The organism is Burkholderia sp. SIMBA_051 (assembly GCF_046534915.1).
Lineage (GTDB): Bacteria > Pseudomonadota > Gammaproteobacteria > Burkholderiales > Burkholderiaceae > Burkholderia > Burkholderia ambifaria.
The window spans coordinates 403,701-458,768 of sequence record NZ_JAWRXS010000005.1 but is presented as its reverse complement, the minus strand read 5'-3'; the positions used below and the strand labels follow the sequence as shown (position 1 = coordinate 458,768).

The window sequence follows — 55,068 nt, the reverse complement described above, 5'->3', positions numbered from 1 at the left end:
TTTTGGTTCTAATATCCGTCCAGATGGGCCGTCGCACGTGCCGGCCCGCTGCGCTGCGGTATCGTGCGCACCATTCCCGAACCACGCCCCCGACCTGGCAGGAGCCCCAGATGATGTCCGCGCGTCCCGAATCCCTTGAAGCCGGTTTCCGGCCGCTGCAGATCTACGAGCAGGTCGCCGAGAAGATCCGCGACGAGATCCGCGCGGGGCACTATCCGGCCGATTCGAGGCTGCCGTCCGAGCGCGAGCTCGCGGCGCTGTTCCAGGTCGGCCGGCCGGCCGTGCGCGAGGCGCTCGGCGCGTTGCAGAACGAAGGGCTGGTGTTCACGAAGCGCAATTCGGGCACCTACGTCGTGCCGGCGCCGCTCGACGTGCTCGCGCAGCGCGGCGACCCGCGCAGCGCGCCGGATGCCGACTTCAGCCCGACGTCGACGCTCGACGTGCGGCTCATCCTCGAGCCCGCGATCGCGCGCCTCGCGGCCGCGCATGGCCGAGCCGATCCGATCGCCGAAGGCTATCTCGCGCAGATGGAAACCATCACCGATGTCGACGACCCGCGGCAGCGCGCGCTGTGGAACGAGAGCGACCGGCTGTTCCACCGGCAGCTCGCGCTGATGACCGGCGACGCGCTGATCGTGAAGATCGCCGACGAAGTCGCGAAGACGATGGACCAGCCGCTGTGGAAACGGTTGAAGGACGACGGCATCTACGACGCGGGCCGGATCCGGCTCTACGTGTCCGAGCACCGGCTGATCTACGAGGCGATCGTGTCCGGCGACGCCGATGCAGCCGCGTTCTACGTGGAGCAGCACATTCTCCGCGTGCGGCGCGACATCACGCCGAAGTAACGCACGCTACGGCATTCTGGTCTGAAATATGACCAGAATCGTAAATAGTATTTTGAAATTGCTTGCGTCGTGACCATGGGTGTCCTACATTGGTTTCACACAAAACCAATCAGGAGACACCATGCGATACCTCATTACCGCGCTCTCGGTGGCCGTTGCCGCCGGCGCGCTGACTTCCGCGCACGCGCAGGAAGTCGTGACGATCGGCCACTCGGCGCCGCTGACCGGCCCGCAGGCCGCGAACGGCAAGGACAATGAAAACGGCGCGCGCCTCGCCGTCGACGAGCTCAACAAGGCGGGTGTGAAAGTGGCCGGCAAGACGGTCACGTTCAAGCTGGTGTCCGACGACGACCAGGCCGACCCGAAGGCGGGCGTGCAGGTCGCGCAGAGCCTGGTCGACAAGGGCGTCGTCGCGGTGCTCGGCCCGTACAACTCGGGCGTCGCGATTCCCGCGTCGCGCGTGTACTCCAATGCCGGCGTGCCGATGCTGCCGGTCGCGTCGAACCCGGCGCTCACGCGCCAGGGCTTCAAGAACATCTTCCGGATCGGCGCGAGCGACGAGCAGCTCGGCGGCACGATGGCGACCTTCGCCGCGAAGACGCTGAACGCGAAGACCGCCGTGGTCATCGACGATCGCACCGCGTACGGGCAGGGGGTCGCCGAGCAGTTCGCGAACGTCGCGAAGGCCAACGGGATCAAGATCGTCGACCAGGAGTACACGAGCTCGTCGGCGACCGATTTCCTCGGCATTCTCACCAAGATCAAGGCCAGCAATCCCGACGTGATCTTCTTCGGCGGCTATGCGGCGCAGGGCGCGCCGATGGCGAAGCAGATGAAGCAGCGCGGCCTGCGCGCGAAGCTGCTCGGCGGCGACGGCATCTGCTCGGCCGACATGGGCAAGGTCGCGGGCGAGGCCGCGTCGATCGTCTACTGCGCGCAGGGCGGCGTCGCGCTCGAGAAAACCTCGGCTGGCCGCGCATTCCTGAAGAAGTACCACGACACCTATCACACGGAGACGCAGGTCTACGGCGTCAACTACTACGACGGCATGAAGCTGCTCGCCGACGCGATGGTCAAGGCCGGCACGACCACCGACAAGGCGAAGCTGATCGCGCAACTGGCGAAATCGAACTACGCGGGTGTCGCGGGCACCTATTCGTTCGACGAACACGGCGACCTGAAGGGCGCGCCGACCACCGTCTACGTGATCCGCAACGGGCTGCCCGAGCCGTACGCGAAGTAATCGCCCCCGGACGGCGCCGCGGCGCCGTCCTTCGTCTTCCCGCTTTCGATCCTCATGAAAATTTCCCGATCCCTTTCGACCGTCGAAGTCCATACCGGCGGCGAAGCCTTTCGCATCGTCACGAGCGGGCTGCCGCGCCTGCCGGGCGACACGATCGTCCAGCGCCGCGCGTGGCTTAAGGAGAACGCTGACGAGATCCGCCGTGCGCTGATGTTCGAGCCGCGCGGCCACGCCGACATGTACGGCGGCTACCTGACCGAGCCGGTGTCGCCGAACGCGGATTTCGGCGTGATCTTCCTGCACAACGAGGGCTACAGCGACCATTGCGGGCACGGCGTGATCGCGCTGTCGACCGCCGCGGTTGAACTCGGCTGGGTGCAGCGCACGGTGCCGGAGACGCGCGTCGGCATCGATGCGCCGTGTGGCTTCATCGAGGCGTTCGTGCAATGGGACGGCGAGCACGCGGGGCCCGTGCGCTTCGTCAACGTGCCGTCGTTCATCTGGCGGCGCGACGTGTCGGTCGACACGCCGTCGTTCGGCACCGTGACCGGCGACATCGCGTACGGCGGCGCGTTCTATTTCTACGTCGACGGTGCGCCGTTCGACCTGCCGGTGCGCGAAGCGGCGGTGGAGAAGCTGATCCGCTTCGGCGCCGAAGTGAAGGCCGCCGCGAACGCGAAGTATCCGGTCGTGCATCCGGAGATTCCGGAAATCAACCATATCTACGGCACGATCATCGCGAATGCGCCGCGCCATCCGGGCTCGACGCAAGCGAACTGCTGCGTGTTCGCGGATCGCGAGGTCGACCGCTCGCCGACCGGCTCCGGCACCGGCGGACGTGTCGCGCAGCTGTACCAGCGCGGCCTGCTCGCGGCCGGCGAGACGCTCGTCAACGAGTCGATCGTCGGCACAGTGTTCAAGGGGCGCGTGCTGCGCGAGACGATGGTTGGCGACATCCCGGCCGTGATTCCGGAAGTGGAGGGCAGCGCGCACATCTGCGGGTTCGCGAACTGGATCGTCGACGAGCGCGATCCGCTGACCTACGGATTCCTCGTGCGCTGAACGCCGGCGCACGGCATCGGGTTGTACCAGGCTTGGCGCGCGGTTCCCTTGCGGGGCGCGCGCCTTTTTTGTCGTGAAACTGCGCGGGCGGGTGCCATTCGCACGGGGTTGGCACGGCCGCCGGCCGGTGTGCCGCGCGAGTTTTGGTACGATGCTGCCTTTCCAGCCGATCCCCCACCCGCGTGAATCGCCGAAACGTGTCGTCAGTGCGTGATCTCTGTGCCAAATGGGTCGCGCGCGCCCAACCCGTCGCGGCCGCTGCCGCCGTGCCCGTCAAGCGTGTGCTGGCCACCGCCTGGCGCCGTCTCCGTCATCCGACGCGCCGTAGCGTGCTGCTCGCGGCCGCCGCCGTGCCGGTGCTGTTCCTGCTGTACGTGCTGGCGCTGATTCCGTTCACGCCCGGCATCGGCGACATTCGCAAGGCACGCGTCGACCAGCCGGCGCAGGTGCTGTCCGCCGACGGCAAGCTGCTGGCGGAATTCAAGCCGTCGAACCGCGAATGGGTGCCGCTCAAGCAGATTTCGCCGCACATGGTCGATGCGCTGATCGCGACCGAGGACCATCGTTTCTACGAGCACCATGGACTCGACTGGAAGCGCACGGCGTCGGCCGCGCTCCATACGTTCTCCGGCAACCGCCAGGGCGGCTCGACGATCACGCAGCAGCTCGCGCGCAACCTGTATCCGGACGAGATCGGCCGCGCGCCGACGCTCACGCGCAAGGTGAAGGAGGCGATCACCGCGCTGAAGATCGAGGCCATCTATAGCAAGCAGCAGATCCTCGAGACCTACCTGAACACGGTGCCGTTCCTGTACAACGCGTACGGCGTCGAGATGGCCGCGCGCACCTATTTCGACAAGTCGGCCGACCAGCTCGACGTGCTCGACAGCGCGACGCTCGTCGGGATGCTGAAGGGCAACAGCTACTACAACCCGGTGCTGAACCCCGAACGCGCGCTGCAGCGGCGCAATACGGTGCTCGGCCAGATGGTGAAGTACGGCAAGCTGTCGCCGGCGCAGTTCGCGCAGTTGCAGCGCCGGCCGCTGCGCGTCGATTTCGAGCGCCAGAAGGAGCCGCCGGGGCCCGCGCCGCATTTCGCGCAGCAGTTGCGCAAATGGCTGATCGGCTGGGCCGACCGCAACGACTACAACATCTACTCGGACGGGCTGATCGTGCGCACCACGATCGATGCGCGGCTGCAGCAGATGGCGACCCAGGCGCTCACGCAGCAGGCGAACCAGCTGCAGGGGATCGCGAACAACGCGTGGAGCGGCCGCGACGGCTGCGGCACCGACAACGAGGTGTTCCGCACCTTCATGCGCGAGTCGCCCGAGTACAAGGCCGCGCAGGACGCCGGCAAGGACGATGCGGCCGCGATGAAGCAGCTCGCCGCCGATCGAGGCTTCATGCGCGCGCTGTGCAAGGCGAAGACCGACGTGCAGGCCGGCTTCGTCGCGATCGATCCGCGCGACGGGCAGATCCGCGCGTGGGTCGGCAGCCGCGACTTCACGAACGAGCCGTTCGATCACGTGTCGCAGGCACGGCGCCAGCCGGGTTCGACCTTCAAGCCGTTCGTCTATGGCGCCGCGTTCGCGAACGGGATGAAGCCGGAGGACACGTTCGTCGACCAGGCAATCGAGATTCCGCTGAAGGGCGGCGAGATCTGGCGCCCGAACGACGATGCGCCGCCCACCGGCAAGCCGATGACGCTGCGCGACGCGGTCGCGCTGTCGCGCAACCGGATCACCGCGCAGGTGATGGAGAAGGTCGGCCCGGCGGCCGTCGCGCGGCTCGCGCGCGACATGGGCGTGCGCGAGAGCCCGCTCGAGCGCGTGCCGTCGCTCGCGCTCGGCACGAGCCCCGTGACGCTGAAGGAGATGGTCGCGTCGTACGCGACGATCGCGAACGGCGGGCTGTACGTCGAGCCGCAAATGGTCACGCGCATCGAGACCCGCCAGGGCGACGTGCTCGCCGAATACGCGCCGGCGCCGCCCGAGCGCGCGCTCGACGCGGAAACCGACAAGACCCTGCTCGACGTGATGCGCGACGTTGTCACGCGCGGCACCGGCGGCAGCATCCGTACGCGCTTCGGGATTCGCGGCGACGTGGCCGGCAAGACCGGCACCACGCAGGACAACGCGGACGGCTGGTTCATCCTGATGCAGCCCGGGCTGGTCGCAGGCGCGTGGGTCGGCTTCGACGACGGCCGCGTGACGCTGCGCAGCGACTACTGGGGGCAAGGCGCGCACAGCGCGCTGCCGATCGTCGGCGACTTCTTCCAGCGCGCGCAGCGCGCCCGCATCGTCGACACGAAGCTGAAATTCGACACCGAGCCGTCGCCGGGCTGGTTCGCGTCGGCGCGCGAACGGGTGACGGACCTGTTCGACGGCTGGTTCGGCCCCGAATCGAAGCAGGAGCCGGCGCCCGTGAGGACCCAGCGTATCGAGCGTCAGCCCGACGAGGACACAGACGAGGCGTCGGCCGCGTCCGCCGCGTCGGCGCCCGGGCCGGCATCGGGCGGCATCGTCGAGGAATGGATCCCGGCGTCGGAGGTGGCGGCGTCGGCCGCCGCGTTGTCGACGGGCGCGTCGCAATCGCAGCCCGTGCAGCCGCCGGCGGCGGGGGGAGGCAGCGCGGCGAGTTCCGGCAATACCGGTGGCGGCGGCCTCGGCTCCGCACCAGCCACGGCGCCTTCCACCGTGCCGGCACCTTCACCTTCACCTTCACCAGCTCCGGCACCTTCACCGGCACCGGCACCGGCTTCACCCGACGCGACCAGCGGTTCGGAGTAACGAGTCGTTCAGATTTCGCGCGATGCTGCCGTAATCACGTTGTCACGACAGCTCGCGCGGCCGTTCCGCGCCATTCCGATGCCGCTCATCACCGATTACGTCGCGCTCGCGCGCGATGACGTCGCCGCCGGCGTCCCGCTCGGCTTCGATCTCTACGATGCGGGCGGCGCCGCGCTGCTGCCCGCCGGCGCCACGCTGCGCGATCCCGCGCAGCACGACTTCCTGTTCGATCACTTCCGGCCCGTTCGCAGGCGCGATGACGCGGGACCCGCTACGTCCGACGGCGACACGGTGCCGGCGGCCGCCCACATGGGACTGTCGGCCGGCGCCGCGATCGGCATCCGCCGGCGGGTCGGTGCGGCCCGCGTGCTGCAACGCTGCCGGTTGATCGGGATCGGCGCGTCGGGCGTGCTGTTCGTCGAACCGCGGCCGTCGGCCGTGTTCGATTTCGCCCGCGGCGACGACGTCGAGGCGGTCGCGATCGGCCGCTCGGCGGTGTCGCGCTTCGGGGCGACGGTCGAGGCGGTGCAGACGGTAGGCGGCGCGCCGTTCATGGTGCTGTCGCCGCCGGGCTTCGTCGATCGGTTGCGCACGCGCGTCGAGCCGCGCGTGCCGGTACGGATCGCGGCCTGCTGCACCGGCGGGGCGGCACAGGCCGACGGCATCGGCATCGTTCACGATCTGAGCCTGAACGGATTGTCGATCGCGGTCGACCGGCCGCTCGCCGCAGCCGGCGAGCCGTTGCGCGTGCAGCTGCCGTACATGGACGGCGATCGTATCGCGCTGCTGGCGCTCGACGCCACGGTGCGCGCGGTGCACGCGGAGCCCGCGACGCCGGGCTGGACGCTTCATCACGCTGCGTTCAGCGAAATCGCCGCGGCCGACCGCATCCGCCTGAAGGCGTTGCTGTTCGACCTGTCGGTGGAAAGCACGGAGGCCGATCACGTCCCCTGACGGGCGGCCGCCGCTTCACATCATCGGGCGGCATCGTTCATGGCCCCGGTGTAATTGGGTGCGGATGTGACGCTAATCTTCTGATGATTGGACCCAATGCGCGGAAATTGTACGGAATTCGGTCAACAGTGAATTCGCGATTTAAGTATTTACCCTGATAGCCGAGCCGCCTAGACTTTCACTCATGCGCAACGACTACCGAGTCCGAAGCGCCTGACAAAACAATCTGGAGGTAACGCATCATGAAATCGCTGATCAAGGCAGTTGCACTGGCCGCACTGGTGGCCGCACCGATCGTGTCGTTCGCTCAATCGAACCAGCAGCCGCTGACGCGCGCGCAAGTGCGTGCCGAGCTGGTCCAGCTCGAGAAGGCCGGCTACAACCCGAACGACTGGATGAACTATCCGGAAAACATCCAGGCCGCACAGGCAAAGATCGCAGCAGCCCAGAACACCGGCGCGCAGGCTGATGCAACGGGCTACGGCTCGAACCCGGTCGCGACGTCGCAGTCGGGCCAACGCGTGACGGTGCCGGCCGCGGCCGATCGTTCGTCGGTGTACTTCGGTCACTAAGCCATTCGCGGCGCGGCCTGCGGGCCGCCGGCGACGCCGTATCGAAAGGCCTGCACTCGTGTCGAGTGCAGGCTTTTTTGCGTCCGCCGCTCGCGTGGCGCCGGCTGACAATCCGCCGCGCGTGCGCTAGCATCGCGGTCGGCCTCGCCACGCCACGGCAGCCGTGGCGGATGGCGTGGCGCCGGCTTGTCCGCGATGCCGCGCGCCGAGGCGCGGCGGCAAGCCCGGCACGAGGTTCCACCAATCAACGAAAACAAACAGGAGCATCCATGCGTGTCTTGACCGGTCTGCTGTGCGCGCTCGCGCTGACGGCGAACCTTGCCCATGCGCAGGCGAATTGTGCGGAAACGACGGATCAGGCGGCGATGACGGCGTGTGCCGATCGCGCGTACAAGAAATCCGACGCAGAGCTGAATCGCACTTACCAGGCCGTCACCGCGCGCCTGCGCGATGCGAAGCCGCTCGCCGAGAAACTCGTGAATGGGCAGCGCGCGTGGATCGCCTACCGCGATGCCGAATGCAACTTCTCCAGCGCAAATGCCGAAGGTGGCAGCGCATATTCGATGGTCGTGTCGACCTGCCTCGACGATCTGACGAAGATCCGCAACGAGACGCTGAAGGGGTATCTGTCCTGCGAGGAAGGCGATCTCGCGTGCCCGGTGCCGGCGAAGTAACAGCGGCGGCGTCCGGCCGGCCGGCCGCGGGGCCCGCACGGCCCGGGGCCGCCGCAAGCCCGTGATTAGCGTGAACAGGCGCTAGACGTCGTCCGTTTCGTCGAGCAGCTTGTGCCGCATCGCATAGCGGACCAGCGCCGCTTCGTGCGGCATCTGCATCTTTTCCAGGATCCGGGTCTTGTAGGTGCTGACCGTCTTCGCGCTCACGCACAGCGCCTGCGCGATCTCGGTCAGCGTCTGTCCGGCGGCGATCCGGCGGAACACGTCGAATTCGCGATCGGACAACCGCTGGTGCGGCAGCGTCTCGGCCGGCTCGTTCAGGCTCTGCGCGAACTGCTCGGCCATCGCGAGGCTCACGTAGACGCCGCCCGACGCAACCTTCGTCACCGCGCCGACCAGTTCGGCGCTCGCGCTTTCCTTGGTCAGATAGCCCGATGCACCGGCGCGGAACGCGCGGACTGCGTATTGCTGTTCCGCGTGCATCGTCAGCACGAGCACGCGCAGCGCGGGCTTCTCGTCCTTGATCTGCTTGATCAGCTCGACGCCGTTGCGGCCCGGCATCGACAGGTCGAGCACCAGCACCTGCGCGGGCGTCGAACGAACCAGCGCGATCGTCGACGGGCCGTCGCACGCTTCGCCGGCCACCTCGAATCCGGTGGCGTTCTGGAGGATGTGCCGCAGACCGTCGCGCACGAGCGTATGGTCGTCGGCGATGAGCACCTTGATCATGTGAGGGTGGTTTCCTGTTGAACTGTGCCGAGCGGGAAGGCGACGGTGATCGAGAAGCCGCGCGCGAGCGCGGTGTCGATCGTCACGTTGCCGCCCAGCATGTGTGCGCGTTCGCGAATGCCGATCAGCCCGAACGATTTGTCCTCGTGGGCGCTGCCGCCCGGTGCCGCGCCGCGGCCGTTGTCCGCGACCCGCAGTACGCAGAAGCCTTCCTCGATGTCGAGCCGCAGCGCGACGCGTGTCGCATCGGCATGGCGCGCGACGTTCGTCAGCGCTTCCTGGACGATCCGGAACAGCGTGGTCGCCCCTGCGCTGGTGAACGTGAGCCCGCCCGTTTCGATGTGGCGTTCGACGTCGATGCCGTAGCGGTTCGTGAAGTCGTTCGCCAGCCACTCGATCGCGGGCACGAGGCCGAGATCGTCGAGCATCACCGGGCGCAGGTCGGCTGCGATGCGCCGCACCGACGCGACGGTTGCATCGATCAGACGGCGCATGCCCTGCAGGTGCGACAGCACGTCGTCGTTGGGTTGCGCACGGCCCGGCGCGCGCAGTTGCTGCTCGATCACCGACAGGTCCATCTTCAGCGCGGTCAGTTGCTGGCCGAGATCGTCGTGCAGTTCGCGCGCGATGCGGGTCTTTTCCTCTTCGCGTACGTTCTGCAGGTTCGCCGAGAGTTCGCGCAATTCCTCGCGCGACTGCTTCAGCGCATTCTCCGCGCGCTGCCGCTCGGTGATGTCGCGCAGCATCACCGTATAGAGCTTGCCCGACGCATCGCGGATCTGCGAGATCGACGCCTCGATCGGGAATTCCTCGCCGTTGCCGCGCAGCCCGAACAGCACGCGCTGGCGGCCCATTTGGCGCTCGGACACACCGGTCACGCCGAACTGGTCGACGTGCTTCGCATGCGCGGCGCGAAACCGCTCGGGGATGAAGCGTGACAGCGGCGCGCCGATCGCCTCCATCGCCGACACGCCGAATACCTGTTCGGCCATCGGGTTGAAGATCACGACCGTCTGCTTCTCGTCGATCGTGATGATCGCTTCCATCGACGAACGGATGATGCCCATCATCCGCGCCTCGTTGAGGATGCCGCGGCTGCTGGCGCCGGTATCGGCCGTACCGGCGCGGCCGCGCAGCAGTGCATGGATCAGTGTCGCGAACGCGAACGACGCGATCAACCCGGCGGCGAGCACCGTGCCCGCCGCGCGCTGCGCGCCGGTCGCGCTCGGGCGGCCGTCCGCGGAATAGGCGAGCGTCAGCACGGTGCCGCCGAAATTCAGCTGGTCGGTGCGGCGCATCAGGTCGGGCGACGTGGAGGCCTCGTCGGTCGTCGTCTCCGCGCTCGCGATCGGATGCGGATCGTCGCCGGCGCTCATCCGCAGGTCGAGCCCGCGTTCCGCGTCGAGCGCGCGCTCCACCACGCGATTCGGGCTGAGTTCCGCGAACAGCACGCCGCCAGCACCCGTGTCATGGGCACCGGCTGGCGTGACGGGCGTGCGCGATGATGGCGTCGCCGGCACGAACAGCATCAGGATGCGGGTATCGCGGGACGTATCGTCGTCGGCCGGGTGGATGCCGAGCGCGACATTGCCGGTGCGCAGCGCGCGTACCAGCGGCGCCTGATCCGGTGCGCCGAAGCGCGCGCCGGCCGCGCTCGACAGCGGCGCGCTGAGCGTCGCGACCGCGAACGGGCCGGCCGGCAGCGGCGCGTCGCCGGCGAGCGCGCTGCGTGTCGCGGGCGACAGCGGCGCATAGCCGAGCTGCCGGACCGGCGAACGGCCGCTGTCGAGCTCGAGCGTGTCGGCATACCGGCGCCATTGCTCGGGTGTCATCTGCGGCGCGAGCAGGAACGCGCCGCGCGCGCTTTCGAGCACGGCGGCGCCGGTCTGCAACTCGTGGCGCAGCATCGCCGTCACGTGCGACGTGCGGCGTTCGAAGCGCGTATGCACGACGCCTTGCCACTGCTCGCGCACCAGCAGCGCGACGCCGAGCGACAGCGCCGCGCCGGCGAACAGTGCAGCGACGCCAGCCACGAGCGGCTGGCGTAACATGGTCGGAAGGCGCGTGGGCCCTCGGGCGTCACGCGACGGGGTGCCACTGGCGGTCATTCGATTGGCCATTCTGGTGTCGGGGCCGCCCGTGGCGCTCGGGCGGTGCGGCAAAACCGGCGAAAACTCGCACCGGCCGCGTGCGAACGTTTGATTTGAAGCTGAAATTGTGCGCGTTTTATTGGTTTTTTGTAATAGGGTCAGCTAAAAACGTGCTAGTCGGGCGTTCCGGCGGCGATTGACGCGCGTCAACGGACGCGTCGGCATGTGGGGGCAGACTGTTCGGCAGACGAGCCGGCATCGGGCCGGCTCGCGATGACGGGCGTGTCGTGGCGCGATGCGCGGCGCGTGCCCGGTCGGAGGGCGGACCATGTACAAGCGGATTTTCGTCGGGCTCGACGGCGGCCCAAGCGCGCGTCTCGCGCTGAACGAGGCGATCCGGATCGCGCTGGCATCCGGCGGCGAGGTGACGTGCGCGTATGTCGTCGAGCATCGGCCGCAGCTCGTCGACGTCGATGCGGGTTTTGCGGCGGAACGCGATCGCGACGCGGCGGCGACCGCCGCGGCGACGCCCGTGCTCGACGACGCGCGAGCGGTGCTCGCGCAGGAGCATGTGCCGGGTACCGTGCGCGCGCTCGACGCGTACGGCGAGGACGTCGCCGCGGTGCTGATGCGCACGGCGGCCGAGGTCGGTGCCGATCTGATCGTGATGGGGACGAGCGGGCGGCACGGATTGCGCCGGCTGCTGCTCGGCAGTGTCGCGGAATCGCTGCTGCGCTCGGCCGACCGGCCGGTGCTGCTGGTGCGGCACGACGAGCCGGCCGCGGTGGCAACCGCGCGATGACTGTGGTGCGGAGCTGAGGCGTTCATGCGTTCATGTGGTCAGGCGGTCAGGTGCGAGCGGCAAAGGGCGGCCGGGCGGATGGCGGCGTGAAGGCGTGACGGCGTGACCGCGTTGTCGGTCGCGCGTCCGGTACATCGGTCAGCGGGCCGCGCCTGCGCGGCCATGCAGGGGCGTGATCGCATCGCCCCGGTTGCATCGTGACCGGCACTTCTGGCAGCATCGACCGGTGTCCGCTTCATCGTCGCGCGGGTTTCGCGCGCGATCCCGTCGCCGCGTGCATGGCCGCGGCGATCGACGCAGCGGCACGCGACGGTGCGGGAGATTGCATGTGCGATCGGCCCGCGCGGTGCGTCGCGTGCCCGGTTTCCTACCTTACCGACGTCATCCGCCATGCCGATTTCCGCCGCCGACCTGATTCACCAGTTCGATCTTCAGCCGCATCCCGAGGGCGGCTATTTCCGGGAAACCTACCGCGCGGCCGATACCGTCGTGCGTCCTGCCGACGGCGCGCCGCGCGCGGCGTCGACCGCGATCTACTACCTGTTGTGCGACGGCGCGTATTCGTCGTGGCATCGGATCCGTTCCGACGAGGTCTGGCATTTCTACGCGGGCGATCCGCTCGAAGTGTGGGTGCTCGACGAGCAAGACGGCCTGACGATCCATCGGCTCGGCAACCCGCTCACGCATCCGGGCACCGTGTTCCAGGCCGTCGTGCCGGCCGGACGCTGGTTCGGCGCGCGCTGCGCGTCGCCGGAGCACGTCGCGCTCGTCGGCTGCACGGTCGCGCCCGGGTTCGAGTTCGCGGAATTCGAGCTCGCGGACGCGACCGCACTGGCCGCCGCGTTTCCCGAGTACGCGGAATACGTCGCGGGGCTCGCGCAGCGTCCTGACGCGTGAACGTGCCGGCTGCCGCAGACGACAGCCGTTCCGCGCGGTCCCGACCAAACCCGTTTAGAATGCAACGTGGTGCAGGATCGGCCGCGGACCTGCCGCGGCGGTCGCTGCCAGCCGTATCGACGGCCGCCTCCGTCGCACGGTCCGCATGTCTTCCAGGAGCGCCGCCGTGTGGCACTTTCCCATTGCAATTCCCTCGTCGCTCGGCCCGTGGGCCGTGTTCGCGAGCGTACTCATCACGCAGCTCGGCGTGCCGGTGCCGGCTGTGCCGATGCTGATTCTCGGCGGTACGATGGCGGCGATGGGGCAGGCGTCCTGGACGAGCATGTTCGTGGCGGCGATCGGTGCGACGATGCTTGCCGATTCGCTGTGGTTCTTCATGGGCCGCACGCGCGGGCGGCGCTTGCTGAACGGGCTCGTGCGCTTCTCGCTGTCGCTCGACACGACGCTGCGCTTCGCGCGTAATGTATTCGAAAGATACGGCGCGCCGCTCCTCGTCATCTCCAAATTCCTGCCTGGCCTCGGCCTCGTGTCGGCGCCGCTGCTCGGCACGACCGCGATCGGTGTCGGCGTGTTCCTGTTCTGGGATCTGGCCGGCGCGTCGTTGTGGGCCGCGGTCTGGCTCGTCGGCGGCGCGGCCGTGCATGACCAGATCGTCCAGTTCGTGCTGTGGGTGCGCGCGAGCGGCGGTACGATCCTCGACGCGTTTCTCGCGATCTTCATCACGTTCGTGCTGTACCGCTGGGTGCGTCGCGTGCAATTCCGCCGCTACCTCGCGCAGTTGCGCATCTCGCCGCCGCAGCTCGTCGAGATGATGACGTCGAACGAACCGCCGCTGATCTTCGATGCGCGGCCGCGCGCGATTCGCGAACGGGAGCCGTACCGGATCGCCGGTGCGCTGCCGGTCGATCTCGATTCGCCGGACCTGCTCGATCCGGAGCTGCTGAAGCGGCCGATCGTCGTGTATTGCGTGTGCCCGAACGAGGCGACTGCGAAGCGTCTGATCGCAAAGATGCAGCGCAAGAAGATGCTCCACAACATCAGGGCGCTGAAGGGCGGGCTTGATGCGTGGGAGAAGCACGGTTATCCGGTCGAACCGATGCCGGCCGATGCGGATGCGTCGCGGTATTTCGTGCGGCCGGCTCACGCCGCGCCGCTCGAGGGCGAATATACGGTGCGCGCGACGCTGTCGAAGTGAATCGTGCGCGCAGTGCCGCGCACGTTCCGATTCCGCCGCCGGTTTAGCGCTTCTCGTTCGCGCGAAACTCGGTTGGCGCGAAACCTCTGATCCCGTAAGCGAACCAGCGAAAATCCGCCGCGCCGCGCGCCGAACATGCGCACGCGGCGTAGCTCGGCCCCGCACGCCCATTGATCACGATCATGCACGCGTCGGCCGGACGTCATATCCTGTCGGAATTGCTTGTCCGCGCTTCGCGTGGCCATCCACCGATCCCGCGCCACGCCGGCCTTCTGCCCGCCGCGTGCCGCTGCCGCGCGAAGCTTCGGTCGTCGTCCGCGACGACGCGTCCACAGAGGCCTTCGCCATGCAAACCACCCCGACCATCCCGCCGCTCGCGCGCATCGCGCTGGCCGTCGATCTGACGCCCGAGTCGCTGTCCGCCGCGCGCTATACCCGAACGCTGCTGCGTCCCGGCATGCAGGTGCGCATCGTCTGCGCGATCGACAATCCGCGCCTCGTGCTGCCCGACATCCCGCGCGTTGACGCGCTGCTGACATCGGCGCGCGAGGAAATGATGCACGAAGCGCAGGCGACACTCGAACGCACCGCCGCACTGTTCGCCGGCAGCGGCGTGGCCGTCGAGCAGGTGATCCTCGATACGTCGGTCACGGGCGGTACGGTTGCGGATGCACTCGCGAACGAGACGTCGGGTTGGCATGCCGACGTGCTCGTGGTCGGCGCGAATCCGCACCACGGGCTGTTGCGGCTCGTCGAAGGCGCGATGTCCGACACGCTGGCCGCGCGCGCACGCTGCGCGCTGCTGATCGTGCCGGCCGACTATGCGCGGCCGGCGGACGGCCCGCTGCAGCGCCTGATGTTCGCGGTCGACGGCAGCGAGCCGTCGCTGCACGCGGTGCGCGTCGGGCTCGGCTTCGCGGCGCCGACGACGCTGCTGTACGCGGCCTATGTCGTCGATCGCGCGGTGCGTCTGACGGATCTCGTGCCGGTGCGCGCGCTCGAGGACGCCTATCGCGCGGAAGGCGAGGATGCGCTGGCCCGGATCGGCCCGCTGTTCCATGCGGCGGGGAACCCGGCCAAGCGCGGCATCGTCGAAACCCGTCCGACCAGCGACGACGTCGCCCATGCACTGATGCGCGACGCGGTGCACTGGCATGCGGAACTGCTGGTGGTCGGCACGCACGGCCGGCGTGGCATCGCGGCCTGGCTGATCGGCAGCGTCGCGCGCCGGGTCGCGCATCTCGCGCAGGTGCCGGTGCTGCTCGTGCGTGGCGACGCGTGACGATCGCAGGGCGATGCACGTGAAGCGGGCTTTCGTTGACCTGCATCAGAAACGTCGTGCGCCGCGCGTGAGACAGTGACACGACGTCCGGCGGGGCGGACCGGCTGTCGTCCGTACGTGACGTGGCGATTCGACGCGCCGAGTTCGAACCGCGCGAACGCACGCCGAACGCACCCATGCCCGAGGTCGTTGCGATCAACCGATTTCCGGAGCCGTGCCGCGCATCGCGTGGCGCGTGAGCCGATCAAGAACTCTCCGGCACGAGGGTAGGCGGCCGACGGCTGCCTTGGAACGACGGACGGGGTGTATCTCACCCCGTCCGCTTCCTGGCCCCGTGCAGACTACTTTCCTCGCAGGTATTGTCTTAATCGATGTCGCCGGATGAATCGGCGCGTGGTGGCACGCGATCGCGCGACGGCGGAGCGGCGCGAATGACGGCAAAGCGAGGCGCGCAGCGCTCGCGGCCGAATTGGGTGGCGCGGTCGTCGCAGCCATCGCGCGGCCCCGTGCCGCGCCTGCTGCGTTCAGGCTCTCATCCGTAGCGCATCGTTCGCTGGTCGCGCCCGCGGCGGGTGATGCGGCATACGCAGGCGCCGCGACGCACGCCATGCGGATGTCCTCGTCCGCCCGGTGTGCGATTGCGCAACCGCGGCCAGCCGGGTCGCCCCTTGCGGCGCGGCTCCGCGACGGCAACGGCCGGTGTGTCGGCGTCGGCCCGCGCGCGCAGCGCAGCGGCGAACCGCTGCAGCGCGAGCACCGACCCCGCGACACTCTGGTATTTTTCGCGTCCGATCTGCCCGTCGAGCATCACGAGCAAGCCCGCTTCGCGCGCGATCGCGAGCAACGCGTCGAGATCGTCGGGCGGCTGGATACCGGCCGGCGCGGCGGGCGCGGACGGCGTGCGCCGCCGTCCGTCCCGGGCCGGGAAATTGCGATGTCCCATGATTGGTCTCCTGCGCCGGACCCCGCATGCCGACTCAACGGCCGGCTGAGCGATGACCGGATATGAACGTATCGTTCATGACATCAGTATCCGTCACCGATACCGCGCTGCCAATCGGCGCGCGCTGAACTCGTTGTCAGACATTACGTGCGGCGTATCGGAATCCGCTGACAAACGGCACCGGCGTTCGACCGCCGCGGCGCGACGCGCGGCCCGCGGCACGCCATGTGCGCGCGGCGATGCGTGCATAAAAACAGACGAATCGCGACCGGCGCGCTTTGCTTGACGCAGGATTTCGACCGGTCTAAGTTGCTCACTGCATCGGCGTCGCGCGACGGTTCCATCGTCCGCGCGAACGGCGGTGCCGCGCCTCGGGGTGGCGTGGCAATCCTTCCAGTCGTTCGCGGGCCATGTGCACCGCGAATCCCGCGCGCGGGCCGATCCGGCAATCGATCGGCGCGGCGGCACGCAAGGTGTCGTTGATCGCGCGCAAACACGCTTCGGCGCATCGTACGCCGGGCGGCCGTTCAGTCCTTAATCTTCCGGTAGCGTCTTTTTTCCTTTCGTTCCTCGACCGTCAGGAGCCCGTCGATGTCACAACAGGACACCATGCTTGAAGCCTTGAAAGCCGTCGCCGAACAGCGCGAGATCGGCGACGACCAGTTGCGCACGATGCTCGACGACGAAGTGCGTGCTTTGTCGTCCGATGCCCGCGTGCACGACTACATCCACGTGTTCGCGATTCGTCACCTGCGCGAACGGATGCGCAGACAGGACGACCTCGAGCGCGACACCTCGTCCGGTACGCAGCACAAGGAGCCGGACACGCGTGCCGATCGCCGTTTGTGACGGACGCTCGCCGCGATCAACGTCACTCGTGCGCTGGGGCCGCGGCCGGCGTTCGACCGGTACGCTCGCCATCTCGCAGCGCAAACCGCCGCCCGCGCGCCTTACAACGCGCTTGCGCGCCGGCAGCGCCTTTCTTCACATGTTTCATTGAATTGCCGCAACGGCCTCAAGTAAGCGGCGCGGATGCCGTTTACCCGGTGAATCCGTCCACCGGGCGGTCCCGCTTCCTTACCGAGTCGTTGCCATGTTTTCGTCCATCCGGACCCGTATTCTTGCCGCGTGCGTCGCCATCGTCGTCTTCGCGCTCGTCGCCACCACGCTGATCAACTATTTCATCGCGCGCTCGTACAACGAAGACGCGATCGACCGCAACCTGACTTCCGTCGCGAGCGGCCATGTGGTCGGCATCGGCGACTGGGTCGCGACCAGGAGCCGGATGATCGCGTCGCTGCAGGACGCCGCGCTGTCGCCGGATCCGCTGCCGGCGTTCAAGCAGATGGCCGCGGCCGGCGGCTTCACGAACGTATACGCGGGCTACGCGGACAAGGTGTTCCATTTCTCCGACCCGACGGGCATCCCGCCCGACTACGATCCGACCGGCCGCCCGTGGTACAAGCAGGCCGCGCAGGCCGGCAAGCCGGTCGTCACGCCGCCGTACGTCGACGCGGGCACCGGCAACCTGGTCGTCACGTTCGCGGTGCCGATCCTGCGCGACGGCGCGCTGAAGGGCGTCGTCGCGGCCGACGTCGCGATGGACAGCGTGATCGCGAACGTGAAGTCGATCCACCCGACGCCCGCGAGCTTCGGGATGCTGATCGACAGCAACGGCCACGTCGTCGCGCATCCCGACGCGAAGCTCACGCTGAAGCCGGTGGCCGACGTGTCGCCCGATCTCGGCGGCATGAGCGCCGCGTCGCTGGCTGCGGCCACCGCGCCGGTCGAAGTGCACGTCGGCGGCGACGCGAAGCTCGCGCGCGCGCAGGCCGTGCCGGGCACCGACTGGTATGCGCTGGTGCTGCTCGACAAGTCGGAAGCGACGGCCGGGATGCGCTCGCTGCTGACCGCGTCGCTGGTCACGCTGGTCGTGATCGTCGGCGTCGCGTCGCTGATCATCGGCGCGATCACCACGACCGCATTCCGCCGCCTGTCGCAGGTGCGTCAGGCGATGGCGTCGATCGGCTCGGGCACGGGCGACCTGACGCAGCGCCTGCCGGCGGAAGGCCGCGACGAGGTGGCCGATATCGCGCGCTCGTTCAACAGCTTCGTCGACAAGTTGAACGACGTGATGCGGCAGATCCGCGACGCGAGCGAATCGGTGCGCACGGCCGCGAACGAAATCGCCGCGGGCAACCAGGACCTGTCGTCGCGCACCGAATCGGCGGCGGCGAGCCTCGAGGAAACGGCCGCGTCGATGGAAGAGATCACCGCGACGGTCGGTCAGTCGGCGGCGGCTGCCGGCCAGGCCGACGAACGCGCGGCCGCGGCCTCGCGGATCGCGTCGCACGGCGGCGTGGTCGTGTCGGACGTGGTGGCGACGATGGGGAAGATCGAGGAAGCGTCGGGCCGGATCGGCGCCATCATCGGCGTGATCGACGGCATCGCGTTCCAGACCAACATCCTCGCGCTGAACGCGGCCGTGGAAGCGGCGCGCGCCGGCGAGCAGGGCCGCGGTTTCGCGGTCGTTGCGCAGGAAGTGCGCAGCCTCGCGCAACGCAGCGCGCAAGCCGCGCGCGAGGTGAAGGTGCTGGTCGAGTCGACGGTGGCGAGCGTGTCGGCCGGCTCGGGGCAGGTGCGCCAGGCCGGCGACACGATGCGCGAGATCGTGTCGAACGTCGCCAACGTGACGACGATCATCTCCGAGATCACGCACGCGGCGAACGAGCAGACGCGCGGCATCCAGGAAGTGAATCGCGCGGTCACGCAGCTCGACGAAATGGTGCAGCAGAACGCGGCGCTCGTCGAACAGTCGACCGCGGCCGCGACCGCACTTCAGACGCAGGCGAACGCGCTCGCGACGACGGTCGGGCAGTTCAAGGTCGCATGACCCGCGCCGGGTGACGCAGGTCGAGCCGCCGCGCGGCGACGCTCAGGCGGGCCCGCCGTCGCGCATCAGCGCAAGCCGGTTGTAGAGCGTCTTCAGGCTGATGCCGAGCGCTTTCGCCGCTTGCGGCTTGTTGCCGTCGAAGTGGTCCAGCGTGGCCGCAATGAACCGTTGCTGCGCATAGTGGAGGGTCGCGCCGAGCGGCAGCGCCATTGCGTCGTCCGACGTTTGGTCGGGCAGCAGCGTCGGCTTCGGCAGCGCGACGTCGATGCCGTCGTCGGCGAGGATGTACGCGCGCTCGATCGTGTTGTGCAGCTCGCGCACGTTGCCGGGCCATGAATACGCGCGCAGCGCGGCGATCGCGGCATCGGTCAGCTGCTTGTGCGAGCGGTGCCGCTCGTTGAGGGCGTCGACGAACTCGTGTGCGATCGTTTCGACGTCGCCGTTGCGCTGGCGCAGCGGAGGCACATACAGCGCAAACGCGGCGAGCCGGTAGAACAGATCCTCGCGCAGCCGGCCGTCCCGTACGGCATCGGCCGGATTGTGGCGGGTGGCCGACACGATGCGCACGTCGAGCGGAATCGACTCGGTGCCGCCGACCCGCACGATCGTGTTCGATTCGAGCGCCCGGAGCAGTTTCACCTGCAGCGCCGCAGGCATTTCCGCGATTTCGTCGAGGAGCAGCGTGCCGCCGCACGCGGCTTCGAAGAACCCCTCGCGCTGCGCGATCGCACCGGTGAAACTCCCTTTCTCATGGCCGAACAATTGCGCTTCGGCGATGTCGGCCGGAATCGCGCCGCAGTTGACGGGCACGAACGGCCCGTCTCGGCGCGCGCTCAGGTCGTGCAGCCGCCGCGCGACGATGTCCTTGCCGACCCCGCTTTCGCCGGCAATCATCACGCTCGCGCGGGTCGGCGCGATTTTCTCGATACGGTCGAGCAACGTGCGCATCACCGCGGAGCGGCCGGACAGCTGGCGTGCATCGGCGCGTTGCTTCGGACGGTTTGCGGTTTCAGCCATAGGCGTCAGCGAGCCGTTTTGAAAATCGGCATCGCCCGTTTTCCTCGTTGCAATATTTATCATCGACAGCGGAACAACCCAAAAGGTGCCCCGACATAGAAATTTCCAATGTCCGGCGCGATACCGGAAGAAATAGGCGATTGCAGCATCGCGATGCCGGTATGTGGACTCGCGCACGCCATTGGTGCCTTTTTACACCTGCTGAATGAAAAAGCGAAAGGCACGTGCAAGCGCGCGTCCGTTATAAGCAAACGCGGCAAATGGCCGAGCGCCAAGGCAGCCGGGCCTCACGCGGATTACGCGGTGGTGACGCGAAACGTCGCAATCGGGCATGCGTGTTGCTGCGCCAAGTAGCTCGCCCGGCACGCGTGACGGATGCCGACCGCCGAGTCAGCATGCCGTCGAGCGACGGTTGCCGGTGCGATGCAGGGAAACGATGAGGACCTTTACCCGTGAGCTGTTTCGGCAGGGCATATGGGTCGTGCTGGCCGTCGGGGTGGCGGCTGTGCTGCAGGCGTGGGCGATTCACGTCATCGGCATGCACGAACCGTTCGCGCCGCTGCCTTTCTACGCCGGTGTCGCGGCTGCAGCCTGGCTGACGTCGTTTGCCGGCGGCGTGGCCGCGAGCGCGGTGAGCCTCGCCGTGATCGGCGTCTTGTGGTGGCGCAATGCGCCGCTGCCCGATCTCCTCTCGCAGGCCGGCGCTTTCGTCGCGATCAGCTTCGTCGAGTGCGTGCTCGTGATGGCCGTCAAGCCGCTGCTCGCCAATGACCGCCTGCGCGGCGCCGAGGATGCGGAAGAGGACGGCGCGCGCTCGCCGCGCCGCGAACCTGAACCTGGAACCCTGGCGCGCTCGGTCGACGACACAGTACTGCGCCGCGTGGTCGATGCATCGCCCGACGCGATCGTCGGCGTCGATGTCGCGCGGCGCATCACGAGCTGGAACCCGGCCGCACGGCGCCTCTTCGGCATCGACGCGGTGGCGGCGATCGGGCACGACGTCACGATGCTGATCGCGCCGCGCTGGCTGCGGTTGCATCCGGTTCCCGCATCGTTCGCGGACGCGGGCGCGCCGGCCGGCCCGCTCGACATCCTGTGCCTGCGCCGCGACGGTAGCCGCTTTCGCGCGACCTTCACGGCGTCGCCGATCGTCGACGCGCAAGGCAATTGCACCGGCTTGTCGATGACGCTGCGCGAGGCGCGCGAACGCCGCCGCTGCGAGCAGCGCGATCTGCGCATGTTGCGCGGCGCGCGCGACGCGCGCGTGCAGGCCGACGAGTCGAACCGGATGAAGGACGAGCTGCTGGCCACCGTATCGCATGAACTGCGCACGCCGCTGAACGTGATCTACGGCTGGGTCGAGGTGCTGCGCAGCGGCGAGGGGCAGGGCTTCGCGCATCAGGCGATCGACGCGATCGATCGCAGCGCGCGCTCGCTGTCGCGGATGGTCGGCGACTTGCTCGACGCGTCATCGCTCGCGACGGGCCGGGTGCGGCTCGAACGCACGCCGGTCGATCTCGTGCGCATTGTGCAGGAGGCCGTGCGCGAAATCGGCGAGACCGCGCAGGCGAACGGCCTCGAGCTGTCGACCGAGTGCGCGATGCCCAGCTGCGTGATTGCCGCGGACGCCGAGCGCTTGCGCCAGTTGCTGTCGAACCTGTTGTCGAATGCGATCAAGTTCACGCCGCCGGGCGGGCGCATCAAGGTGTCGTTGAACCCGGCCGGCGCGCGCGTGCGGCTGTCGGTCGCCGATACGGGGCAAGGTATTTCCGCGGAACGCCTGCCGCATCTGTTCGATACGTTCAGCCGGCCGGAAGGCGCACCCGCGTTGCCGAAACGCGGTTTAGGGCTCGGCTTGTCGATCGTGCGCAACATCGCGCGGCTGCACGGCGGCGAGGTCGCGGCGGCCAGCGAAGGCGCGGGGCGTGGCACGACCGTGACCGTCATGCTGCCGGCGGATCTGGGTGCCGACGATACGACGACCGGCCATCCGGTACGGCCGAGCGGGGCGTCCACAGCGGTCGCGCTCGACGGCCGGCGCGTGCTGGTGGTCGACGACGACGCGACATCGCGCGCCAGCCTCGCGGCCGCGCTCGAAACGCTGGGCGCCGAGGTGTCGACCGCGCAATCGGGACACGACGCGCTTGACGTGGTCGCGCAGCAGCACCCGAGCGTCGTGCTGTCCGATCTCGCGATGCCGGACGGCGACGGCTTCTGGCTGCTCGACCACATTCGCGATTTGCCGGACGGCGGCGGGCGCCTGCCCGTCGTCGCGGTGACCGCGCATGCGGGCACGGCGGACCGCAGCCGCGTGATGGCCGCCGGCTTCGACGCGTATCTGTGCAAGCCGGTCGACGTTCCGACGCTGGCCAGCGTGATCGTCGACGTATCGCCCGCCGACGCGACGGGCGGCACCGGGCGGCGCCACTGAGCGCATCGAGGGTGCATCGAGCGACGGTGCGTGGACCGATTTCTTCATTTCCGCGCTTCGTCCCGCATGACGGATGGGCCCCGCGTTCGGCGAGCCCGATCCGTCGACGAATCCGGAGGTCCGGATGAACGTGAACGACAGTAACCCACACCGAGGCGTCGTGCTTGCCGTCACCGCGTGCATGCTGGTATCGGCGATGCTCGCGGTACTCGGCCCGCCGGCATTGACGCCGGTGCATGCGCAGGCGCCGCCGGCATCGTCCATTCATGTCGCGCCGGGCGTCGTTCGTCCGGGCGAGACTCCCGACGAAGCGGAGATGACGCGGCGGCCGAGCGGCATCGATGCCGAATTCGTCGACAAGGCCGGCATCATCGGCAAGACGGCATCACAAGCGAGCGAACTCGCGCTTGATCGGTCGTCGAATCCGCACGTGAAGGCCTTCGCGCGGCGGATGATCGACGATCACGACCACATGGCCACCCAGCTGCGGCGCCTCGGCGCGCAAAAGGGCGTGCCCGTGCAGGCGCGCATGGTCGTCGATCCGGAGGTGACGGCGCTGCGAACCAAGAACGGCCACGCATTCGACAAGAGTTATGTCGCGCTGGTGGGGCCGAACGCGCACGAGGCGGCGATCAAGCTGTACGAAGCCGAAGCGCGCAACGGGCGCGACCCGCAGATTCGCGCGTTCGCGGCCGGCTCGCTGCCGACGCTGAAGGCGCACCTGAACGCCGCGCGCCAGCTCGAGAATTCGATCGCGGCCGCGCACTGATCCGCGCGGCCTACCCGTAGCGCGTCGCTCAGTGCCGCGTTCCGCTTTCCGGGCCGCCCGGCGACGCCTCGTAAGGCGGCGCGTCGAGCGGCGTTTCGCCTTCCTCGATCAGCCAGTACGGCGACGCACCGTAGTACGTGTGCAGCGCCTCGGCCCAGATCGAATCGGCCATCGTCGGCCAGTGGTCCTTGTCGAAGCCGGGGGCTTCGCGCACGCGCTCGGTCGACACGGCCAGCACGAAGCAGTGCCGCTCGGCATCGAGCGTCAGCACATTCCACGGCACCGCCAGCAGCTTGCCACCGATCCCGAGAAAGCCGCCCGACGACACGACCGCGTAGGCGATCCGCCCGGAGTGGACATCGAGCATGATGTTCGTGACCTTGCCGATGTCGTCGCCGTCGATCGTCAGGACGTGATCGCCTTCCAGCGTGCCGGCGGCCATCACGTCCGGCCCCGGCCCCCCGGCCGAACGGCCGCTGTCGCCGACGATGCGCGCATGCGTGGGCGAAGGTCTGTCCGTTGTCATCGCTTTTCTCCTGGTCGAAGCGGCGCGGCGCAGTGGCTCGCAGCCGCGCAGGGAAGGGCCGGCCGCGTTAGCGGCGGCGCGGCAGGGATACGTCCTCGAGCGTGTTCGCCAGCTCGTCGCGGGCCGGGCCGCCCGCGCGCGTCGCGATGTCGCCCAGCGACACGATGCCGACGATCTGGTGCTTCGCATCGAGCACCGGCATCCGGTGCAGTTGCAGGTCGGCCATCCGTTGCTGGACATCGCCGACACCGTCGTCCTCGACACACCACTGCACGGGCCCGGAGGCGACGGCCTTCACGGGCGTGTCGGGCGAATGCCCGTGCGACAGTGCCCGCACCGCGAGGTCGCGGTCCGTCACGACCGCGACGAGTTCGTTGCCGTCGCAGACCGGCAGCACGCCGATGTCGAAGCGCTGCATCAATTGGGCTGCATGGCGAATCGTGTCGGTCGGCGCGACGCACACTACGTCGCGCGACATGATCTCGTTGACGCGATACATGAACGCCTCCTTCGTGAGCGAGACGAACCGGAAGCAGAACGCGTGCCGCGTTCAATCGGCACCCGTGCGGGCAGCGCGCCCGGGCCACGGAGAAATTTGCCAGCCAGCTTGTACATCTTCCACGACGATGGCCGCGGCCGGCGCGCAACCGATGATCAGTGGCCGACCCCCGTCATCACGACGATGGCGAGCACCACTGCGCTCTCGATCGCGGCCAGTGCCGCGACGCCCGCGGCGCCGCTGACTTCGTTCCATGCACGTTCGATGCGGTTCATCACTTCACTCCGGTTCTGCCGGCGCCGGGCTACGCTGTCGCGCAGGGCGGGCCGGGGTGCCGCCGTCAGCCGTGATCGCGGGGCGGTGGTGGGGCGTCGGGCGCGCGACGTTCGCGCGGGCCGGACGGCTTCGCGGGGTCGATACGGGTCGCGCCGCCGACGGCGGGCGGATCGCTGGCCGGGAAACTCTCCTCGAGCCCTTCGTCGATGCGCTTCTCCGTCTTGTCATTGGACGGCTTGCGCGACGCGGCGAGCGAGACTAGGCCGGCAGCCGGGGACACGGCATCGCGGCGGCCGGGGGCATGAGCGATCATGATCGAACCTCCTTACACGTAATGAAAAGCGCAAGCGCCGTACCCGTGCGGGGTGGGGCGGCATGACGCTCGCGGCTCATTGAGCCGGCCGGAGTGGTAGCCACATCGGCCGCTCGCTGCTGGTTGAACCACCGTCCACGGGGGGCGGCGAGCGCGGGGCGGCGGGATGCTGGTTGCACGATGCGCGGCGTGCGATCCGTTCACGCTGGCGGTGAAGCTCGCCGCCGAAGGGCGCATCGTGTCGCTGGTGATTGCAGCTTACGCCGGATGACGCTGCGCGTGTCGGCGACGATGTGCGGGCACGCTGCTTGCGTACGGTCGCCGCGCCAATCGACACGCGCGAGCCGCCGCGCAGGAGTGACATGAACACGCCATCCATGCTGCACCGTCCCGAACCGACACCCGACGTCGATCCCGACCCGACGCGGCCCGAGCACGACGATCCGGTCGATCCGCCCGTGCCCCTCGGGCCGCCGCATGGCGATCCGCCGTCGCAGCCGCCACCGATGCGGATGCCGGACGGACGCAGCGTAACGCGGCCGGCCGCGCGATTACTGAAAGGAGGACCATCATGGACATTCACGTGCAATCGCCGGACAAGCGCGCGATCGCCCAGGTGCTGGGCCGCTATTTCGAGTCGCGCTCGTTGCGTTATCACATCGAGGAGTTGCCGGGCGGCGTGCTGCATATCGGGTTTCGCGCCAGCGGCCGCCCGGTCGCCGTCACCGTGTCGTTCGACGATTCCGCCTACGACACCTACACGCACTGGGACGCGAGCCAGAAGCAGCTCGCGCTCGGGCGGCTCGCCGATGGGTTCTCGCGCATGATGTCCAAGCGCAGCCCGGCCGCGCTCGCCGGCGACTACCACGTCGAGCGTTTCTGATTCCGCAACCATCCGCCTGCTCGTGCCGGAACCCGGCAAAGTGCCCGTGCTCAACGGGCGCTTTGCGGGTTCGCGGCGGCTCGCGTAGGATGTTCGTTAATTCAGCGCACGCTACGTTCGCGCTGTCAGTTGCCTGCCCTGGCAGCTGGACAAGCGCGACGCGCTTTCCTGCAGGTTCGTTTCGCGCAACCGACGGAGACCGCCTTGATGACCGTTGCTCGCCCGTTGTTGTCACCCGCCACCCGCCGGTTCGTGTCCGGCCTGGCGGCCTTCGCCGCGCTCGCGGCCGCCGGCGCCCGCGACGCGTCGGCCCAGACACCATCGCCGCTCGGCGAATGGCAATACTCGGCGGGGGTGCCGCTGCAGAAACTGTTCAATCCGACCGTTCCCACATGGCAGGTCAGCGTGGGCGCGGCGATGACGCTGCAGCCGCGCTACGCGGGTTCCGACCGCTACCGCGTGATGGGCGGCCCGAATTTCGACGTGCGCTATCGCGACCTGTTCTTCCTGTCGACGGGCGACGGGCTCGGCGCGAACGTGCTGCGCGGGCCCAACTGGCGCGTGAGCCTGTCGGTCGGCTATGACCTCGGGCGCCGCTCGGCCGACGATCTCGACCACCTGAACGGGCTCGACAACATCAACGCGGCGCCGGTGATGAAGCTCGCGGCCGATTACGTGATCTCGAAGGAATTCCCGCTCGTGCTGCGCGCGGATGTCCGGCGCAGCATCGGCGGCTCGAACGGCTGGGTCGGCGATTTCTCCGCGTACATGCCGATGCCGGGCAGCAACGAGCACTTCTTCTGGTTCGCCGGCCCGACCGTGTCGTTCGCCGATTCACGCTACATGAACGGCTGGTTCGGCGTGAATCAGGGGGCGTCCGCGCGTTCGGGGCTGCGGACCTATTCGCCGGGTGCGGGGATGAAGTCGTTCGGCGCCGGCGTGACGATGGTCTGGTTCGTCAACAAGCACTGGTTCGTCACGGTGGACGGCGCGATCGAGCAGCTCGTCGGCCGCGCAAGGCGCAGCCCGATCACGCAGCAGTCCACGAATGGCGTGTTCGACATGTCGGTGAATTACCAGTTCTGACCGGATGGGCGTCGGCCAGAGGGCCGGGCGGCGCATCGGCGTGCGGCATTTGTCGTCACATTTGATATGATTGGTACCTGTACAAACGTACAGTGATCGATCCCCGTGACGCCTGCATCGCCGACGCCTCCGGCGTTTTACTACCTGACCAATTTCGAACGCGCGCTGGCCTGGCTCGGCGAGCGTTACGACGACCTCCTCGACGCGCACGAACACGCGTTTCTGCGGCAGTTCGCGCAACTGCCGAAAGCGTCGCGCGCGTTGCTCGTGCGGATGCTGATGCGCACCGGCTCCGACTTCCGGGCGAGCAAGCTCGTGTACGACGAAATCGGCAGCACGCTCGACGCAGCCGCGCCGCTCGTCGCACTCGGCTGGATCGATCCGGCGCCCGCGCTCACGCTCGACGAGCTGTTCGCGCTGTCGACCAAGGCCGATCTGCTGAAGACGTTCCCGTCGCTCGCCGCGCACGCGGGCGAGCGCAAGCCCGACTGGCTCGAACGGCTGCGGCTCGTGCACGACGTCGCGCAGCCGCTCGACGCGTGGTGCGCGCAGGCCGACGATTGCGTGCTGCGCGTGACGATCGGCGCGCTGTGCGACCGGCTGCGGCTGATGTTCTTCGGCAATCTCCATCAGGACTGGAGCGAATTCGTGCTTGCCGATCTCGGCGTGTTCCAGTACGAAAGCGTGCCGTTTGCGCCGTCGTCGCGCGCGTTCCAGCAGCGCGCCGACGTCGATGCGTATCTCGCGCTGCAGACCTGCCGCGAAGCCCTCGACGCCTGGCCGGAGAACCACCCCTTCGACGACCTGCTGCACGCGATCGACGCGATCGGCTGCGCGCAGCCGTGGCTCGCGACCCGCCGCTCGAAGCTGCTGTTCTCGCTCGGGCAAGCGTGCGAGCGGCGCGCCGACTGGGACGCCGCGCTCGACGCGTATGCGCGCAGCGCGTGGTCCGGCAGCCGGCATCGGCGCATTCGCGTGCTCGAGCGCTGCGGACGCGATGACGACGCACTCGCGCTGGCACTCGACGCGCGCGGCGGTTTCGAAAGCGACGAGGAACGTCAGCGCGTCGAGCGGATGCTGCCGCGCCTGCAGCGGCGTCTCGGGCAGCGGGTCGAACGCGCGGGCCGCGCGCACGACGTGCCGCGCGAAACGCTCGTGCTTGCACGTCCGGAAGCGTTCATCAGCGTCGAATTCGCGGTGCGCGACCATCTTGCGCAGCCCCACGCACCGGTGCATTACGTCGAAAACACGCTGATCAATTCGCTGTTCGGGCTGCTGTGCTGGGAGCCCGTGTTCGCGGCCGTGCCCGGCGCATTCTTTCACCCGTTCCAGCGCGGCCCGGCCGACCTGCACGCGCCCGATTTCGCGGTGCGCCGCACGGACGCGTTCGCCGCCTGTTTCGCGCAGCTCGACTCGGGCGCGTACCGCGACACGATCCGCCGGCACCATGCGACGAAAGCGGGGCTGCAATCGCCGTTCGTGTTCTGGGGCGTGCTGACCGACGAGCTGCTCGACGACGCGCTGGCCTGCCTGCCGCCCGAGCACCTGCGGCTGTGGTTCACGCGCCTGCTCGCGGACATCCGCAGCAACCGTTCGGGGCTGCCCGACCTCGTGCGGTTCTGGCCCGGCGAGCGGCGCTACGAGCTGATCGAGGTGAAGGGCCCCGGCGACCGCCTGCAGGACAACCAGACGCGCTGGCTCGCGTACTGCGTCGCGCACGGGATTCCGGTGCGTGTCGTCGATGTCGAATGGGCGGGCGCCGACGTCACGCAGGCCGAGGCGGCGGGGCTGTCCGCATGAGCTATGTCGTCGCCGTGCGGGCCATGTGCGAGTTCACCGCGCGACGCGGCGACCTCGACCTGCGCTTCACGCCCGCACCGACCGCGCTCGAAGGCATCGCCGGTCACGGCGCCGTCACGTCGAAGCGCGGCGCGCGCTACGAAACCGAGATCGCGCTGACCGGCACGTGGGGCACGCTGACCGTGCGCGGACGCGCGGACGGTTACGATCCGGTCGCGAACCGGCTCGAGGAGATCAAGACCTACCGCGGCAGCCTCGATGCGATGCCGGCCAATCACCGCGCGCTGCACTGGGCGCAGGCGAAGGTCTATGCGCACCTGATGTGCGACGCACGCGGCCTCGCGGAAATCAACGTCGCGCTCGTGTATTTCGACATCGTGTCCGAGCGCGAGACCGTGCTGACGGAAACGCTGAGCGCCGACGTGCTCGCCGCGTTCTTTGCCGAGCAGTGCGCGTGCTTCGTCGGCTGGGCCGAGCGCGAGACCGCGCATCGCGCGGCCCGCGATACGGCGCTGCGTGCGCTGGCGTTTCCGCACGGGCAATTCCGCAGCGGTCAGCGCGAGCTGGCGGTGTCCGTCTATCGGGCCGCGCGCGACGAACACTGCCTGATGGCGCAGGCGCCGACCGGCATCGGCAAGACGCTCGGCACGGTCTTCCCGCTGCTGAAGGCGTGCGGGGAGGGCGAGCTCGATCACGTGTTCTTCCTGACCGCGAAGACGCCCGGCCGCGCGCTCGCCCTGGAGGCGGCGACGACGCTCGGCGCCGGTACGCCGGCGCTGCCGCTGCGCGTGCTGGAGCTCGTCGCGCGCGACAAGGCATGCGAGCATCCGGACCGCGCGTGTCACGGCGAATCGTGTCCGCTCGCGCAAGGCTTCTACGATCGGCTGCCAGCCGCGCGCGACGCGGCGATCGGCGCCGGGCTGCTCGATCGCGCCACCGTGCGCGAGGCTGCACTCGCGCACGACGTCTGTCCGTATTACCTGTCGCAGGAGCTGGCGCGCTGGTCGGACATGGTGATCGGCGACTACAACTACTACTACGACGGCAGCGCGATGCTGCACACGCTCGCGCAGCAGAACCAGTGGCGTGTCGGCGTGCTCGTCGACGAGGCGCACAACCTGCTCGATCGCGCCCGCAGGATGTACAGCGCGTCGCTCGACCCGTTCGCGTTCGCGGCCGCGCGCGAGGCGGCGCCGGCGGCGCTGCGCAAGGCGTTCGACCGGCTCGCGCGCGCGTGGGGCACCGTCAATCGCGCACAGGCCGAGCGCTATGCGGCCTATCCGGAGATTCCGGGCCCGATCGTGTCGGCCGTGCAGAACCTCGTCGCGGCGATCGGCGAACACCTGACCGATGCGCCGCGCGCGAACGACGACGCGCTGCTGCGGTTTCATTTCGAGGCGATCCAGTTCGGCGTGCTCGCCGATGCGTTCGACAGCGCGTCGATCTTCGACGCGACGCTGCACGGCGAGCCGCTGCCGCGCCAGTCGGGGCTCGACGGCGTCGCGCCGGCCGGGCGCCAGCGCCGCATCCAGTCGACGCTGTGCGTGCGCAACGTGATTCCGGCCGCCTTTCTCGCGCCGCGCTACGAAGCCGCGCGCGCGACGGTGCTGTTTTCCGGCACGCTGAGTCCGTTTCATTTCTATCGCGACACGCTCGGGCTGCCGGCCGACACGGGCTGGCTCGACGTCGACGGGCCGTTTCGCGCCGAGCAACTGACCGTGCGCGTCGCGAGCCATGTGTCGACCCGATGGCGCGACCGCGACCGTTCGCTCGAGCCGATCGCGGACCTGATCGCCGCGCAGTATGCGACGCGGCCCGGCAACTACCTCGGTTTTCTCAGCAGCTTCGACTATCTCGGTCGCGTCGTCGCGCTGATGCAGACGCGCCATCCGGACGTGCCCGTATGGGCCCAGGCGCCCGGCATGGCCGAAAGCGAGCGCGACGCATTTCTCGCTCGCTTCGACGCGGGCGGGCGCGGTGTCGGCTTCGCGGTGCTGGGCGGTGCGTTCTCGGAAGGCGTGGATCTCGTCGGCGAGCGGCTGATCGGTGCGTTCATCGCGACGCTCGGGCTCCCGCAGGTCAACGACGTCAACGAACAGATGCGGCGCGCGATGGAGGCGCGGTTCGGCAACGGCTACGACTACATGTATCTGTATCCGGGCTTGCAGAAGGTCGTGCAGGCGGCCGGGCGCGTGATCCGCACCGAGCACGACGAGGGCGTCGTGCACCTGATCGACGATCGTTACCGGCGGCGGGAGGTGCGCGATCTGCTGCCGCGCTGGTGGCGGATCGGGTGACCGTCAGGGCGAACGTACGGCGGGCTCGCTTGCCCCGAATCCCTACAGCACGTTGAGCATCGCGAGTGCGGCTTCCTGCAGATGCGGCAGCACGCGCCGCACGGCCGCATCCGTCGATTCCGTGCCGATCGGCATGTTCGTGCTCAGCGCGGCGACGACTTCGCCGTGACGGTTCTTCAACGGCACCGCGATGCCGCGCACGCCGACCTGCAATTGCTGCTCGATGACCGCAAAGCCCGCGTCGCGCGCGTGGTCGACCTGTTCGAGCAGTCGTGCCTTGTTGGTGATCGTGTGCGGCGTGAACGGCGCGAGTTCGGCGTCGGCGAGCCACGCGCGGACGGCCTCCCGATCCGGATGATGCGCGAGCAGCACGACACCGGGTGACGTCAGCGGCGCCGGCACGCGTGCGCCGAGCACGAAGCCGGTCGTCATCACGCGCGACACGCCGTTGCGCGCGATGAACACGAGTTCCCAGCCATCGAGCACGCTCACGTACGCCGATTCGTTCAGCGTCGCGCTCAGTTGCTGCAGATAGGGCTGGACCGTGCGCGGCAGCCGCGCCGAATCGAAGTACGACCAGCCGACCCGCAGCACGCGCGGCGTGAGGCCGTACAGCTTGCCGTCGGTGTACACGTAGCCGAGCGACTCGAGCGTCAGCAGGTAGCGCCGCGCGGCCGTGCGCGTAAGGCCGGTGCGGGCGGCGGCCTGGGTGGGCGTCATCCGCGCGTGCTGGCTGTCGAACGCTTCCAGGATTGCCAGGCCTTTTTCGAGGCCGGCGATCCAGTCGCGTCGGTCGAGGTCGGTTTTTTTCATCGTGGGCAGCGACGTGTGCGTGCGCGGTGTTCGCGCAGGAATGGGCGATTATCGCGCAAATCGAACCGGCTGCGGGCGCGCCGCCGGGCGCACGGGGATCGAGCCTTGCATGATTGGATGCTGGACTCGCGGCCGGAGCGCGGGGAAATGAACGTCGACAACAACAGATTCGCGCGCCGTTTCATGCGCTGCGCCATATGGGTCGCGCGTACATGCTTGCAAAGCCGCGCTAGAATCGCCAGCCCGACTGGAACAGAACAATGAAAATTCGCGAATCCGCTTTGGCCGTGCTCGTCGCGACCATGCCGCTGCTTGCGGCGAATCCGTCGACCGGCGCGACACTCCCAAAGCCAACCGTCGACGTACGTGCATGGCCGCGCATGACGTCGCCGAAATTCGGCTGCTACGTCGAAACGGCGTTCGGCTACCGTGACAGGCGCTTCAATTGCACGCTGAAGAAGTACCGGAACACCGGCGACGCGTGCAAGAACACGAAGGTGTACTACGAAGGCCCTGCGTTTCCCGACCGGCTCGCGACCAGCGTGCATCCGCTCGCGACGAAGGTCGACCTGGACTGGGAGCATGGCGACCTGCAAATGGTCACCGTCACGCTGAAGGGGACGTGGAACGAAGTGGACGTGCGGAACGCGTTCGGGCTGCCGCGTGCCGAGGGGCGCAAGCTGACCGAAGCAGAGTTGCGGACGCAGCCGGACAACCTGATGGACACGAGCATCCAGTATCCGTCGAGCCCGCTCGATGAAAGCCTGGCGAAGCGCCCGAGCAACCCCGCGCGCGGCACGACGGCCGTGATGCTCTACGGGTTCGACCACATGGGCGCCGGCGACGCCGCCTGCGGGGGCGGCGAGTAACGCGGGAGGGGCGGCCGGCGGTGCCTGCGACCGAATGCGGGATGCGGTACGGCGCTCGCATGACGCGCGCCGTACCGTCAGGGTGTTACTCGCTACTCGTCCACTCGACGTTCGCACCGACCGAACGCAGGTTTTCGACGAAGTGCGGGTGCGCGCGGCGGATCGGCAGCGCGTTCATGATTTCCGAGCGGCCTTCGATGCTCGCGGCCACCATCAGCAGCGCGATCGCGACGCGGATGATGTACGGGCTCTCGACGCGCGCCGGCGTGAGCTGCAGCCCGCCGAACGTAATGAGCCGGTGCGGATCCGACAGCAGCACGTGCGCGCCGAACTTCGACAGTTCGCCGGACCAGCCGAGCGCGCCGTCGTAGACCTTGTTCCAGAACATCGCGCTGCCTTCCGCGCGCACGCCGAGCGCGATGAAGATCGGCAGCAGGTCGACCGGCACGTACGGCCACGGCGCGGCTTCGACCTTGGTCAGGATGTTCTGCGTGAACGGCCGGCGCACGCGCAGCGGGCCGTCGCGTTCCGCGCGGGACCAGCCGTCGCGGTGCGTGACGGTCACGCCGAACTTCGCGAACGTGCGGTCGATCAGCGGGAAATGCTCCGGCGACGAGTTGCGCACGGTGATGTCGCCGCCCGTGATCGCGCCGAGCGCGAGGAATGTCGCGATTTCGTGGAAATCCTCGGCGAAGCGGAATTCGCCGCCGCCGAGTTTGCCGCCGCCCGTCACGCACAGACGCGACGTGCCGATGCCCTCGATCGAAACGCCGATCATCGCGAGGAACTGGCAGAACTCCTGCACGTGCGGCTCGGACGCCGCGTTCATCAGCGTCGACGTGCCGCTGGCTGCAGTCGCGCACAGCGCGAAGTTTTCGGTGGTGGTGACCGATGCGTAGTCGAACCAGTGATGGTTGGCCGTCAGCGGGCCGTCGGCACGGACGATCAGCGAATCGGGCGTGCGCTCGATATGCGCGCCGAAGCGCTCGAACACCTCGACGTGTGGATCGATCTCGCGCACGCCGAGCGTGCAGCCTTTCACGTCGTTCTCGAGGCGCGCGACGCCGAAGCGCGCGAGCAGCGGCGGAATCAGCATGATCGACGAGCGCATCGCCTCGGGCAGGCGGTGAACGGCGGGGTCGAACGTCGTGTTGCGATGGTGGAGCTCGAGGATGCCCGTCGTGAAATCGACCGACACGTCGCTGCCGAGCGTGCGGAAGATGTCGAGGATCTTGCGCACGTCGGTGATGTCCGGCACGCCGACGAGGCGCAGCGGCTGATCGGTCAACAGGCTCGCGCACAGAATCGGCAGGACGGCGTTCTTGTTCGCGGATGGCTGAATGTCCCCGCGCAGCGGAGTGCCGCCGTGGACGATGAGATTCGACATGATATGGGGGCGTATCGGTGACTGACGTAGGCCCATATGATGCCATTGGTCGGCACGCGGCGTGGAATGTTCAGCGGCGAAAAGGGGCTTCTGCGTGCGGGATTGACCGTGTTTGACGTTGGGCGGGCGCGGATTGCGCCCGACTGCCGGGGTGCGAAATGGCCGGCCGCGTAGCGGGCCGGCCACGTAGTCATTGCGTCACTGCGCCGCCCGCATCCGCGCGGCGACCACCAGCGAGATCAGGCAGCCCACCGCGAGATATGCGGCGACGAAGTGCCACGAACCGCCGGCCATGCTGACCAGCGCCACTGCGATGAACGGCGTGAACCCACCGCCGACCACACTCGCGAACTGATAACCGACGCCCGCGCCGCTGTAGCGGTATTCCGCGCCGAACAGCTCGGTGAAGAGCGGCTGCTGGACGCTCACGACCATGTCGTGCGCCGCATTGGCCAATAGGATCGAGAACACGACGATCCACGCGATCGAGCGCGACTCCAGCGCGACGAAGAACGGCACCGCCGACACGAGGCCGATCACCGCGCCGATCAGGTAGATGCGACGCAGGCCGAAGCGGTCGGCGAGCCAGGCGAAGCACGGGATCGTCACGCAGCTCACCGCGCCGACCAGCAGGCCGATGTTCAGGAACAGGTCGCGCGACAGGCCCAGGTTCGACGTCGAATAGCTGAGCGCGAATGCCGTGACGATATACATCGTGAACAGCTCGGCGAGCCGCAGCGCGACGATCAGCAGGAACGCCTTCGGATGGCGCGTCAGCGCTTCGAGCACCGGCAGGCGCAGCTTGCGGTTGCCGTGCTCGACCTTCTCGACGAACTCCTGCGACTCGTCCATGCTCTTGCGGACCCACAGCCCGATCAGCACCAGCACGATGCTGAACACGAACGGCAGGCGCCAGCCCCACGACTTGAACGCGGCCTCGCCGAGCGTATGGCTCAGGATCGACACGATCCCCGTCGCCAGCACGAGCCCGACGCCGTAGCCGACCTGCACGCCGCTGCTGTAGAACGCCTTCTTCTGCTTCGGCGCGCTCTCGACGGCCATCAGCGCCGCGCCGCCCCATTCGCCGCCCACCGCGAAGCCCTGGATCGCACGCATCAGCACCAGCAGCACGGGCGCCCACCAGCCGATCGTCGCGAAACCCGGCAGCAGGCCGATCGCGACGGTCGACAGCCCCATCAGCATCACGGTCAACACGAGCATCCGCTTGCGGCCGAGCCGGTCGCCGAAATGGCCGAACACGACCCCGCCGAGCGGACGGAACAGGAAGCCGACGCCGAAGGTCGCGAACGCCGCGAGCGTGCCCATGGTCGGGCTGATCTTCGGGAAGAATTCGGAATTAAATACGAGCGCGGCGACGATCCCGTACAGCAGGAAGTCGTACCAGTCGACGACGGCGCCGACAAAGCTGCCGATCGCGGCCTTGCGGGCCTGGCTGCGCGCGCGGGCGCCGGCGGCGGCGTCGAGGGTATCGAAGGTAGGTGTCATGCGAAGTCTCCTGGCACGGCGCATCGTGGAATCGTGGCGGCGCCGCGTCCGATGCTGCATTAAGTCGATAGGGTGAGCGGAGAATAGGGTGCGCGCGCCGTCACGGCAATTAGCCGATCGGCCAAAGTGCGCGATTATCGTTCTATTCTGTGCGATTATCGAACGCTTTTCGGGTTTGCACTAGGCGAGGCACCGATATCCCGTTCGGCCAGGGTGTGCCGCCGTGAACGAACTGGTTAAAATCTGGACCATTAAAACCTCGCCCGGATCGGGCGGATGTCCGGCCCTCGCATCGGCCGGGCGTGCCGCGCGCGCCGGGCGTCATCCCCATCGACCGCCCCCGGAGACTGTAATGCCCGGCAATTCCCACCCCCTGTCCAGCGATACGCCGCCCGTCGCGGATCCGGCCGCCAATCCGCTCGGGATGGCCGGGCTCGAATTCGTCGAGTTCGCGGCGCCGGTGCCGGACGCGCTCGCGCAACGCTTCGAGCAGCTCGGGTTCAAGGCGATCGCGCGCCATGTGAGCAAGAACGTCACGCTGTACCGGCAAGGGCAGATGCAGTTCCTGATCAACGCCGAGCCCGAATCGTTCGCGGCGCGCTATGCGGAGGAATACGGGATGGGCGTCTGCGCGATCGGGCTGCGCGTGGCGAGCGCGCGGCGCGCGTTCGAGCGGGCGATCGAACTGGGCGCGTGGGCGTTCGAGGGCGAGCGGATCGGAGTCGGCGAGCTGAAGATCCCCGCGATCCAGGGCATCGGCGATTCGCACCTTTATTTCGTCGACCGCTGGCGTGGGCGGGACGGCCAGCGCGGCGGCGTCGGCGACATCTCGATTTTCGACATCGATTTCCGGCCGATCGACATCGCGACCGCCCATACCGATCACGATTGCGTGGGCACGGGCCTGAAGCAAGTCGACCACTTCACGCAGACGGTCGGCGCGGGGCGCATGCGCGAATGGCTCGACTTCTACCATGACCTGCTGCACTTCCGCGAAATCCATGAAATCGATGCGCACTGGCATGTGTCGGAAGAGTCGCGCGTGATGGTGTCGCCGTGCGGCGCGGTGCGGATTCCGGTGTACGAGGAAGGCACGCGGCGCACCGAGCTGATGCACGCGTATCTGCCGGACCATCCCGGCGAAGGCGTCCAGCACGTTGCGCTGTCGACCGACGACATCCTGGCGAGCGTCGATGCGCTGCGCGCGAACGGCGTCGAATTCATCGAGCCGCCGTCGCGCTATTACGACGAAGTCGATGCGCGGCTGCCGGGGCACGGCGTCGATCTCGATGCGCTGCGCCGCCGCGCAGTGCTGGTCGACGGCGAAATCGGCAGCGATGGCGTGCCGCGGCTGTTCTTCCAGACCTTCGTCAAGCGCCGGCCCGGCGAGATTTTCTTCGAGATCGTGCAGCGGCAAGGGCACCACGGATTCGGGGAAGGGAACCTCGCGGCGCTGGCCCGCGCCCGCGACGCGGGCTGAACGGCTGAACGGCTGAACGGCAGAGTGGCTGAACGGCAGAGTGGCGCGTCGGTAGCCGCGATCGCGGGGTCAGCCGCGGCGCGACCTCAAGCGCCCACCGCCGACACGCGGTTCGGCTCCGCGTCGTCCAGGTGGACGACCTGCCAACGTAGCGCAGCCGCGCCCGCACCGCCTAGTCGGCCGCGCCGAGCTTGCGCGCCTGGCGGCGCATCCCGTCGAAGATCGCATCGGCCACGTCTGCCGGGAAGTTCACGGGAATGCGCGACGCGACGTCGGCGATCGCCGGTTCGGTGCGGGCGGCCACGTCGGCCATTGCCGCGCGGACCTCGTCTTCGGTCAGACCGACACGCGCGCCTTGCGCGATCCAGTGGCGCGGCTGGATGTCGGCGATCACGTAATGGCGATTCTTCCCGCACACGGCCATGGCCAGCCGTGCGCGTCGCGGCGACAGCTGGTTGCGTCGCGTGCCGATGATCGGATGCGCGGACAGCACGTCGTACAGCGGCGTGCTCCGATACGTGTTGCCCGGCAGGTGCGCGATGCTGAAATTCTTCGCGTGGCCGTCGATGGCCGCGAGTACCCAGAACACGAGCTGCGTGACGAAGAAGTTGTTCCGGTCCTGCGCGGCCTCGGCGGAATTCGCGAGGATGCCCATGATCGTCGCGATGCCCGGGCCGCCGTCGGATTCGTATTTCGCGCCCGACGGCGTGCCGGTCGCCTGGCACATGTCCTCCTGCGGCAGCCGCAGGATCCACGTGCCGTCGCGGGACGGGCGGCGGTCGAAGCGCTCGACGATCAGCGCCTTCTGGTCGTCGAACCGGCCGATGTCGCACGCGGCCACCGGCAGCCCATATGCGGCGACGATCTTCGAGCACAGCCATTCGTTCTCGACCGACGTGCGCATGTCGGCCTGCATGTTCCCGACGCGCCCCAGCGGCAGCTTGAAGATATGGGTGGTCGGCGTGCTGCCCGCCGGCAGCAGCCAGCGGTTGCCGTGGCGCAGCAGCGCGGTCTTTTCCTGCGCGCCGGCGATCGACAGACGCAATTCGCCGTCCGGTTCCGCGTGGCCGGGCAGCGGCGCGGCGGTCGCGTGGCGCAGCACGTCGGCGACGGCTGCGTCGTCGAGCGCGGTGCCGTCGATGGCCTGCAGGTCGACCGGCGTCTCGTCGGGCGGCAGCAGCTGCAGCGCACCGACGCAATCGCGCCCGATCGACGCGAGCAGTTCGAACGGCGCCGTCGAGCCGAGCCGGTAGCGCTGCGCGATGCGGCGGCGGATCGGCTGGCTGTCCGGCAGCAGATTGTCGAAGTAATCGGCAACGATCGCGCCTTGATGCGGCTGGTTGCCGGGCGTGAACGGCAGCGACAGCGACAGCGGCCGCCCCTGCGGATCGTCGATCCACGCCGGCAGGTAGACGAGGCGCTCGACGCCGCGCCGGACTTCCCAGTATCCGACCGGGATGCCGTTCATCCACAGGTCGAGGCGGTCGTGGCGGGGGCGGCGGGCCATCGTCACCAGTCCTCCCGCTTGGGGTTGCGGGGCTTGCCGGATGTCGCGGCGGCAGGCCGTTTCCGCGCGGCGGCGGACGGGGCCTTCGCGGCGGCCGGCGGGCGGACTGGGGTATCGGATGAGGCGGCCGAGTCTGACTTGCGACCGCGCACGGCCGCAGCACGCTTTAGCGCGGGCACGGCGACGTCCGGCGTCGCCACGTCGTCCGGCGTGCCCGGATCCAGCGTCAGGCGCACCCCGAGCACGTTCAGCACCTTGAAAAAACGTTCGATGCTGACCGCGGACGGATTGGCTTCGAGCTGCGCGTACGACTGTTGCGTGACGCCGAGGCGGGCGGCGAGCTGCGCCTGCGTGAACCCCGCCGACTTCCGGAAGCCGACGAGGATCGGGCGCAACTGGCTCAAGGTCTGGACAGGGAATGCCATGGGCTCTCCGCGAAATGACAGGCGATCGCTTGTAATCGAAAAATACAGTCTATGGTATGTATCGTCAAAATACAAACCCGAGACTGTATTTCAGAAAAACAAACGATAGCCTGTCAGGCGGAAACTCACGGATCAATGCAACGCCGAGCGATTCGTAGGACGGATGCTCGCTCGCGCAGTGGACGACCGGATACAGCAGCAGCTGGTGCGCGATCGCGATGCCCGAGCCGCGCAACTGCAGCGCGGCGACCGCGGCCAGGTGCCGCCCGCGCTGTCGCCGGCCACGGCGATCGCGCCGGTGCGCGCACCGAGATCGTGTGCACTGACGGCCGCCCAGCGCACCGCCTCGCACGCGTTTCGTACGCCTTCGATGGCGGGTTCCGAATGCTTCAGCTCATCGCGCGGGAAGAGACGACGAACCTCTCACGACCCGCGCGTCGAACGGTTCGCCCACGCCGCCAATGCCGGCCATTGCGCGCCACCGCGCCGGATGAACCCGGCGCCCGTCCGAATCACGATCGCGCCGATCGCAAGCGCGGCGAGATCGTCGAGACGGCCGAGGCCGACCCACGCGGCGCACATCGCCAGCGCCGCCAGCAACGCGGACAGCGCGTCGGTGCGCACATGCCAGCCGCTCGCCTCGAGCAGCGCCGAGCCGGTTTCGCGCGCCTTGCGCAGCATCCAGCGCGACAGCGCGGCCTTGCCGATCAGCGTGACGACGACGAGCGCGAGCGTCAGCGCGCCGGGCTGCACGACCGGCGGCGCATCGAACCGGTCGGCCGCGTGCCAGATCATCTGCACGCCTGTGGCGACGAGCAGCGCGCCGAGTCCTGCCAGCGCGAGCGGCTCGTAGGTCGGGCGCCGCTCGGGCGGCAGCCGCACGTCGAGCCGGCACGCGACGAGGATCAGCGCGTCGGCCGCAAGATCGATCGCCGCATGCGCGACGTCCGCGAGCAGCCCGGACGAATGCGCGGACCACGCCGCGACCGCTTCGGCCGCGAGCAGCAGCAGGTTGATCGCGAGACTGGCGGCGAGGGCGCGGGAGGTGGCCGCATAAACGTGGGGCGTGGCGCGCGAGGTGCGCTGCATGGCGGATTCGTCTGTCGAAAGCGAGAGCAGCCTCGAACGCTACCGGTCGACGGTGGCAGATACGTGACAGCAGCGGCAGAAGCTCTGCCAGGAATCCCTGACAAGGGGCCATTGACGGGTTCCTGCACGGCGCGCCGCTTCGGAAGCGCATCGAAGCGTGCCGGCGCGCGCTACGGGCCGTCGTTGCCGACCGTGGCACCCGGCTTCGTCCGTAGCGTCGCACCGCCCGCCGGCCGTTGACCCACATCAACCGCCCGTCACCGGGCCGTGCACGCACGATGCGCGACGAGTAGCCTTGAAACACGAAGCGCGTGAACACGATCGCGCGGTGGGGAGGCGAGCATGCTCGCGATGATGTTTGACGGCACGACACCGCATTTGCGCGAAGCGCGCATGTCGGATCCGTCGCCCGCTGCCGGCCAGCTCCTGATCGACGTCCATGCGTGCGGCGTCTGCCGAACCGATCTGCACGTCGTCGACGGCGAACTCGCGCATCCGAAGCTGCCGCTGATTCCCGGGCACGAAATCGTCGGAACGGTGCGCATGCTCGGCGAAGGCGTGAGCGGTTTCTCCGTCGGCGACCGGGTGGGCGTACCGTGGCTCGGCTCGACCTGCGGGCATTGCGCGTATTGCACATCGGGCCGCGAAAACCTGTGCGACAGCCCGGGCTTCACCGGCTATACGATCGACGGCGGCTATGCCGAGTGCACCGTCGCCGACCATCGGTATTGCGTGCATCTGCCGCGGCGCTATTCCGACCTCGAAGCCGCTCCGCTACTGTGCGCCGGGCTGATCGGTTATCGAACCTTGCGCATGGCGGGCGACGCTCGCCGCGTCGGAATCTACGGCTTCGGCGCCGCGGCCCATCTCGTCGCGCAGGTCGCGCATCGCGAAGGACGCAAGGTGTTTGCGTTGACGAAGCCCGGCGACACCGTGGCGCAGCAGCTCGCGCTATCGCTGGGCGCCGCGTGGGCCGGCGGCAGCGACGAAGCGCCGCCCGAGCCACTCGATGCCGCGCTGATCTTCGCGCCGGTCGGTGCGCTGGTGCCGGCCGCACTGCGGGCGGTCGACAAGGGCGGGATCGTCGTATGCGGCGGCATTCACATGAGCGACATCCCGGCCTTTCCGTACGCGTGGCTGTGGGGTGAGCGCCGCATCGCGTCGGTGGCCAACCTGACGCGTGCTGATGCAGTCGAATTCATGCGGATCGCGGACGCGATGCCGCTGCAGGTCGAGGCCGTTCGCTATGCGCTGACCGATGCCAACCGCGCACTGGACGACTTGCGCAGCGGGCGCGTGTCGGGCGCCGCCGTGCTGGGCATGCGTGGTTGATCGGCTCGACGGAGCCAGGCGGCGCGATCAGATTTGCCGAAGGCCTTCCAGATCGACGATCCGGATCTGCTTGCCCTGCGCCGCGACGAGCCCCTTGTGCTGGAACTTCGACAGCATGCGGCTGACGGTTTCGAGCTTCATCCCGAGATATTCGCCGATCTCGTCACGCGTCATCCGCAGGACGAATTCCGCGGCCGAATAGCCGCGCGCCTTGAAGCGCGCGGACAGATTCAACAGGAACGCGGCCACGCGCTGTTCGGCGGTCATCGTGCCGAGCAGCAGCATCTGCGACGATTCGCGCACGATCTCGCCGCCCATCATCTGATACACGTGATGCTGCATCGGCCGCACTTCGCGGCACATCTGCTCGAGCTGGCCGAACGGAATGATGCAGACCGTGCTGTCCTCGAGCGCGATCGCGTCGCCGTTGTGGTGCCCGGTGTGCACGCCATCGAGCCCGAGCGACTCGCCGACGAGCTGGAAGCCGGTGATCTGTTCGTTGCCGTCGCGATGCATCACGATGGTCTTGAACGACCCGGTTCGCACCGCATAGATGCTGTTGAACGCGTCGCCCGCGCGGAACAGCGTTTCGCCGCGCTTGACGTGGCGCGTCGTGCAGATCATCGCGTCGACGCGCGCGAAATCGTCAGGCGAAAGATCGGATGGCATGCAGACGGTACGCAATGCGCACGTCGAACAGCGGGCTGCGGCGCGCTTGGGCTGATCGGCCGGCTGGACCGCGTGCAGCGGGATGAACGGGCGTGACGGCATGGTCGTCGAGACTTCGGCACTGCTCTGCATGGTCGGCTCCAGTTGGGGCAGCGGCGGCTCGCCGTTCGGGCGGAATCGCGCTGGCCGTTGTACCGGCGGCCTTGGTGTCTGCCGCCTTCCTCTCGGGAAAGCCTCATCGGACGCGCAGGAAGACCGATTACGCCGGTCTCGGCGATGCTGCTGCCCTGGCTCCGTGAGGCACGTTTGCTTTTCGGAATGCAGTATGGATGTTGCGCGCCGTCAAGAAAATCAGCGGGAATTGAAGTTGCGGTAGGTGAAAGGGAAGTCTTGTAGGGAGATTCCTACAGGGGCGCGGCAACTTGTCGCGATCGGCGCTGGCATGCGCCGGACGCGTATGGCGGGCGTTGACCGGTGTCAAGGCAACAGTGCCGGTCAGGATCAGACTGGCTCGATGAACCGATCGAACCCGCACGGCAGCAGGGAGGGAACATGTACCAAAGGATCCTCGTGGCACTCGACGGCAGCCACAGCGCGCGGCTCGCGCTCGACGAGGCGATTTCACTCGCGCGCCATTCGGGCGGCCGGGTCATCGCCACGTGCGTGGTATCGGACGCGCTCCGGCCGGCCAGCGTCGACCACGGCGATGTCGATCAGCGCGACTCGAGCGGACTGGACGCGAAAAACGCCGCGACCGCGATCTCGGACGCGGAAGCCGCGTTTCGGCGGTCCGGCGTACGCGGCATCGCGCGCACGATCGATGCGTGTGGAGCGGGCATTTCGGACGTGCTGGCGCGCGCCGCCGCCGAATGCGATGCGGACCTGATCGTGATGGGCACGCATGGCCGTCGCGGGCTGCGCCGGGCGTTGCTCGGCAGCGTCGTCGAATCGCTGGTGCGCATCGCGGATCGGCCGGTGCTGGTCGTGCGGGAAGGGCCGGGCCCGGGCGCCGACCTGTCGTGACGGCCGTGACAACAAGCGGGCGGCCGCAAGCGGCTGCCCGTTGTCACTCGCTCAGTGGGACAGCAGGACCGGCACCGTCATCGTCTCGAGGATCGTGCGCGTCGCGCCGCCCAGCACACGTTCGTGCATGCGGGCATGGCTGTACAGGCCCATCACCAGCAGATCCGCATGCACGTCGGTCACCCGGTTCAGCAGCATCGCGCCCACGCTCACCGACCGCTCGCGCGGCGTGGTGGAGAACGACGCGCGAATGCCGTGCCGTTCGAGATACGCGGCGACATCGACGCCGGCCGGCGTCTCGTCCGGATCGGGATGCCCGCGGGTGACCGTCTCGACGTGGACGAAGCGCGCGCGGGTGAGCAGCGGCAGCGCGTCGGCCGTCGCGCGGGCGGCCTCGCGTCCGCCGTCCCAGCCGATCAGCACGTTCTCGCCGAGCGTTCGCACGTCGCCCGCGTACGGGACGACGATCGCCGGCCGGCCGCTGCCCATCACGACGTCCTCGACGAAATGGCGCGCCACGAAAGTCATGCGGTCGTCGGGATCTTCCTGACCCAGCACCAGCAGATCGGCATGGCGTGCATGCAGGATCGCGGTACCGGTCACGTCGCCGGCCGGCGCCTGCCATTCGACGCTGCGTCCGGCGCGCTCGGCGGCCATCAGGAATCGTTCTTCCGCATCCTTGCGCCGCTGCTCGCACAGGCGTTCGTAGACGGCTAGCTTGAGCGGCTCGTCCGGCCGCCGCAATGGCTCGAATAGATCCTGACAGACCGCGTAGAGGCCGATCAGGTGGGCATTCCAGCGTCCCGCGAGTTCGAGCGCGAGGTTGACGCGCGCGTGGCAGCGGTCGCTGTCGTCGAGATGGACGAGCAGGGTCTTGTAGCTCATGACGACTCCTTTTCGGTTGATGCGGCGGCGGTCCCGGCGGATGCCCCGGCCGCGCAACGCGCCGGAATCATCAGCACTGGACACGTGGCATGCCGCAGCACGCGTTCGGCCACGCTGCCCAGCACGACGCGGCGAAAGCCGCGCCGGCCGTGCGTGCCGAGCACGATCAGGTCGGCATCGATTTCGCCGGCGAAGCCGACGATCCGTTGCGCGACGTCTTCACCCGCCGGCGCGACATTGGCGATCTGCGGCGTGCCGGCCACGCCGCGCGCCTTCATGCGTGTTGCCGCGTCCGCCGTGACGCGCAGCCCTTCTTCGCGGAATGCATCGATCAGGATCGATGGATCGTATCCGGCCGCGTCGTACGCCGGCACCAGGAAATCGGCGACGTAGACGGGCGTCAGCCGCGCATGCGTCTGCGACGCGAGCGTCAGCGCGGCGTCGAGTGCGCGCGACGACGTATCGCTGCCGTCGAGCGCAACCAGAATGTTCGAGTACATGACGTTTCCCTTGAGCGGATGCCGATGGAATCATCATCGGCGCACGTGTGCCGGTCGCGCTGATCTGGATCAACCGTCGCGGTCGCCGCGCAGCACGCGCACCGCGGCGCGCGCCGCGACCCATGCTTCGTTGGTCGGCTCGACAACCACCGTGACCGCGCTCGACGCAGACGACACCACATGGGCATGCGCGGCATTCGCGCGCGCGTCGAGCGCGATGCCGAGCCAGCCGAGCGACGTGCAGATCCGCTCGCGCAACACCGCCGAGTGTTCGCCGATGCCGGCGGTGAAGACCAGCATGTCGAGACCGCCGAGCAAGGCGGTCAGCGCACCCGCTTCACGCACGATGCGATGGACGTAGAGCGCCAGCGCATCGCGGGCCAGCGTGTCGCCGGCCGCTTCGCACGCCAGCAGCACACGCGGATCGCCCGACGCGCCCGACACGCCTTTGAGCCCCGATTCGTGATACAGCAGGTGCCCCAGGTCGTCGCCCGACAGCTTCCCGGCCTCGAGCAGGTGGAGGACGACACCCGGATCGAGCGTCCCGCAGCGGGTGCTCATCATCAAGCCGTCGAGCGCGGAGAAACCCATCGTCGTCGCGACGCTGCGGCAGTCGCGCAGCGCGCACAGGCTCGCGCCGCTGCCGAGATGGGCGGCGATCACCCGACCGTGCGCGCGCGAGCCGAACGACTCGTCGAGCGCGACGGCCAGGTATTCGTACGACAGTCCATGGAAGCCGTAGCGACGCACGCCCTGGTCGAACCACGCATGCGGCAACGGCAGCAGTTGCTCGACACGGGGCAGCGTGCAATGAAACGCCGTGTCGAACACCGCGATTTGCGCGACGTCCGGAAACGCGTCGCGCAGCGCGTCGATCGCGTCGAGGCTGTGCGGCTGATGCAGGGGCGCGAGCGGCGTCAGCGTGCGCAGCGCGTCCAGTACTTCGTCGTCGACGACCACCGGATCCACGTACCGCGCGCCGCCGTGCACGACGCGATGCGCGATCGCGCCGAGCGTGACGTGCGGCAACTGCACGCGGATCCACGTCGCGATCCGCGCGAGGACGGCGCGGTACGGATCGCCCGCGACAAGCGGCAGCGAATCGTGCGGCTGCGCATCGAAGCGGATCGACGCGCCGTTGCCGGTTGTGACCGCTTCACCCTCGTGCAGCGGCCGCCGGGCGGGATCGCCGTGCGGCGGATACGCAAAGACCGCGAACTTCACGCTCGACGATCCGGCATTGACGACGAGCAGCGCGAGTGTACGCATCGGACGGCTCAGTGCGACATCAGCACCGGCAGCGTCATCGACGCCAGCACCGTGCGCGTGGCACCGCCCATCACCAGCTCGCGCCAGCGCGCGTGGCCGTAGGCGCCCATCACGAGCAGGTCGGAACCCGTTTCATAAGCGCGCGACAGCAACGTGTCGCCGACAGGCGAACCGTCACCGGTATCGATATCGAGCACGTTCACGTCGCGTGCATGGCGCGCGAGCATCAGCGCGGCATCGGCGGCCGGAATGCGCGTGGCCGCGGCTTCGGAAGCGCCGTCGACCACGGCGGCGACAGTCGTGCGCTTCGCATGTTCGAGAAAGGGCGTCGCGTCGTGCGCGGCGCGGGTCGCTTCCCGGCCACCGTCCCACGCGACGAACACCCGTTCGCCAACCGACGGGAATTCGCCGGTGTACGGCCAGAACAGCACCGGACGGCCCGCCGACAACACGAGATTTTCCGCAAACTGGTCGTCGATATAGGTCTCGGGGTCGTTGGGGTCGCTCTGGCCGGCAATCACGAGATCGGCAAGGCGTGCGGCCCGCGGCACGGCCAGGTTCGCGCGTTCGTCGTCGGCACGTACCCAGGCTGCCGGCACTTTCGCGCGCGCCGTTTCCGCATGGAACAGCCGCTCCAGAGCGGCGCGCCGTTCGTCGCGCTGTTCGCGATGCTCGCGGAAGTAGTCGGCGGACCCGGCCATCACGTAGAACGAATGCGGTTCCGGCGTGTAGACCGCGAACACGCCGGTCAGATGCGCACCGAAGCGCCGGGCGACGCGCAATGCGAACTCGAGGCGCGAATGCGCGCGGGTGCTCGTATCGAGGTGCACGACCATGCTCTTGTAGCTCATCGGAATCGCTCCATCGACGGGTGATCCGCCAGTGCAAACCAGTCTACGAAGCAGGGTTTTCGCGGGCTTGACTCAGATCAACGGCACTCGTGCGCCATGGCCGCACAGTGAAACGGTCGCAATGCCGATCCCGGGCACGCGGCATGCGGCGTGATGCCGACCCATTGACCGGATCGAAAGAGGGGAGCCGATGAGCACGTACGCTTTGACGACACCGAACGACGTTTGCCGCGCGGGCTGCGATCTCGCGCTGCGAATGGTCGAGCTGAACAGCGACTGGCAGCACGAATGGCATGCGCTGGCAGGGCGGGGCATCGAGCGTGACCGCTCGGCGGTGCACCAGCTGCAGCAGACGCTGGCGGACACGAACGAGTGGACGGCCTTCGGCGAGGCAACCCGGCAGGTGATGCGCGACTATGCGATCGCGAGCATCGCGATCTGGCAGGATGCCGCCGAGCTGTGCATGCGTGCGCAGTACGAGAGCGCGGGCGTATGGCGTACCTGGTTGCGCGAATACGGTGCGGGTGCGCTGTCGCGTTTTCAGACCGACTGGCTGCCCGATCTGGGACGACTGGCGGTGGTGAACGAGGCCAGCATGCCGTGGGCGGACTGGATGACGTCATTGGAGCACGGGATCGAGGACGCGGCTGGCGCGAGTAACGGTGCGCCGGATGGCGCCCGGCGCCTGAACGGCATGGCTGGCGCACCGGAGAACGGCCATGTGCGCTGATCGTGTCGCGTTCGTCACCGGCGGCATGGGCGGCCTCGGCGCCGCGATCAGCCGTCGCCTGCACGAGGCCGGGATGACGGTGGCGGTGTCGCACACGGAAGGCAACGACCACGTCGCGACGTGGCTCACGCACGAACGCGAAGCGGGCCGCACGTTCCATGCGTTCGAGGTCGACATCGCCGACTACGATTCGTGCCAGCAGTGCGCGGCACGCGTGCTGGCCGAATTCGGGCACGTCGACGTGCTCGTCAACAACGCCGGCGTCACGCACGACGCCACCTTCGTGAAGATGACCAAGAGCATGTGGGATGCGGTGCTGCGTACCAATCTCGACGGCATCTTCAACATGACGAAGCCGTTCGTGCCGGGCATGATCGAAGCCGGTTTCGGGCGCATCGTGAACATCGGCTCGGTGAACGGTTCGCGTGGCGCATACGGGCAGGCGAACTACGCGGCCGCGAAGGCCGGCATCCATGGCTTCACGAAGGCGCTGGCGCTCGAACTCGCGCGCCACGGCGTGACGGTCAACACGGTCGCGCCCGGTTATCTGGCGACCGCGATGCTCGAGTCGGTGCCGAAAGACGTGCTCGACACGAAGATCCTGCCGCAGATTCCGGTCGGCCGCCTGGGCGATCCCGACGAAATCGCGGCGCTCGTCGCCTTCCTGTGTTCCGACGCAGGGGCGTTCGCGACCGGCGCGGAATTCGACGTCAATGGCGGGATGCACATGCGTTGACGTCGTCCCACGCCACTTCCCGCCGTACGACCCGAAGGAAGTCCCTCGGGAAAAGGCAGGGTTTTCCGGAGCAGATTCTGATGAAAGCGTCCGTCACGCGCGCCCCGCGCGGGAACGAATCGATACGGCCATCGGGCGCGGTCGAACCCGAGTCGAGCGCGACACAATGCCCGCAAGCCGGTACGACGCCGGCGGAACAATGGAACCGCGCGGCGCATGCGAACGTGGCGGCGATGACGTTCGGGCTGTCGCCCGTGTCGCTGGCGCTCGCCACGCTCGACTGGGCCGCGCATCTCGCGGTGTCGCCGGGCAAATGCTTCGATCTCGCGATGCAGGCGTGCGTGGCCGCCGTTGCACCGGCAGCAGACCAGTGCGAGGCCGAGGCCGGCGAGGCGGACCCGACCGGTCTGGCCGTGCACGCGGGGCAGGCCGATCCGCGCTTCGCGGCGCCCGCGTGGGCCGGCTGGCCGTTTCACGTATACCGTGACAGCTTCCTGGCGATCCAGCGCTGGTGGCGCGACGCGACGCACGGCGTGCCGGGCGTCGAGCGGCACCATGAGGAACTGGTCGGATTCGCTGCGCGACAGTGGCTCGACGCGTGCTCGCCGGGCAATTTCCTGGCGACCAATCCGGTCGTGCTCGACGCGACGATGTCCAGCGGCGGGGCGAATCTCGCGGCAGGCGCGTTGAACTGGCTGGAGGATGCGAAGGAGCTCCTCGAGCGTGCCGGCGGCACGCATGCGCATGACGCTCGGACGTATCTGCCGGGGCGCGACGTGGCCATCACACCGGGGCGCGTCGTCTGGCGCAATGCGTTGTGCGAACTGTTGCAGTACGAGCCGACCACGGCGCGTGTCGCGCGCGAGCCGATCCTGATCGTGCCGTCGTGGATCATGAAGTACTACATCCTCGATCTGCAGCCGCACAATTCGCTGATCCGTTTCCTGGTCGATGCGGGCTACACCGTGTTTGCCGTGTCGTGGCGCAACCCCGGCGCGGAGGCGCGCGACTTCGGGCTCGACGACTATCTGCGCGACGGATGCATGGCGGCGCTCGATGCGGCCCGGTCGGTCTGCGGCGGAGCCGTTCACGCGGTCGGCTATTGTCTCGGCGGCACGCTGCTGGCGATCGTTGCGGCGGCGCTTGCGCGCGACGGCCGGCAACACGAAGCACTGCGATCCATCACGTTGCTGGCGGCGCAGACCGATTTCAGCGAACCCGGCGAACTCGGCCTGTTCATCGACGCGAGCGAATTGTCCGCGCTCGATGCGCTGATGTGGCGGCAGGGCTATCTGGACGGCGCGCAGATGTCCGCCGCGTTCCAGCTGCTGAATGCGCGCGACCTGATCTGGTCGCGGATGATGAGCGAATACCTGCTCGGCACGCGCACGAAGCCGAACGACCTGATGTCGTGGAATGCGGACACCACGCGCATGCCGTATCGCATGCATTCGGAATACCTGACGCGGCTCTTTCTCGACAACGATCTCGCGGTCGGCCGCTACTGCGTCGACGGGCGGCCGGTCGCGTTGTCGGATATCGACGTGCCGACGTTCGTGGTCGGCACCGAGCGCGATCACGTGTCGCCGTGGGGTTCGGTGTACAAGCTGCATCTGCTCACGCACCACGCGCTGACCTTCGTGCTGACGTCGGGCGGCCATAACGCGGGCATCGTGTCGGAACCCGGTCATCCGGGACGCCACTACCGCCGCGCGACGCGCAAGCCCGGCGCGCCGTACCGCAGCCGGCACGACTTCGTGCGGGAAACGGCGGCAGTCGACGGATCGTGGTGGACATGCTGGCGCGACTGGCTGCACGAGCGTTCGTCGGACGACGTGCCGGCCCGCACGCCGACCGCCGGGCTCGGCGCGGCGCCCGGCACCTACGTGCTCGAAACATGAACGGCAATCCGTATGTCGATGCGCCCGATGGCGCGCGCCTGCCGGGCCTGTTGCCGCGTGCGGACGGCGCACTGCCGTCGTTGATCGCGCGTGCATGCAACGCGCCGGCGCTCGTTGTTGCCGTCGTGCATCCGTGCGACGCGACCAGTCTCGCGGCGCTTGCCGCGCTCGCCGCTTCGCCGTTGGGGGCATCGATCGAGCCGCTGATCGTCGCGCCGCGCGCAAAGGTGCTGCGCGTCGCGGACGACGCAGGTGTCGATCTTTCGAAATGGACGATCGAAGACGTGCCGCACAGTCATGCGGCAGCGGCCCGCGCGGTGGAGCTCGCTGCGGCCGGCCGCGCCGGCGCGCTGATGAAAGGCAGCCTGCATACGGACGAGCTGATGGGCGCGGTTGTCGCCGCCGGTTCGGGGCTGCGCACCGACAAGCGCATGTCGCACTGCTTCCTGATCGAAACGCCGGCGTATCCGAGACCGTTCATCCTGACCGACGCGGCCGTGAACATCGCACCCGATCTCGCGCAGAAGGCGGCCATCACGCAGAACGCCGTCGACGTCGCGCATGCGCTGGGCGTTGCGTGCCCGCGCGTGGCCGTGCTGTGCGCGGTCGAGACCGTCAATCCGGCGATGCGTTCGACGCTCGATGCGGCGGCGCTGGCGAAGATGGCCGAGCGCGGGCAGATCGCGGGCGCGATCGTCGACGGCCCGCTCGCGTTCGACAACGCGATATCGCTGCGCGCCGCGCGCGACAAGGGGATCGATTCGCCGGTTGCCGGCCGCGCCGACATCCTGATCGTGCCCGATATCGAAGCGGGCAACATGCTCGCGAAACAGCTCGAATACCTGGGCGGCGCCGCGAACGCGGGGATCGTCGTGGGCGCGCGCGTCCCGATCGTGCTGACGAGCCGCGCCGACAGCGTGGCCGTCCGGGTCGCGTCGTGCGCGTTGGCGGCGCTGCTGGCGCAGGATCGGCATGCGCCGGTGCCTATGACCGAACAGGCCGCCTTTTCAATGGAGTAACAGCGATGAAAGCACTCGTTTATCACGGCCCGGGGCGCAAGGCGCTCGAACAACGGCCCAAGCCTGAATTGCAGTCGCCGACCGACGCAATCGTGCGCGTGACGCGCACGACGATCTGCGGCACCGACCTGCACATCCTGAAGGGCGACGTGCCGACGTGCGAACCGGGCCGCATTCTCGGCCATGAAGGCGTCGGCATCGTCGAGCAGGTCGGCGTCGCGGTCGACTCGCTGAAGCCGGGCGATCACGTGCTGATTTCATGCATCTCGTCGTGCGGCCGGTGCGAGTATTGCCGCCGCGGGCTGTATTCGCATTGCACGACCGGCGGCTGGATTCTCGGCCATCGGATCGACGGCACGCAGGCCGAGTACGTGCGCATCCCGCATGCATCGACCAGCCTGTACCGGATTCCGCCAGGTGTGGACGAGGACGCACTCGTGATGCTGTCCGACATCCTGCCGACCGGATTCGAATGCGGCGTGCTGAACGGCAAGGTGCAGCCGGGTTGCTCGGTCGCGATCGTCGGCGCGGGGCCGATCGGGCTGGCGGCATTGCTGACCGCGCAGTTCTACTCGCCCGCGCGGATCATCATGATCGACCCGGACAGCAACCGCCTCGAGATCGCACGGCAGTTCGGCGCGACCGACTGCTTCGATGGCCGCGGCGGCGACCCGGTGGCGGACGTGATGAAGCTGACCGATGGCGTCGGCGTGGATTGCGCGATCGAAGCGGTCGGCATTCCGGCGACGTTCGAGATGTGCACGTCGCTCGTGGCGCCGGGCGGCGTGGTCGCGAACGTCGGCGTGCATGGCGTCAAGGCGGACCTGCACCTCGAGCAGCTGTGGGATCGGAACATCTCGATCACGACGCGGCTCGTCGATACGGTCAGCACGCCGATGCTGCTGAAGACGGTGCGCGCCGGGCGGCTGGATCCAAAGCGCCTGATCACGCACCGGTTCTCGCTCGACGACGTCGAGCGGGCGTACGACACGTTCCAGCGCGCCGCGCAAACCAACGCGTTGAAGGTGATCATCGAAGTGAGCTGATTGGCGGGCGGGGCGTGACAGGCACCGGGCGGGCGGGCGCTTTCGCGCCAAGCGCGGCTGGCATCGCCGCTTGACACGAGTACGTCGCTATCGCGCCCTCGACGCCGGATTCAGCTGCGCGACGAACGCGACGATGCCTGAAACCAGCGTGACGATCGCGTACGGGACGATCCGCTCGTCGACCAGCATCGCGTGGACGACACCCAGCAGCGACGCGAGTGCGATGAACACGCAGGCCGTCGCAAGCGCGCTTCGGTATTGCGGTCGGATCATGATGTTCTCCCGGGAAGGCGGCCGCCGGTGACACGGCTTGCCGCAAGCGAAGGTGCCGCTGCTTGCGCAGGACATGGCGTCATGATCGCGTGCTGCGATTCTGCACGGTTGATCTGTATCAACGGACAAATCCTGATCGCGCCCCCGATGCTCCGTGCGCCGGGCGCCCCGCCGGCGGAAGTCTGCGCGCGGCGGAGCCGACCGCCCGGAAGCCCATTCCGAAGCCCGAGTTGAAAAGGGCGCCCCGGTGCGGCGACAACGCACCCGCGCCGCCGTGCGATTCGGGTAAAGTGCCGCTGAACTTGCCGGCTCGACGTCACTAGACGACCGGTCTAATCGTTGCTAAGATACGCCATCATGAATGCATCTTCAGGCGCGGAAGTCCGCCATCACATCCTGAATACCGCGAAGCCGATCATGCTCCAGAAGGGGTTCTCGGCGGTCGGTCTGAACGAGATTCTCGCCGCGGCGGGCATCCCGAAGGGCTCGTTCTACCATTACTTCGGCTCGAAGGAAGCATTCGGCGAGGCGCTGCTCGAGTCGTATTTCGAAGGCTATCTCGCGTATCTCGACAACCTGTTCAAGCATCAGGCCGGCACGGGCGCGCAGCGCCTGATGACGTACTGGAACAACTGGCTGCAGATGCAGTGCGCGGACGATCCGGAAGGCAAGTGCCTCGCGGTGAAGCTCGGCGCGGAAGTGTCCGACTTGTCGGAGCCGATGCGCGCGGTGCTGCGGCGCGGCACCAGCCAGATCATCGAGCGGCTCGCGGGCGGCATCGAGGCCGGGCTGGCCGACGGTTCGCTGAGCGGCGTCGACGATCCCGCACATACGGCCGCGATCCTGTACGAGCTGTGGCTGGGCGCAACGCTGCTGGAGAAGATTCACCGCAACCGCCAGCCGCTCGAGCGCGCGATGCTCGAAACCCGGCGGATGCTGAACCTGCCGCCCGTCGAGCCAGACGGAGCGCAGTCATAACCCGGGCGCGCACAGGCGCGCCTTGTTTTTCCGTGCGCACTAGACGACCGGTCTACTCACGCCGGAGTCCGATGGCTTGATCCGCCAGACCGCGGCTGCCCGGCCGATTCGCCGGCACGCCCGCCGCCTCGCGCATCACGGTTGTCGAACGTTGATCCGATCGTGCCCCTGGCACATCCATTCCTGTTGACGGAGGTTCCCATGCCGCAAACCAAGACAGCAAACCGCAGAATCGTCCTGAACGCGCGCCCGGTCGGCGCACCCACCCCGAACGACTTCCGCACCGAGACCGCCGACGTGCCGGTGCCCGGCGCCGGACAGGTGCTGTTGCGCACGGTCTGGCTGTCGCTCGATCCGTACATGCGCGGCCGGATGAGCGACGCGCCGTCGTATGCGCCGCCGGTCGAACTCGGCGACGTGATGGCCGGCGGCACGGTCAGCCGCGTCGTCGCATCGAACCTGCCCGCGTATCGCGAAGGCGACCTGGTCGTCGCCGGCGGTGGCTGGCAGGACTACGCGTTGTCCGACGGCAGCGATCTCATTGCGCTCGGCCGCGACTTCGCGCATCCGTCGTATGCACTCGGCGTGCTCGGCATGCCGGGGTTCACCGCGTACACCGGATTGCTGAAGATCGGCGAGCCGAAGGCCGGCGAAACCGTGGTCGTCGCCGCCGCGAGCGGGGCGGTCGGATCGGTGGTCGGCCAGATCGCGAAGCTGAAGGGCTGCCGCGTGGTCGGCATCGCGGGCGGCGCCGACAAGGTCGCGTACGTGAAGGACACGCTCGGCTTCGACGCGTGCATCGATCATCGCGATCCGCAGTTTGCGGCCCAACTGAAGGAAGCGTGTCCGAACGGCATCGACGTCTATTTCGAGAACGTCGGCGGCGCCGTGTTCGACGCGGTGTGGCCGCTGCTCAACGATCACGCGCGCGTGCCGGTGTGCGGCATCATCGCGCATTACAACGACGCGGCGTACGACGACACCGCGGTGTCGAGCGGCCGTGACCGCGTGCCGGCGCTGATGGGCACCATCCTGCGCAAGCGCATCCGGATGCAGGGTTTCATCATTCTCGATCATTATGCGACGGGCTATGCGCCGTTCCTGAAGGAGATGAGCGAGTGGGTCGCGCAGGGCAAGGTGAAGACGCTGGAAGACGTGATCCCCGATCTCGCCGATGCGCCGAATGCGCTGATCGGCTTGCTCGCCGGCAAGAACTTCGGCAAGGTCGTCGTGCGCGTCGGCCCGGACGAACTGGCCTGAGGCGACGCGTCCGTCTGCACGCTGGCGTCACCGGATGCCGGCTTATGGCATGCTCGATTCCGTTTCCCAAGGAGTGAAAAACATGGCGCTGTATGTGATGGCATCGATATTTCCGAAACCCGAACACGCGCAGGCCGTCGAAGCCGAACTGCGCAGCATGGTCACGGCGACCCGTGCCGAACCCGGCAATCTCCGCTACGACCTGTTCCGCGAACAGGACGGCTCGCCGGCGCTGCACCTGTTCGAGATCTACGACGACCAGGCCGCGTTCGACGCGCACCTCGCGAGCCCGCACTTCACCGCGTTTCGTACCAAGTCGACCGAATGGTTCTCGGCGCCGCCCGTGATCAAGGTGCTGTCGGGCATCGACGCGGCCGAATAACCCGCGCGGAACCCCCGCCGCGGCTCGTCCCACCCGGGCCGCGCGGCAGCCGCCGTGCGCTGCGCGGCGGCGATGAACAATCCGGCGCGCCGGTCGCGCCGCTTCCCCAATACACCGGCCCCGGAGGCTGAATGGTCACCCTCAATATCAACGGCGAGAGCCGCACGGTCGACGCCCCCGACGACATGCCCCTGCTATGGGTGCTGCGCGACGTCGTCGGCCTGACCGGCACGAAATTCGGCTGCGGGATCGCGCAATGCGGTGC

General features: G+C 68.3%; 53 protein-coding genes and 1 pseudogene (1 of these 54 cut by a window edge). 32 read left to right on the top strand and 22 right to left on the bottom strand.

The genetic code is table 11. The annotated features are described in order from the left end of the window. The first annotated feature begins 110 nt into the window (after nt 1-110). The 7 genes from SB771_RS15145 to SB771_RS15115 all read left to right on the top strand — a co-directional run bounded on the left by SB771_RS15145 (nt 111) and on the right by SB771_RS15115 (nt 8,145). Entirely contained in the window at nt 111-848 is a 738-nt protein-coding gene (locus SB771_RS15145) for a FadR/GntR family transcriptional regulator (protein WP_175659268.1), read from the top strand. A gap of 121 nt (nt 849-969) precedes the next feature. Then, the gene (locus SB771_RS15140) at nt 970-2,091 is read left to right on the top strand and encodes a branched-chain amino acid ABC transporter substrate-binding protein (RefSeq protein WP_105831018.1); all 1,122 of its coding nucleotides are present in this window, start codon (nt 970-972) and stop codon (nt 2,089-2,091) included. A gap of 54 nt (nt 2,092-2,145) precedes the next feature. Continuing rightward, complete coding sequence (lhpH, locus tag SB771_RS15135; protein WP_175659267.1) at nt 2,146-3,153, top strand: trans-3-hydroxy-L-proline dehydratase; 1,008 nt, start codon at nt 2,146-2,148, stop codon at nt 3,151-3,153. Between the two features lie 197 nt (nt 3,154-3,350). Then, the gene (locus tag SB771_RS15130; RefSeq protein WP_175659266.1) at nt 3,351-5,945 is read left to right on the top strand and encodes a penicillin-binding protein 1A; all 2,595 of its coding nucleotides are present in this window, start codon (nt 3,351-3,353) and stop codon (nt 5,943-5,945) included. 78 nt (nt 5,946-6,023) lie between these two features. Next, nucleotides 6,024-6,899: a PilZ domain-containing protein gene (locus SB771_RS15125; protein ID WP_175659265.1), complete on the top strand. Its 876-nt coding sequence runs from the start codon at nt 6,024-6,026 to the stop codon at nt 6,897-6,899. Between the two features lie 242 nt (nt 6,900-7,141). Further along, on the top strand, nt 7,142-7,471 hold the full coding sequence (locus tag SB771_RS15120) for a DUF4148 domain-containing protein (RefSeq protein WP_011658781.1): 330 nt from the start codon (nt 7,142-7,144) through the stop codon (nt 7,469-7,471). A gap of 269 nt (nt 7,472-7,740) precedes the next feature. Then, the gene (locus SB771_RS15115; protein ID WP_175659264.1) at nt 7,741-8,145 is read left to right on the top strand and encodes a lysozyme inhibitor LprI family protein; all 405 of its coding nucleotides are present in this window, start codon (nt 7,741-7,743) and stop codon (nt 8,143-8,145) included. 81 nt (nt 8,146-8,226) lie between these two features. Here the strand turns inward: SB771_RS15115 and SB771_RS15110 are convergent, their stop codons facing one another. Next, the gene (locus SB771_RS15110; protein WP_006755659.1) at nt 8,227-8,874 is read right to left on the bottom strand and encodes a response regulator transcription factor; all 648 of its coding nucleotides are present in this window, start codon (nt 8,872-8,874) and stop codon (nt 8,227-8,229) included. Beyond that, nucleotides 8,871-10,982: a PAS domain-containing sensor histidine kinase gene (locus SB771_RS15105; RefSeq protein WP_175659263.1), complete on the bottom strand. Its 2,112-nt coding sequence runs from the start codon at nt 10,980-10,982 to the stop codon at nt 8,871-8,873. Before SB771_RS15105 ends, SB771_RS15110 begins: the two co-directional genes overlap by 4 nt. A gap of 310 nt (nt 10,983-11,292) precedes the next feature. Between SB771_RS15105 and SB771_RS15100 the strand changes: the two genes are divergently transcribed. Continuing rightward, nucleotides 11,293-11,766, top strand: coding sequence for a universal stress protein (locus tag SB771_RS15100; RefSeq protein WP_175659262.1), 474 nt, complete (start codon nt 11,293-11,295; stop codon nt 11,764-11,766). A gap of 38 nt (nt 11,767-11,804) precedes the next feature. Here SB771_RS15100 and SB771_RS15095 read toward each other — a convergent pair whose 3' ends face one another. Next, entirely contained in the window at nt 11,805-12,158 is a 354-nt protein-coding gene (locus SB771_RS15095; RefSeq protein ID WP_175659261.1) for a hypothetical protein, read from the bottom strand. Between SB771_RS15095 and SB771_RS15090 the strand changes: the two genes are divergently transcribed. From SB771_RS15090 to SB771_RS15080, 3 genes are all read left to right on the top strand, one after another. Further along, nucleotides 12,157-12,663: a cupin domain-containing protein gene (locus SB771_RS15090; protein ID WP_175659260.1), complete on the top strand. Its 507-nt coding sequence runs from the start codon at nt 12,157-12,159 to the stop codon at nt 12,661-12,663. The genes SB771_RS15095 and SB771_RS15090 overlap by 2 nt on opposite strands. 166 nt (nt 12,664-12,829) lie before the next feature. Further along, nucleotides 12,830-13,858, top strand: a complete 1,029-nt coding sequence (locus SB771_RS15085) for a DedA family protein/thiosulfate sulfurtransferase GlpE (RefSeq protein ID WP_126225383.1) — start codon at nt 12,830-12,832, stop codon at nt 13,856-13,858. A gap of 346 nt (nt 13,859-14,204) precedes the next feature. Then, a complete protein-coding gene (locus SB771_RS15080) occupies nt 14,205-15,140 on the top strand; it encodes a universal stress protein (protein ID WP_011658794.1) in 936 nt (311 codons plus the stop codon). A 532-nt stretch (nt 15,141-15,672) separates the two neighbouring features. Here the strand turns inward: SB771_RS15080 and SB771_RS15075 are convergent. Both SB771_RS15075 and SB771_RS15070 read right to left on the bottom strand, forming a co-directional pair. Further along, nucleotides 15,673-16,083: a hypothetical protein gene (locus SB771_RS15075; RefSeq protein ID WP_175659259.1), complete on the bottom strand. Its 411-nt coding sequence runs from the start codon at nt 16,081-16,083 to the stop codon at nt 15,673-15,675. A gap of 313 nt (nt 16,084-16,396) precedes the next feature. After that, on the bottom strand, nt 16,397-16,576 hold the full coding sequence (locus tag SB771_RS15070; RefSeq protein WP_175659258.1) for a hypothetical protein: 180 nt from the start codon (nt 16,574-16,576) through the stop codon (nt 16,397-16,399). A gap of 98 nt (nt 16,577-16,674) precedes the next feature. Here SB771_RS15070 and SB771_RS15065 point away from each other — a divergent pair, with 98 nt between their 5' ends. Both SB771_RS15065 and SB771_RS15060 read left to right on the top strand, forming a co-directional pair. Then, nucleotides 16,675-16,932, top strand: coding sequence for a DUF3562 domain-containing protein (locus SB771_RS15065; RefSeq protein ID WP_011658797.1), 258 nt, complete (start codon nt 16,675-16,677; stop codon nt 16,930-16,932). Between the two features lie 244 nt (nt 16,933-17,176). Continuing rightward, complete coding sequence (locus SB771_RS15060; RefSeq protein WP_105831028.1) at nt 17,177-18,976, top strand: methyl-accepting chemotaxis protein; 1,800 nt, start codon at nt 17,177-17,179, stop codon at nt 18,974-18,976. A gap of 42 nt (nt 18,977-19,018) precedes the next feature. Here SB771_RS15060 and SB771_RS15055 read toward each other — a convergent pair whose 3' ends face one another. Beyond that, nucleotides 19,019-20,056 carry a sigma-54 interaction domain-containing protein gene (locus SB771_RS15055; protein WP_011658799.1) on the bottom strand — a complete coding sequence of 346 codons (1,038 nt, stop codon included), beginning with the start codon at nt 20,054-20,056 and terminating at the stop codon, nt 19,019-19,021. 373 nt (nt 20,057-20,429) lie between these two features. On the opposite strand from SB771_RS15055, the gene SB771_RS15050 reads away from it, so the two are divergent. Then, the gene (locus tag SB771_RS15050; RefSeq protein ID WP_175705246.1) at nt 20,430-22,424 is read left to right on the top strand and encodes an ATP-binding protein; all 1,995 of its coding nucleotides are present in this window, start codon (nt 20,430-20,432) and stop codon (nt 22,422-22,424) included. Nucleotides 22,425-22,548: 124 nt separating this feature from the next. Beyond that, the gene (locus tag SB771_RS15045; protein ID WP_175659256.1) at nt 22,549-23,193 is read left to right on the top strand and encodes a DUF4142 domain-containing protein; all 645 of its coding nucleotides are present in this window, start codon (nt 22,549-22,551) and stop codon (nt 23,191-23,193) included. Nucleotides 23,194-23,221: 28 nt separating this feature from the next. Here the strand turns inward: SB771_RS15045 and SB771_RS15040 are convergent, their stop codons facing one another. The 3 genes from SB771_RS15040 to SB771_RS15030 all read right to left on the bottom strand — a co-directional run bounded on the left by SB771_RS15040 (nt 23,222) and on the right by SB771_RS15030 (nt 24,807). Next, nucleotides 23,222-23,719 carry a PRC-barrel domain-containing protein gene (locus SB771_RS15040; RefSeq protein ID WP_175659255.1) on the bottom strand — a complete coding sequence of 166 codons (498 nt, stop codon included), beginning with the start codon at nt 23,717-23,719 and terminating at the stop codon, nt 23,222-23,224. A gap of 67 nt (nt 23,720-23,786) precedes the next feature. Next, nucleotides 23,787-24,218, bottom strand: coding sequence for a CBS domain-containing protein (locus SB771_RS15035; protein WP_006750985.1), 432 nt, complete (start codon nt 24,216-24,218; stop codon nt 23,787-23,789). A gap of 340 nt (nt 24,219-24,558) precedes the next feature. Further along, nucleotides 24,559-24,807: a hypothetical protein gene (locus tag SB771_RS15030; RefSeq protein WP_011658805.1), complete on the bottom strand. Its 249-nt coding sequence runs from the start codon at nt 24,805-24,807 to the stop codon at nt 24,559-24,561. A gap of 571 nt (nt 24,808-25,378) precedes the next feature. Here SB771_RS15030 and SB771_RS15025 point away from each other — a divergent pair. The 4 genes from SB771_RS15025 (at nt 25,379) to SB771_RS15010 (ending at nt 30,873) form a co-directional block, all read left to right on the top strand. After that, complete coding sequence (locus tag SB771_RS15025) at nt 25,379-25,690, top strand: hypothetical protein (RefSeq protein ID WP_006750981.1); 312 nt, start codon at nt 25,379-25,381, stop codon at nt 25,688-25,690. Between the two features lie 207 nt (nt 25,691-25,897). Next, nucleotides 25,898-26,776 (top strand): MipA/OmpV family protein, encoded by an 879-nt coding sequence (locus SB771_RS15020; protein ID WP_175659254.1) that lies wholly within the window; start codon nt 25,898-25,900, stop codon nt 26,774-26,776. A gap of 105 nt (nt 26,777-26,881) precedes the next feature. Further along, nucleotides 26,882-28,576, top strand: a complete 1,695-nt coding sequence (locus tag SB771_RS15015) for a VRR-NUC domain-containing protein (RefSeq protein ID WP_175659253.1) — start codon at nt 26,882-26,884, stop codon at nt 28,574-28,576. Further along, a complete protein-coding gene (locus SB771_RS15010; RefSeq protein WP_175659252.1) occupies nt 28,573-30,873 on the top strand; it encodes an ATP-dependent DNA helicase in 2,301 nt (766 codons plus the stop codon). Before SB771_RS15015 ends, SB771_RS15010 begins: the two co-directional genes overlap by 4 nt. A 42-nt stretch (nt 30,874-30,915) precedes the next feature. Here the strand turns inward: SB771_RS15010 and SB771_RS15005 are convergent, their stop codons facing one another. Next, nucleotides 30,916-31,686, bottom strand: coding sequence for an IclR family transcriptional regulator C-terminal domain-containing protein (locus SB771_RS15005; RefSeq protein WP_175659251.1), 771 nt, complete (start codon nt 31,684-31,686; stop codon nt 30,916-30,918). A gap of 260 nt (nt 31,687-31,946) precedes the next feature. Here SB771_RS15005 and SB771_RS15000 point away from each other — a divergent pair, with 260 nt between their 5' ends. Beyond that, nucleotides 31,947-32,555 (top strand): hypothetical protein, encoded by a 609-nt coding sequence (locus SB771_RS15000; protein WP_175659250.1) that lies wholly within the window; start codon nt 31,947-31,949, stop codon nt 32,553-32,555. Between the two features lie 85 nt (nt 32,556-32,640). On the opposite strand, the gene SB771_RS14995 is transcribed toward SB771_RS15000, so the two are convergent. Continuing rightward, nucleotides 32,641-33,942, bottom strand: coding sequence for a UDP-N-acetylglucosamine 1-carboxyvinyltransferase (locus tag SB771_RS14995; RefSeq protein ID WP_041491461.1), 1,302 nt, complete (start codon nt 33,940-33,942; stop codon nt 32,641-32,643). Nucleotides 33,943-34,140: 198 nt separating this feature from the next. Further along, entirely contained in the window at nt 34,141-35,448 is a 1,308-nt protein-coding gene (gene shiA / locus SB771_RS14990) for a shikimate transporter (RefSeq protein WP_011658812.1), read from the bottom strand. A gap of 352 nt (nt 35,449-35,800) precedes the next feature. Here shiA and SB771_RS14985 point away from each other — a divergent pair, with 352 nt between their 5' ends. Continuing rightward, a complete protein-coding gene (locus SB771_RS14985) occupies nt 35,801-36,928 on the top strand; it encodes a 4-hydroxyphenylpyruvate dioxygenase family protein (protein WP_175659249.1) in 1,128 nt (375 codons plus the stop codon). A 172-nt stretch (nt 36,929-37,100) separates the two neighbouring features. Here SB771_RS14985 and SB771_RS14980 read toward each other — a convergent pair whose 3' ends face one another. From SB771_RS14980 to SB771_RS14965, 4 genes and pseudogenes are all read right to left on the bottom strand, one after another. Beyond that, nucleotides 37,101-38,435 (bottom strand): type II toxin-antitoxin system HipA family toxin, encoded by a 1,335-nt coding sequence (locus SB771_RS14980; protein ID WP_175659248.1) that lies wholly within the window; start codon nt 38,433-38,435, stop codon nt 37,101-37,103. Between the two features lie 2 nt (nt 38,436-38,437). Continuing rightward, a complete protein-coding gene (locus tag SB771_RS14975; RefSeq protein WP_175659247.1) occupies nt 38,438-38,860 on the bottom strand; it encodes a helix-turn-helix domain-containing protein in 423 nt (140 codons plus the stop codon). A 142-nt stretch (nt 38,861-39,002) separates the two neighbouring features. After that, a pseudogene (locus SB771_RS14970) lies at nt 39,003-39,217 on the bottom strand (alpha/beta hydrolase fold domain-containing protein); the annotation flags it as partial. A gap of 66 nt (nt 39,218-39,283) precedes the next feature. Further along, entirely contained in the window at nt 39,284-39,949 is a 666-nt protein-coding gene (locus SB771_RS14965; RefSeq protein ID WP_175659246.1) for a cation diffusion facilitator family transporter, read from the bottom strand. 342 nt (nt 39,950-40,291) lie between these two features. Here SB771_RS14965 and SB771_RS14960 point away from each other — a divergent pair, with 342 nt between their 5' ends. Next, nucleotides 40,292-41,281: a zinc-dependent alcohol dehydrogenase family protein gene (locus tag SB771_RS14960; protein WP_175659245.1), complete on the top strand. Its 990-nt coding sequence runs from the start codon at nt 40,292-40,294 to the stop codon at nt 41,279-41,281. Between the two features lie 27 nt (nt 41,282-41,308). Here the strand turns inward: SB771_RS14960 and fnr are convergent, their stop codons facing one another. Continuing rightward, a complete protein-coding gene (gene fnr / locus SB771_RS14955) occupies nt 41,309-42,082 on the bottom strand; it encodes a fumarate/nitrate reduction transcriptional regulator Fnr (RefSeq protein ID WP_175659244.1) in 774 nt (257 codons plus the stop codon). Nucleotides 42,083-42,502: 420 nt separating this feature from the next. Here fnr and SB771_RS14950 point away from each other — a divergent pair, with 420 nt between their 5' ends. Next, a complete protein-coding gene (locus tag SB771_RS14950) occupies nt 42,503-42,973 on the top strand; it encodes a universal stress protein (protein ID WP_175659243.1) in 471 nt (156 codons plus the stop codon). A 51-nt stretch (nt 42,974-43,024) separates the two neighbouring features. Here the strand turns inward: SB771_RS14950 and SB771_RS14945 are convergent, their stop codons facing one another. The 4 genes from SB771_RS14945 to SB771_RS14930 all read right to left on the bottom strand — a co-directional run bounded on the left by SB771_RS14945 (nt 43,025) and on the right by SB771_RS14930 (nt 46,478). Continuing rightward, nucleotides 43,025-43,858 (bottom strand): universal stress protein, encoded by an 834-nt coding sequence (locus SB771_RS14945; RefSeq protein WP_175659242.1) that lies wholly within the window; start codon nt 43,856-43,858, stop codon nt 43,025-43,027. Then, on the bottom strand, nt 43,855-44,358 hold the full coding sequence (locus SB771_RS14940; RefSeq protein WP_175659241.1) for a universal stress protein: 504 nt from the start codon (nt 44,356-44,358) through the stop codon (nt 43,855-43,857). Before SB771_RS14940 ends, SB771_RS14945 begins: the two co-directional genes overlap by 4 nt. Nucleotides 44,359-44,427: 69 nt before the next feature. Then, nucleotides 44,428-45,627: an acetate/propionate family kinase gene (locus tag SB771_RS14935; protein WP_175659240.1), complete on the bottom strand. Its 1,200-nt coding sequence runs from the start codon at nt 45,625-45,627 to the stop codon at nt 44,428-44,430. Nucleotides 45,628-45,635: 8 nt separating this feature from the next. Continuing rightward, a complete protein-coding gene (locus tag SB771_RS14930) occupies nt 45,636-46,478 on the bottom strand; it encodes a universal stress protein (RefSeq protein ID WP_175659239.1) in 843 nt (280 codons plus the stop codon). Nucleotides 46,479-46,668: 190 nt separating this feature from the next. On the opposite strand from SB771_RS14930, the gene SB771_RS14925 reads away from it, so the two are divergent. The 5 genes from SB771_RS14925 to SB771_RS14905 all read left to right on the top strand — a co-directional run bounded on the left by SB771_RS14925 (nt 46,669) and on the right by SB771_RS14905 (nt 51,910). Then, nucleotides 46,669-47,208 (top strand): hypothetical protein, encoded by a 540-nt coding sequence (locus SB771_RS14925; protein ID WP_175659238.1) that lies wholly within the window; start codon nt 46,669-46,671, stop codon nt 47,206-47,208. Beyond that, on the top strand, nt 47,198-47,944 hold the full coding sequence (locus SB771_RS14920) for a beta-ketoacyl-ACP reductase (protein WP_175659237.1): 747 nt from the start codon (nt 47,198-47,200) through the stop codon (nt 47,942-47,944). Before SB771_RS14925 ends, SB771_RS14920 begins: the two co-directional genes overlap by 11 nt. Before the next feature lie 80 nt (nt 47,945-48,024). Then, nucleotides 48,025-49,845 carry a PHA/PHB synthase family protein gene (locus SB771_RS14915; RefSeq protein ID WP_175659236.1) on the top strand — a complete coding sequence of 607 codons (1,821 nt, stop codon included), beginning with the start codon at nt 48,025-48,027 and terminating at the stop codon, nt 49,843-49,845. Next, nucleotides 49,842-50,864: a bifunctional enoyl-CoA hydratase/phosphate acetyltransferase gene (locus SB771_RS14910; protein WP_175659235.1), complete on the top strand. Its 1,023-nt coding sequence runs from the start codon at nt 49,842-49,844 to the stop codon at nt 50,862-50,864. Before SB771_RS14915 ends, SB771_RS14910 begins: the two co-directional genes overlap by 4 nt. A 5-nt stretch (nt 50,865-50,869) precedes the next feature. Beyond that, a complete protein-coding gene (locus SB771_RS14905; protein ID WP_175659234.1) occupies nt 50,870-51,910 on the top strand; it encodes a zinc-dependent alcohol dehydrogenase family protein in 1,041 nt (346 codons plus the stop codon). Between the two features lie 87 nt (nt 51,911-51,997). On the opposite strand, the gene SB771_RS14900 is transcribed toward SB771_RS14905, so the two are convergent. Next, nucleotides 51,998-52,183, bottom strand: coding sequence for a DUF2964 family protein (locus SB771_RS14900; RefSeq protein WP_006752850.1), 186 nt, complete (start codon nt 52,181-52,183; stop codon nt 51,998-52,000). A gap of 357 nt (nt 52,184-52,540) precedes the next feature. Here SB771_RS14900 and SB771_RS14895 point away from each other — a divergent pair, with 357 nt between their 5' ends. From SB771_RS14895 to SB771_RS14880, 4 genes are all read left to right on the top strand, one after another. Next, nucleotides 52,541-53,161 (top strand): TetR/AcrR family transcriptional regulator, encoded by a 621-nt coding sequence (locus SB771_RS14895; RefSeq protein ID WP_105831053.1) that lies wholly within the window; start codon nt 52,541-52,543, stop codon nt 53,159-53,161. A 201-nt stretch (nt 53,162-53,362) separates the two neighbouring features. Next, nucleotides 53,363-54,421: an NADP-dependent oxidoreductase gene (locus SB771_RS14890; protein ID WP_175659233.1), complete on the top strand. Its 1,059-nt coding sequence runs from the start codon at nt 53,363-53,365 to the stop codon at nt 54,419-54,421. A gap of 82 nt (nt 54,422-54,503) precedes the next feature. Next, entirely contained in the window at nt 54,504-54,803 is a 300-nt protein-coding gene (locus SB771_RS14885; RefSeq protein ID WP_105831054.1) for a putative quinol monooxygenase, read from the top strand. A 131-nt stretch (nt 54,804-54,934) separates the two neighbouring features. Beyond that, nucleotides 54,935-55,068: the start of a (2Fe-2S)-binding protein gene (locus SB771_RS14880; protein WP_011658833.1), read on the top strand. 322 nt of this gene lie beyond the right edge of the window; only the first 134 of its 456 coding nucleotides appear in the window; its start codon is at nt 54,935-54,937; its stop codon lies beyond the right edge, outside the window.

What these genes read in the sequence shown, in the direction of transcription:
- SB771_RS15125 (WP_175659265.1), top strand. Translation starts at nt 6,024, where the DNA reads ATGCCGCTCATCACCGATTACGTCGCGCTCGCGCGCGATGACGTCGCC.
- SB771_RS15105 (WP_175659263.1), bottom strand. Translation starts at nt 10,982, where the DNA reads ATGACCGCCAGTGGCACCCCGTCGCGTGACGCCCGAGGGCCCACGCGC.
- SB771_RS15010 (WP_175659252.1), top strand. Translation starts at nt 28,573, where the DNA reads ATGAGCTATGTCGTCGCCGTGCGGGCCATGTGCGAGTTCACCGCGCGA.
- SB771_RS14985 (WP_175659249.1), top strand. Translation starts at nt 35,801, where the DNA reads ATGCCCGGCAATTCCCACCCCCTGTCCAGCGATACGCCGCCCGTCGCG.
- SB771_RS14910 (WP_175659235.1), top strand. Translation starts at nt 49,842, where the DNA reads ATGAACGGCAATCCGTATGTCGATGCGCCCGATGGCGCGCGCCTGCCG.
- SB771_RS15025 (WP_006750981.1), top strand. Translation starts at nt 25,379, where the DNA reads ATGGACATTCACGTGCAATCGCCGGACAAGCGCGCGATCGCCCAGGTG.
- SB771_RS14920 (WP_175659237.1), top strand. Translation starts at nt 47,198, where the DNA reads ATGTGCGCTGATCGTGTCGCGTTCGTCACCGGCGGCATGGGCGGCCTC.
- SB771_RS15045 (WP_175659256.1), top strand. Translation starts at nt 22,549, where the DNA reads ATGAACGTGAACGACAGTAACCCACACCGAGGCGTCGTGCTTGCCGTC.
- SB771_RS15110 (WP_006755659.1), bottom strand. Translation starts at nt 8,874, where the DNA reads ATGATCAAGGTGCTCATCGCCGACGACCATACGCTCGTGCGCGACGGT.
- SB771_RS15140 (WP_105831018.1), top strand. Translation starts at nt 970, where the DNA reads ATGCGATACCTCATTACCGCGCTCTCGGTGGCCGTTGCCGCCGGCGCG.
- SB771_RS14915 (WP_175659236.1), top strand. Translation starts at nt 48,025, where the DNA reads ATGAAAGCGTCCGTCACGCGCGCCCCGCGCGGGAACGAATCGATACGG.
- SB771_RS14945 (WP_175659242.1), bottom strand. Translation starts at nt 43,858, where the DNA reads ATGAGCTACAAGACCCTGCTCGTCCATCTCGACGACAGCGACCGCTGC.
- SB771_RS15090 (WP_175659260.1), top strand. Translation starts at nt 12,157, where the DNA reads ATGCCGATTTCCGCCGCCGACCTGATTCACCAGTTCGATCTTCAGCCG.
- shiA (WP_011658812.1), bottom strand. Translation starts at nt 35,448, where the DNA reads ATGACACCTACCTTCGATACCCTCGACGCCGCCGCCGGCGCCCGCGCG.
- SB771_RS15060 (WP_105831028.1), top strand. Translation starts at nt 17,177, where the DNA reads ATGTTTTCGTCCATCCGGACCCGTATTCTTGCCGCGTGCGTCGCCATC.
- SB771_RS14885 (WP_105831054.1), top strand. Translation starts at nt 54,504, where the DNA reads ATGGCGCTGTATGTGATGGCATCGATATTTCCGAAACCCGAACACGCG.
- SB771_RS14900 (WP_006752850.1), bottom strand. Translation starts at nt 52,183, where the DNA reads ATGATCCGACCGCAATACCGAAGCGCGCTTGCGACGGCCTGCGTGTTC.
- SB771_RS15030 (WP_011658805.1), bottom strand. Translation starts at nt 24,807, where the DNA reads ATGATCGCTCATGCCCCCGGCCGCCGCGATGCCGTGTCCCCGGCTGCC.
- SB771_RS15075 (WP_175659259.1), bottom strand. Translation starts at nt 16,083, where the DNA reads ATGGGACATCGCAATTTCCCGGCCCGGGACGGACGGCGGCGCACGCCG.
- SB771_RS15065 (WP_011658797.1), top strand. Translation starts at nt 16,675, where the DNA reads ATGTCACAACAGGACACCATGCTTGAAGCCTTGAAAGCCGTCGCCGAA.
- SB771_RS14905 (WP_175659234.1), top strand. Translation starts at nt 50,870, where the DNA reads ATGAAAGCACTCGTTTATCACGGCCCGGGGCGCAAGGCGCTCGAACAA.
- SB771_RS15115 (WP_175659264.1), top strand. Translation starts at nt 7,741, where the DNA reads ATGCGTGTCTTGACCGGTCTGCTGTGCGCGCTCGCGCTGACGGCGAAC.
- SB771_RS14980 (WP_175659248.1), bottom strand. Translation starts at nt 38,435, where the DNA reads ATGGCCCGCCGCCCCCGCCACGACCGCCTCGACCTGTGGATGAACGGC.
- SB771_RS15020 (WP_175659254.1), top strand. Translation starts at nt 25,898, where the DNA reads ATGACCGTTGCTCGCCCGTTGTTGTCACCCGCCACCCGCCGGTTCGTG.
- SB771_RS15120 (WP_011658781.1), top strand. Translation starts at nt 7,142, where the DNA reads ATGAAATCGCTGATCAAGGCAGTTGCACTGGCCGCACTGGTGGCCGCA.
- SB771_RS15050 (WP_175705246.1), top strand. Translation starts at nt 20,430, where the DNA reads ATGAGGACCTTTACCCGTGAGCTGTTTCGGCAGGGCATATGGGTCGTG.
- SB771_RS14890 (WP_175659233.1), top strand. Translation starts at nt 53,363, where the DNA reads ATGCCGCAAACCAAGACAGCAAACCGCAGAATCGTCCTGAACGCGCGC.
- lhpH (WP_175659267.1), top strand. Translation starts at nt 2,146, where the DNA reads ATGAAAATTTCCCGATCCCTTTCGACCGTCGAAGTCCATACCGGCGGC.
- SB771_RS14940 (WP_175659241.1), bottom strand. Translation starts at nt 44,358, where the DNA reads ATGTACTCGAACATTCTGGTTGCGCTCGACGGCAGCGATACGTCGTCG.
- SB771_RS15100 (WP_175659262.1), top strand. Translation starts at nt 11,293, where the DNA reads ATGTACAAGCGGATTTTCGTCGGGCTCGACGGCGGCCCAAGCGCGCGT.
- SB771_RS14960 (WP_175659245.1), top strand. Translation starts at nt 40,292, where the DNA reads ATGCTCGCGATGATGTTTGACGGCACGACACCGCATTTGCGCGAAGCG.
- SB771_RS15035 (WP_006750985.1), bottom strand. Translation starts at nt 24,218, where the DNA reads ATGTATCGCGTCAACGAGATCATGTCGCGCGACGTAGTGTGCGTCGCG.
- SB771_RS14935 (WP_175659240.1), bottom strand. Translation starts at nt 45,627, where the DNA reads ATGCGTACACTCGCGCTGCTCGTCGTCAATGCCGGATCGTCGAGCGTG.
- SB771_RS15005 (WP_175659251.1), bottom strand. Translation starts at nt 31,686, where the DNA reads ATGAAAAAAACCGACCTCGACCGACGCGACTGGATCGCCGGCCTCGAA.
- SB771_RS15000 (WP_175659250.1), top strand. Translation starts at nt 31,947, where the DNA reads ATGAAAATTCGCGAATCCGCTTTGGCCGTGCTCGTCGCGACCATGCCG.
- SB771_RS15145 (WP_175659268.1), top strand. Translation starts at nt 111, where the DNA reads ATGATGTCCGCGCGTCCCGAATCCCTTGAAGCCGGTTTCCGGCCGCTG.
- SB771_RS14925 (WP_175659238.1), top strand. Translation starts at nt 46,669, where the DNA reads ATGAGCACGTACGCTTTGACGACACCGAACGACGTTTGCCGCGCGGGC.
- SB771_RS15080 (WP_011658794.1), top strand. Translation starts at nt 14,205, where the DNA reads ATGCAAACCACCCCGACCATCCCGCCGCTCGCGCGCATCGCGCTGGCC.
- SB771_RS15095 (WP_175659261.1), bottom strand. Translation starts at nt 12,158, where the DNA reads ATGGCGGATGACGTCGGTAAGGTAGGAAACCGGGCACGCGACGCACCG.
- SB771_RS15055 (WP_011658799.1), bottom strand. Translation starts at nt 20,056, where the DNA reads ATGATAAATATTGCAACGAGGAAAACGGGCGATGCCGATTTTCAAAAC.
- SB771_RS14950 (WP_175659243.1), top strand. Translation starts at nt 42,503, where the DNA reads ATGTACCAAAGGATCCTCGTGGCACTCGACGGCAGCCACAGCGCGCGG.
- SB771_RS14975 (WP_175659247.1), bottom strand. Translation starts at nt 38,860, where the DNA reads ATGGCATTCCCTGTCCAGACCTTGAGCCAGTTGCGCCCGATCCTCGTC.
- SB771_RS14965 (WP_175659246.1), bottom strand. Translation starts at nt 39,949, where the DNA reads ATGCAGCGCACCTCGCGCGCCACGCCCCACGTTTATGCGGCCACCTCC.
- SB771_RS15040 (WP_175659255.1), bottom strand. Translation starts at nt 23,719, where the DNA reads ATGACAACGGACAGACCTTCGCCCACGCATGCGCGCATCGTCGGCGAC.
- SB771_RS14995 (WP_041491461.1), bottom strand. Translation starts at nt 33,942, where the DNA reads ATGTCGAATCTCATCGTCCACGGCGGCACTCCGCTGCGCGGGGACATT.
- fnr (WP_175659244.1), bottom strand. Translation starts at nt 42,082, where the DNA reads ATGCAGAGCAGTGCCGAAGTCTCGACGACCATGCCGTCACGCCCGTTC.
- SB771_RS14930 (WP_175659239.1), bottom strand. Translation starts at nt 46,478, where the DNA reads ATGAGCTACAAGAGCATGGTCGTGCACCTCGATACGAGCACCCGCGCG.
- SB771_RS14895 (WP_105831053.1), top strand. Translation starts at nt 52,541, where the DNA reads ATGAATGCATCTTCAGGCGCGGAAGTCCGCCATCACATCCTGAATACC.